General features: G+C 61.0%; 48 protein-coding genes, 5 tRNA genes and 1 riboswitch (2 of these 54 cut by a window edge). Of the genes, 32 read left to right on the forward strand and 21 right to left on the reverse strand.

Annotated elements, in window-relative coordinates; genetic code table 11:
• From KUV41_RS16230 to KUV41_RS16240, 3 genes are all read right to left on the reverse strand, one after another.
• Positions 1–596 carry the 5' portion of a sulfite oxidase gene (locus tag KUV41_RS16230; RefSeq protein WP_222486765.1) on the reverse strand. It extends 721 nt beyond the left edge of the window, so the window shows 596 of its 1,317 coding nt (coding positions 1–596); its start codon is at positions 594–596; its stop codon lies beyond the left edge, outside the window.
• Between the two features lie 259 nt (positions 597–855).
• A complete protein-coding gene (locus tag KUV41_RS16235; RefSeq protein WP_222486258.1) occupies positions 856–1,908 on the reverse strand; it encodes a PA0069 family radical SAM protein in 1,053 nt (350 codons plus the stop codon).
• A gap of 145 nt (positions 1,909–2,053) precedes the next feature.
• Complete coding sequence (locus KUV41_RS16240) at positions 2,054–3,610, reverse strand: arylsulfatase (RefSeq protein WP_222486766.1); 1,557 nt, start codon at positions 3,608–3,610, stop codon at positions 2,054–2,056.
• Between the two features lie 689 nt (positions 3,611–4,299).
• Here KUV41_RS16240 and cobT point away from each other — a divergent pair.
• From cobT to KUV41_RS16305, 13 genes are all read left to right on the forward strand, one after another.
• On the forward strand, positions 4,300–5,367 hold the full coding sequence (cobT, locus tag KUV41_RS16245) for a nicotinate-nucleotide--dimethylbenzimidazole phosphoribosyltransferase (RefSeq protein ID WP_409995811.1): 1,068 nt from the start codon (positions 4,300–4,302) through the stop codon (positions 5,365–5,367).
• A gap of 35 nt (positions 5,368–5,402) precedes the next feature.
• The gene (gene cbiB, locus KUV41_RS16250) at positions 5,403–6,506 is read left to right on the forward strand and encodes an adenosylcobinamide-phosphate synthase CbiB (RefSeq protein WP_222486767.1); all 1,104 of its coding nucleotides are present in this window, start codon (positions 5,403–5,405) and stop codon (positions 6,504–6,506) included.
• Entirely contained in the window at positions 6,503–7,648 is a 1,146-nt protein-coding gene (cobD, locus tag KUV41_RS16255; protein ID WP_222486768.1) for a threonine-phosphate decarboxylase CobD, read from the forward strand. Before cbiB ends, cobD begins: the two co-directional genes overlap by 4 nt.
• On the forward strand, positions 7,645–8,229 hold the full coding sequence (locus KUV41_RS16260) for a bifunctional adenosylcobinamide kinase/adenosylcobinamide-phosphate guanylyltransferase (RefSeq protein ID WP_222163647.1): 585 nt from the start codon (positions 7,645–7,647) through the stop codon (positions 8,227–8,229). Before cobD ends, KUV41_RS16260 begins: the two co-directional genes overlap by 4 nt.
• Before the next feature lie 68 nt (positions 8,230–8,297).
• Entirely contained in the window at positions 8,298–9,071 is a 774-nt protein-coding gene (locus KUV41_RS16265; RefSeq protein WP_224852085.1) for an adenosylcobinamide-GDP ribazoletransferase, read from the forward strand.
• Complete coding sequence (locus KUV41_RS16270) at positions 9,023–9,661, forward strand: histidine phosphatase family protein (protein ID WP_222163646.1); 639 nt, start codon at positions 9,023–9,025, stop codon at positions 9,659–9,661. The genes KUV41_RS16265 and KUV41_RS16270 overlap by 49 nt, the downstream gene beginning before the upstream one ends.
• Positions 9,613–10,032, forward strand: coding sequence for a bifunctional adenosylcobinamide kinase/adenosylcobinamide-phosphate guanylyltransferase (locus KUV41_RS16275; RefSeq protein WP_222163645.1), 420 nt, complete (start codon positions 9,613–9,615; stop codon positions 10,030–10,032). The genes KUV41_RS16270 and KUV41_RS16275 overlap by 49 nt, the downstream gene beginning before the upstream one ends.
• Before the next feature lie 116 nt (positions 10,033–10,148).
• Positions 10,149–10,367, forward strand: a riboswitch (cobalamin riboswitch).
• Positions 10,368–10,717: 350 nt separating this feature from the next.
• The gene (locus tag KUV41_RS16280) at positions 10,718–12,568 is read left to right on the forward strand and encodes a TonB-dependent receptor domain-containing protein (RefSeq protein ID WP_222486832.1); all 1,851 of its coding nucleotides are present in this window, start codon (positions 10,718–10,720) and stop codon (positions 12,566–12,568) included.
• The gene (locus tag KUV41_RS16285) at positions 12,565–13,518 is read left to right on the forward strand and encodes a cobalamin-binding protein (protein WP_315900599.1); all 954 of its coding nucleotides are present in this window, start codon (positions 12,565–12,567) and stop codon (positions 13,516–13,518) included. Before KUV41_RS16280 ends, KUV41_RS16285 begins: the two co-directional genes overlap by 4 nt.
• Complete coding sequence (locus KUV41_RS16290; RefSeq protein ID WP_222486769.1) at positions 13,505–14,503, forward strand: FecCD family ABC transporter permease; 999 nt, start codon at positions 13,505–13,507, stop codon at positions 14,501–14,503. The genes KUV41_RS16285 and KUV41_RS16290 overlap by 14 nt, the downstream gene beginning before the upstream one ends.
• A 9-nt stretch (positions 14,504–14,512) precedes the next feature.
• Positions 14,513–15,436 (forward strand): ABC transporter ATP-binding protein, encoded by a 924-nt coding sequence (locus KUV41_RS16295; RefSeq protein WP_222486770.1) that lies wholly within the window; start codon positions 14,513–14,515, stop codon positions 15,434–15,436.
• On the forward strand, positions 15,402–16,028 hold the full coding sequence (gene cobO, locus KUV41_RS16300; RefSeq protein WP_222486771.1) for a cob(I)yrinic acid a,c-diamide adenosyltransferase: 627 nt from the start codon (positions 15,402–15,404) through the stop codon (positions 16,026–16,028). The genes KUV41_RS16295 and cobO overlap by 35 nt, the downstream gene beginning before the upstream one ends.
• An 89-nt stretch (positions 16,029–16,117) precedes the next feature.
• Positions 16,118–17,581 (forward strand): cobyric acid synthase, encoded by a 1,464-nt coding sequence (locus tag KUV41_RS16305; RefSeq protein ID WP_222486772.1) that lies wholly within the window; start codon positions 16,118–16,120, stop codon positions 17,579–17,581.
• Between the two features lie 16 nt (positions 17,582–17,597).
• On the opposite strand, the gene KUV41_RS16310 is transcribed toward KUV41_RS16305, so the two are convergent.
• The 3 genes from KUV41_RS16310 to KUV41_RS16320 all read right to left on the reverse strand — a co-directional run bounded on the left by KUV41_RS16310 (position 17,598) and on the right by KUV41_RS16320 (position 19,990).
• Positions 17,598–18,005 (reverse strand): hypothetical protein, encoded by a 408-nt coding sequence (locus KUV41_RS16310; protein ID WP_222486773.1) that lies wholly within the window; start codon positions 18,003–18,005, stop codon positions 17,598–17,600.
• Positions 18,006–18,207: 202 nt separating this feature from the next.
• Positions 18,208–19,056 carry an alpha/beta fold hydrolase gene (locus tag KUV41_RS16315; RefSeq protein WP_222486774.1) on the reverse strand — a complete coding sequence of 283 codons (849 nt, stop codon included), beginning with the start codon at positions 19,054–19,056 and terminating at the stop codon, positions 18,208–18,210.
• Positions 19,057–19,225: 169 nt separating this feature from the next.
• Complete coding sequence (locus KUV41_RS16320; RefSeq protein ID WP_206943493.1) at positions 19,226–19,990, reverse strand: glycerophosphodiester phosphodiesterase family protein; 765 nt, start codon at positions 19,988–19,990, stop codon at positions 19,226–19,228.
• Between the two features lie 290 nt (positions 19,991–20,280).
• On the opposite strand from KUV41_RS16320, the gene KUV41_RS16325 reads away from it, so the two are divergent.
• A complete protein-coding gene (locus tag KUV41_RS16325) occupies positions 20,281–20,892 on the forward strand; it encodes a hypothetical protein (RefSeq protein ID WP_206943492.1) in 612 nt (203 codons plus the stop codon).
• A gap of 214 nt (positions 20,893–21,106) precedes the next feature.
• Here KUV41_RS16325 and azu read toward each other — a convergent pair whose 3' ends face one another.
• Positions 21,107–21,601 carry an azurin gene (gene azu, locus KUV41_RS16330; RefSeq protein WP_224907462.1) on the reverse strand — a complete coding sequence of 165 codons (495 nt, stop codon included), beginning with the start codon at positions 21,599–21,601 and terminating at the stop codon, positions 21,107–21,109.
• 370 nt (positions 21,602–21,971) lie between these two features.
• On the opposite strand from azu, the gene KUV41_RS16335 reads away from it, so the two are divergent.
• The gene (locus KUV41_RS16335) at positions 21,972–22,949 is read left to right on the forward strand and encodes an NADPH:quinone reductase (RefSeq protein ID WP_206943491.1); all 978 of its coding nucleotides are present in this window, start codon (positions 21,972–21,974) and stop codon (positions 22,947–22,949) included.
• A 72-nt stretch (positions 22,950–23,021) separates the two neighbouring features.
• Here KUV41_RS16335 and KUV41_RS16340 read toward each other — a convergent pair whose 3' ends face one another.
• Positions 23,022–23,939, reverse strand: coding sequence for a MurR/RpiR family transcriptional regulator (locus tag KUV41_RS16340; protein ID WP_222163634.1), 918 nt, complete (start codon positions 23,937–23,939; stop codon positions 23,022–23,024).
• Between the two features lie 312 nt (positions 23,940–24,251).
• On the opposite strand from KUV41_RS16340, the gene KUV41_RS16345 reads away from it, so the two are divergent.
• From KUV41_RS16345 to KUV41_RS16355, 3 genes are all read left to right on the forward strand, one after another.
• Complete coding sequence (locus tag KUV41_RS16345) at positions 24,252–25,595, forward strand: aspartate aminotransferase family protein (protein WP_222486775.1); 1,344 nt, start codon at positions 24,252–24,254, stop codon at positions 25,593–25,595.
• A gap of 62 nt (positions 25,596–25,657) precedes the next feature.
• Positions 25,658–26,224, forward strand: coding sequence for a carboxymuconolactone decarboxylase family protein (locus KUV41_RS16350; protein WP_206943485.1), 567 nt, complete (start codon positions 25,658–25,660; stop codon positions 26,222–26,224).
• 86 nt (positions 26,225–26,310) lie between these two features.
• Positions 26,311–28,341, forward strand: coding sequence for an SLC13 family permease (locus tag KUV41_RS16355; RefSeq protein ID WP_222486776.1), 2,031 nt, complete (start codon positions 26,311–26,313; stop codon positions 28,339–28,341).
• A 77-nt stretch (positions 28,342–28,418) separates the two neighbouring features.
• Here KUV41_RS16355 and KUV41_RS16360 read toward each other — a convergent pair whose 3' ends face one another.
• The 4 genes from KUV41_RS16360 to betI all read right to left on the reverse strand — a co-directional run bounded on the left by KUV41_RS16360 (position 28,419) and on the right by betI (position 35,248).
• Positions 28,419–30,869 carry an acyl-CoA dehydrogenase gene (locus tag KUV41_RS16360; RefSeq protein WP_222486777.1) on the reverse strand — a complete coding sequence of 817 codons (2,451 nt, stop codon included), beginning with the start codon at positions 30,867–30,869 and terminating at the stop codon, positions 28,419–28,421.
• 227 nt (positions 30,870–31,096) lie between these two features.
• Positions 31,097–32,854: a choline dehydrogenase gene (gene betA, locus KUV41_RS16365; RefSeq protein WP_261396085.1), complete on the reverse strand. Its 1,758-nt coding sequence runs from the start codon at positions 32,852–32,854 to the stop codon at positions 31,097–31,099.
• A 157-nt stretch (positions 32,855–33,011) separates the two neighbouring features.
• A complete protein-coding gene (gene betB, locus KUV41_RS16370; RefSeq protein WP_222486778.1) occupies positions 33,012–34,481 on the reverse strand; it encodes a betaine-aldehyde dehydrogenase in 1,470 nt (489 codons plus the stop codon).
• A 170-nt stretch (positions 34,482–34,651) separates the two neighbouring features.
• Entirely contained in the window at positions 34,652–35,248 is a 597-nt protein-coding gene (gene betI, locus KUV41_RS16375; RefSeq protein WP_206943477.1) for a transcriptional regulator BetI, read from the reverse strand.
• Positions 35,249–35,525: 277 nt separating this feature from the next.
• Here betI and KUV41_RS16380 point away from each other — a divergent pair, with 277 nt between their 5' ends.
• The 6 genes from KUV41_RS16380 (at position 35,526) to KUV41_RS16405 (ending at position 37,893) form a co-directional block, all read left to right on the forward strand.
• Positions 35,526–36,407 carry a choline ABC transporter substrate-binding protein gene (locus KUV41_RS16380; protein WP_261389692.1) on the forward strand — a complete coding sequence of 294 codons (882 nt, stop codon included), beginning with the start codon at positions 35,526–35,528 and terminating at the stop codon, positions 36,405–36,407.
• A 134-nt stretch (positions 36,408–36,541) separates the two neighbouring features.
• Positions 36,542–36,618: transfer RNA gene (locus tag KUV41_RS16385), tRNA-Met, on the forward strand.
• A 277-nt stretch (positions 36,619–36,895) separates the two neighbouring features.
• A tRNA-Asn gene (locus KUV41_RS16390) sits at positions 36,896–36,971 on the forward strand.
• 46 nt (positions 36,972–37,017) lie between these two features.
• Positions 37,018–37,093 (forward strand) — tRNA-Asn (locus KUV41_RS16395).
• A 94-nt stretch (positions 37,094–37,187) separates the two neighbouring features.
• Positions 37,188–37,263, forward strand: a tRNA-Asn gene (locus KUV41_RS16400).
• 324 nt (positions 37,264–37,587) lie between these two features.
• On the forward strand, positions 37,588–37,893 hold the full coding sequence (locus tag KUV41_RS16405) for a YrhK family protein (RefSeq protein WP_222238711.1): 306 nt from the start codon (positions 37,588–37,590) through the stop codon (positions 37,891–37,893).
• Positions 37,894–38,112: 219 nt separating this feature from the next.
• Here KUV41_RS16405 and KUV41_RS16410 read toward each other — a convergent pair whose 3' ends face one another.
• The 4 genes from KUV41_RS16410 to KUV41_RS16425 form a co-directional block, all read right to left on the reverse strand.
• Complete coding sequence (locus KUV41_RS16410) at positions 38,113–39,606, reverse strand: tripartite tricarboxylate transporter permease (protein WP_206943470.1); 1,494 nt, start codon at positions 39,604–39,606, stop codon at positions 38,113–38,115.
• A 46-nt stretch (positions 39,607–39,652) separates the two neighbouring features.
• A complete protein-coding gene (locus tag KUV41_RS16415; RefSeq protein WP_222486780.1) occupies positions 39,653–40,201 on the reverse strand; it encodes a tripartite tricarboxylate transporter TctB family protein in 549 nt (182 codons plus the stop codon).
• Between the two features lie 137 nt (positions 40,202–40,338).
• Positions 40,339–41,307 (reverse strand): tripartite tricarboxylate transporter substrate binding protein, encoded by a 969-nt coding sequence (locus KUV41_RS16420; protein ID WP_206943466.1) that lies wholly within the window; start codon positions 41,305–41,307, stop codon positions 40,339–40,341.
• A gap of 74 nt (positions 41,308–41,381) precedes the next feature.
• Positions 41,382–42,791, reverse strand: a complete 1,410-nt coding sequence (locus tag KUV41_RS16425) for a flagellar biosynthesis protein FlgA (protein WP_222486781.1) — start codon at positions 42,789–42,791, stop codon at positions 41,382–41,384.
• Between the two features lie 285 nt (positions 42,792–43,076).
• On the opposite strand from KUV41_RS16425, the gene KUV41_RS16430 reads away from it, so the two are divergent.
• The 5 genes from KUV41_RS16430 to KUV41_RS16455 all read left to right on the forward strand — a co-directional run bounded on the left by KUV41_RS16430 (position 43,077) and on the right by KUV41_RS16455 (position 47,839).
• Positions 43,077–43,790 (forward strand): GntR family transcriptional regulator, encoded by a 714-nt coding sequence (locus tag KUV41_RS16430; RefSeq protein ID WP_224907474.1) that lies wholly within the window; start codon positions 43,077–43,079, stop codon positions 43,788–43,790.
• Positions 43,791–45,619: 1,829 nt separating this feature from the next.
• On the forward strand, positions 45,620–45,937 hold the full coding sequence (locus tag KUV41_RS16440; RefSeq protein ID WP_222486783.1) for a hypothetical protein: 318 nt from the start codon (positions 45,620–45,622) through the stop codon (positions 45,935–45,937).
• A gap of 106 nt (positions 45,938–46,043) precedes the next feature.
• Entirely contained in the window at positions 46,044–46,499 is a 456-nt protein-coding gene (locus tag KUV41_RS16445) for a hypothetical protein (protein ID WP_222486784.1), read from the forward strand.
• Between the two features lie 25 nt (positions 46,500–46,524).
• Positions 46,525–47,223, forward strand: a complete 699-nt coding sequence (locus KUV41_RS16450) for a DUF5710 domain-containing protein (protein WP_315900600.1) — start codon at positions 46,525–46,527, stop codon at positions 47,221–47,223.
• A gap of 214 nt (positions 47,224–47,437) precedes the next feature.
• Entirely contained in the window at positions 47,438–47,839 is a 402-nt protein-coding gene (locus tag KUV41_RS16455; RefSeq protein ID WP_222486785.1) for a hypothetical protein, read from the forward strand.
• Positions 47,840–48,658: 819 nt separating this feature from the next.
• Here KUV41_RS16455 and KUV41_RS19735 read toward each other — a convergent pair.
• The 3 genes from KUV41_RS19735 to KUV41_RS16470 form a co-directional block, all read right to left on the reverse strand.
• Entirely contained in the window at positions 48,659–48,883 is a 225-nt protein-coding gene (locus tag KUV41_RS19735) for a CcdB family protein (protein ID WP_409995812.1), read from the reverse strand.
• Between the two features lie 92 nt (positions 48,884–48,975).
• Complete coding sequence (locus tag KUV41_RS16465) at positions 48,976–49,275, reverse strand: type II toxin-antitoxin system CcdA family antitoxin (RefSeq protein WP_315900601.1); 300 nt, start codon at positions 49,273–49,275, stop codon at positions 48,976–48,978.
• A 535-nt stretch (positions 49,276–49,810) separates the two neighbouring features.
• Positions 49,811–51,184 (reverse strand): glutamate decarboxylase, encoded by a 1,374-nt coding sequence (locus KUV41_RS16470; RefSeq protein ID WP_222486787.1) that lies wholly within the window; start codon positions 51,182–51,184, stop codon positions 49,811–49,813.
• A 350-nt stretch (positions 51,185–51,534) separates the two neighbouring features.
• On the opposite strand from KUV41_RS16470, the gene KUV41_RS16475 reads away from it, so the two are divergent.
• Positions 51,535–52,029, forward strand: a complete 495-nt coding sequence (locus KUV41_RS16475) for an ASCH domain-containing protein (RefSeq protein ID WP_222486788.1) — start codon at positions 51,535–51,537, stop codon at positions 52,027–52,029.
• A 143-nt stretch (positions 52,030–52,172) separates the two neighbouring features.
• Here the strand turns inward: KUV41_RS16475 and KUV41_RS16480 are convergent, their stop codons facing one another.
• The gene (locus KUV41_RS16480; protein ID WP_206943446.1) at positions 52,173–54,251 is read right to left on the reverse strand and encodes a carboxy terminal-processing peptidase; all 2,079 of its coding nucleotides are present in this window, start codon (positions 54,249–54,251) and stop codon (positions 52,173–52,175) included.
• 174 nt (positions 54,252–54,425) lie between these two features.
• Here KUV41_RS16480 and KUV41_RS16485 point away from each other — a divergent pair, with 174 nt between their 5' ends.
• On the forward strand, positions 54,426–55,757 hold the full coding sequence (locus KUV41_RS16485; RefSeq protein WP_222163583.1) for a M18 family aminopeptidase: 1,332 nt from the start codon (positions 54,426–54,428) through the stop codon (positions 55,755–55,757).
• Between the two features lie 239 nt (positions 55,758–55,996).
• On the opposite strand, the gene KUV41_RS16490 is transcribed toward KUV41_RS16485, so the two are convergent.
• Positions 55,997–56,073: transfer RNA gene (locus KUV41_RS16490), tRNA-Met, on the reverse strand.
• A 360-nt stretch (positions 56,074–56,433) separates the two neighbouring features.
• Between KUV41_RS16490 and KUV41_RS16495 the strand changes: the two genes are divergently transcribed.
• Positions 56,434–57,067: the 5' portion of a hydrogenase small subunit gene (locus KUV41_RS16495; protein WP_315900602.1), read on the forward strand. The gene runs 464 nt beyond the window's last position; the window shows 634 of its 1,098 coding nt (coding positions 1–634); it begins with the start codon at positions 56,434–56,436; the stop codon falls past the right edge of the window.

Consider the following 57,067-nt stretch of genomic DNA (forward strand, 5'->3'; position numbering starts at 1 on the left):
ACGTCACGCAGACGGACGCCGGTAAAGGTCGGGCAGGCCACCGCACCGGTGGTCCACTGATTGCCGCTGGCCCCAGGGACGAACTCGCTGCGACCGTTGCCGCCGCACTCTACCTGCAGTTGGTAGGTGTGTGCGGAGAAACGCTCTTGCAACTCGGCGATGGTAAAGGTGGTGGGGTTGAGGCATGACTCACCGCTGATTTCCAGCGTCCAGGTGGCGGGATCGATCTCGGCTCGTTCCGGGGGCAGACCGTTGTTGCGCACGAACATGTAGCGGGCCGGGGTGATGTCGTCGTCAAGCAGGTGGGCCGGTGTCTCGGCGTTGATCGGTCTGTCGTTGAGAACGATCAGCCCCTCCTTGCCTTCAATCTCGAAGGCTTCTTCGCTCTGGGCCAGGGCGGCGGGAATCAGCCCGCTTGGCATATGCCTGGCGAAGGGGATGCTGGCGCCTAGTGCAGCGCTCATGGCCAACAGGCTGGACCTTCGCAAGAAACCTCGTCGACTGACAGGGTCCGTTTCACGGCCCCACAGAAGTCGGTCGGCTTGGATGGGGTCTTCTCGGTACAGGGCGTGCAGGCCCTTGGTGCGCCGGCGCATGGGGGCTCCTTATCGTTATTGGGTCTTTCGTTATGCCAGGGTGTTGTCAGAGTAGGCAGTCCCGTAGTGACCGGCCAGGCCAGTGGCGTATCGATGATGGAACCAGCATAGGACGAAGCGTCAGACGAAGCGGTTCTGCAGCACGAGGCGTTTGTGCAGCTCGAAGCGGTTCTGCAGCTAGAAGCGGTTCTTAAGTGAGGTCAGGCGAGATGGGCCGCGAACGCCGCCAGCAAGGGTGACATCGCAGAAGGTACGACAGTCAGAACAGTGACCCCTGCCGCTGGGGAGGCCTGAAGCTGGAGGTATCCAGCGTCGTTTCATCGCGCTGTGGCAGGCCAAGGCGACGGCAGGCCTTACGGTAGCGCTGATCGAGCAGGTCGGCGAAGACTCCTTGGCCGCGCATGCGGTGACCAAAACGGCTGTCGTAGTCCTGTCCGTTGCGACACTGGCGAATCAGGCTCATGACCTTCGCTGCACGTTGTGGGTAATGGTGCTCGAGCCACTCTGCAAACAGTGGGGCGACTTCATGGGGTAGACGCAGCAGCATCCAGCCTGCACTGCTGGCCCCCGCGTCTTTCGCAGCGCTCAGCAAGGTTTCAAGCTCATGGTCGGTCAATCCGGGAATGACCGGCGATATCAGGGCGCCGGTGGGGATGCCGAGAGCCGCCAGCTCGTGCAAGGTTTTCAGCCTTGCCTTGGGCGAGGCAGCCCTGGGCTCCAAGCGCCGTTTGATATCGTCATCCAGGCTGGTGAGGCTGATCATGACCTTGACCAGCCGCCGTCTCGCCAAGGCTTGTAACACCTCCTTGTCGCGCAGGATCAGCGTGCTCTTGGTGATCAAGGTGACCGGGTGTCGGCATTCCAGCAGCAGCTCAAGTAACGCCCGCGTAGAGCGGTACTCGGCTTCGATGGGTTGATAGGCATCGGTATTGCCGGACAGGTTGATGGGGCGGCAGACGTACTGTGGTTTGCACAGCTCTTCACGAAGCCGCTCCACCAGCCCGGTTCGGGCGATCAGGCGTGTTTCGAAATCGATCCCGGGGGACATGTCCCAATAGGCATGACTTGGCCGCGCATAGCAGTAGATGCAGCCATGCTCACAGCCTCGGTAAGGATTGATGGAGCGGTCAAAGGGCAGATCGGGTGAGCGATTCCACGACAGGGCGCTCTTGGCGGATTCTGTTGCCGTTACCGTAGCGATGCGCTCGGGCATCGCCTCCTGCCACCAACCATCATGCTCCGCTTCGCTGCGGGTCGGGGCAAAGCGGTTGGCCGGTGAGAAGGTGGCACCGCGTCCCTTGATCGGATCCATCGGGTCTGATCCTCGGCCGTTTTCGATGGTCATAGGTTAGTAGATAACTGTTTTTATATCCAGTGTTTTGGCGCTCGCGAGGGAAGGGGGCGCAACGACAAGAGGCCGCCCAAGGGCGGCCTCTTGTTGGCTTACCAGGGAAGCGCTACTGCTTCGGCGTAAAGGAGCCGGCTTCCTGGCGCTGGGGGTATTCTTCAAAGGTGGCCATGAAGTCCGCCACGATCTTGCCTACGGGACCAAAGGCGTACATGCGACGCAGCTGCCAGTCGTCATAGTAGGAAGAATCCAGCGGGGCCGCCTCGAAGGGGTCCGCCTGCAGGTCGATCAAGAGCGGGGCCTTGAGCTGGGTCTGCGGACGCCGCCATGCGTCCATCCCCTCATGCTCCTGGATGCTGAAGTGGGCCTTGAAGCGATCGAAGCGCACGGCACCCAGCGAACCGTCATCGACGAAGGCGAAGAAGGTGTTGCGCGGCCATTCGCCGGCATCTTCGGCACCGGTAAGGTTAGGCAGCAGGTTGTAGCCATCGAGGTGGACGTTGAAGTCCTTGTCACCGGCGCTGTAGCCGTCGAGCAGCTTCTGCTTGATGTCGGGCTCACCCGCGGCGGCGATCAGCGTCGGGAACATGTCCTCCAGTGACAGGATCTCGTTGGAGACCTGTCCCGGTGCGATATGGCCCGGCCAGCTCATCATGAATGGAACGCGAATACCGCCTTCCCAGGTGGTCGCCTTTTCGCCGCGGAAGGGCGTGGTGCCACCGTCGGGCCAGGTGAACTTCTCGGCGCCATTGTCGGTGGTGTAGACGATGATGGTGTTTTCATCAGCGCCCAGCTCTTCGAGCTTGTCGAGCAGGCGACCCACGAGAGCGTCATGTTCGACCATACCGTCGGCGTAGACACCCAGTCCGGTGCGGCCTTCGCTCTCATCCTTCAGGTGGGTGAAGATGTGCATGCGGGTGGTGTTGTACCACACGAACCAGGGCGTATCCGAGGCTTCCTGGCGCTCGATGAAGTCCTCTGTCGCGGCCAGAAATTCTTCATCGATGGTTTCCATGCGCTGCTTGGTCAGCGGGCCGGTATCCTCGATCTGGCCATCGGCGGTGGAGCGAATGACGCCACGTGGGCCGAACTGCTCACGGAATTCTGGGTCACCCGGATAGTCGGGGTTTTCCGGTTCTTCTTCCGCATTCAGGTGGTAGAGGTTGCCGAAGAACTCGTCGAAGCCATGATTGGTCGGCAGGTACTCGTCGCGGTCACCCAGGTGGTTCTTGCCGAACTGGCCGGTGGCGTAGCCCATCGGCTTGAGGATTTCGGCGATGGTGGGGTCTTCCGGCTGCAGGCCGAGGGGGTCTCCTGGCATGCCAATCTTGAGAAGACCGGTGCGTTTGGGCGACTGCCCAGTGATAAAGGCCGAGCGACCGGCGGTACAGCTCTGCTGACCGTAGGCATCGGTAAAGCGGATGCCTTCCTCGGCAATGCTGTCGATGTTCGGGGTGGTATATCCCATCATGCCGCTGTTATAGGCACTGGTGTTGAACCAGCCGATATCGTCACCCATGATCACCAGGATGTTTGGCTTGTCCGACGAATCGTCCTCTTCGGTAGCCGCGGCAGGCTGGATGCTTGCGGCAAGGCTGACAGCTGCCAGCGATGCCACCACGATGCCCTTCCAGGGCGTACTGGATACCGACGAATGCAATCTCATGATCACTCCTTTTCGTTAGCGTGTTTCAGTGCATGATGCGAAAACGGCTTGGTTACCGCGGTGGTGCTACGGTATCTCCGGGTCTTGCGACGCCTTGCCAGGTCTGGCGTCTTGAAGCGAGAGAGTAAGGTCCTTGTGTGTCATGGGAGAGGGGGCGCGTTTCCCCAAACGCGACGCACTGAAGCATGCGCAAGGCATGCCTCAGTGCGTAAGGCGACTGCAGAGCAGCATAGTTGCTGAATATCCTGTGTCGATATGACATTTCGGCAACTCCCTGATCGTTATCAATGTTATGAGACATTTATGCCGGGCAGAGCGGCATTCCGCAGGCGCCAGCATCCGCTCGTGCGTGATCGCCGTGGGTTCGCATGTCTTCCAGATGGCGTTACTGCCGTCAGCAGCCGTTCGGTGGTCAGCTGGCCGTTTGAACGTGCGCTTCCAAGGATTGCCGAGGCCTGCAGCTGGAGTCTGGTGGCAGCGTCGAAGGGATGCGCTCCCTCAAGAGGGGCTGGCTGGGCGGAGCACAGGAGGGAGGTCGACTCAGGGCGTTGTACACGCCACTCAGGTGATGCAGAAGCCGTTGAGGCGATCTGCTAAGCTCGCCCTTTCGACTCCGCCGCTGTCGTCCGGCGAGCGGACCACTTGAAACGCCGCTGTATGCAGCGCTCCAGCCCACCGGATGATCTGACGTGCCCGAGCTGAACCCGCCCCCGACTCTCACCGAGCTGCTTGACAGCATTCCCCCTCTGGATCCTCTGGCACGGCAGCGCGCCTGCGCTCGTCTTGACCGTCTGACCAAGCCGCCGGGTAGCCTGGGCAAGTTGGAACACCTTGTGGCGGACCTGGCGGCAATGACCGGGCAGGCATTGCCGCGTGTCGACCCTCCTGCCGTCATTGTCTTCGCTGCCGATCACGGGGTAGCGGCGGAGGGCGTGTCGGCGTTTCCTGCCTCCGTCACGGCGCAGATGGTGGCCAACTTTGCCCAGGGTGGGGCCGCCATCAATGTTTTCGCCAGACGCCTCAAGGCTCGCCTGGAAGTGGTCGATGTAGGTGTGTCCACATCCTGCGCGGGAGTGGCAGGCGTTGCCGTTGATCGAGTCAGAAGCGGCACCGGCAATATCGCCAGGGAAGATGCCATGAGCCAGGATGACGTGCAGGCTGCCCTGAACGTCGGTGTCCGCGCCGCGCGGCGTGCCACCGATCAGGGTGCCGGGTGCCTGATCTTGGGGGAAATGGGGATCGCCAATACCACCGCGAGCAGTGCCTTGCTGGCCGCCTTTACCGGGCTCTCGGTGGATGCCGTGACCGGACGCGGCACGGGTATCGATGATCAACGTCTACGCCATAAGCGTGAGGTCATCGGCAGGGCGCTGGCCCGCGGAACCGGGCGCACGGCACTGGATACCCTGGCGCGGTTCGGTGGGCTTGAGATTGTGGCCATGGCGGGAGCCTGCGTGTCCGCTGCGGCCAGTCGCACCCCGGTGCTGGTAGATGGTTTTATCGCCACGGTGGCGGCGCTCGCCGCGACGCGCCTGGCCCCCGGTGTGCGCGACTACCTGGTGTTTGGTCATCGCAGCGATGAAGCGGGGCATGGCGAGGCCCTGGCCGCCCTCGGCGGGGAGCCACTGCTGGCGCTCGGCCTCAGACTGGGCGAGGGCAGTGGGGCTGCCTTGGCCTATCCGCTGCTGCAAAGCGCCTGCGACATGCTCGCAGAAATGGCGACCTTCGATGATGCCGGCGTCGATGCTGGCCAATGAGTGTCGATGGCAGCGAAGGGAGTCGGTGGGCCTCGATGAATGCAGCAAGCGAGTGGCAGGCGGTCCTTGCCGATAAAGCGCCGGAGGGCTTGTCCTGGTTTGAGCCGCTGGGCCTGGCCCCCTTCAGCAGTGTTGGGCTCATCGTGGTGGTGCTGGCGCTGATCCTGGACCTGTGGCTGGGTGATCCTCGCTGGCTGCCACACCCGGTGGTGGGGATGGGACGTTTGATTGCCAAGCTGGAGAGCGTCCTCAATCGTGGCAGCCAGATAGGGCGTCGCCTCAATGGCATAGCGCTGGTGCTGATCGTGGTGGGGCTGGTGTGGGCCGCATCGGCGTTCGCCCTTGGCCTGGCAGCCTCCGTCAGCCCCTGGTGGGGCTTGGCGCTGGAACTGCTGTTGATATGGACGTGCCTGGCCTGCCGAGGATTGGTGCTGGCAGCGCGGCAGGTGGCGGTTCCTCTGATGGCCGGCGACCTGGCGAGCGCACGCCTGGCGGTGTCGGCGATCGTGGGGCGCGATACTCGCGAGCTCGATGAGACCGGTGTGACCCGCGCCTGCGTGGAGAGCGTGGCCGAGAACACCGTCGATGGTATCACCGCCCCCCTGTTCTGGGCGCTGGTAGGCGGAGCGCCGCTGGCGCTGGCTTACAAGGCGATCAATACCCTGGATTCCATGGTCGGCCACCGCAGTGAGCGCTACCTGGCGTTTGGCTGGGCAGCGGCGCGACTCGATGACCTAGTCAACCTGGTGCCGGCACGGCTGACGGCGCTGGCCATGTGGCTGGTCATGTGGCTGTTCATGTGGCTAGTCCGGTGGATAGTGCCAGCGCCTCTGCGCGGCGACTATCAGGTGCATGGCAATGTACAGGGCGCGCTTGGTGCGACCCGCCGCCAGGCACCGTCTCACCCCAGTCCCAATGCGGGCTGGCCTGAAGCCATGGTGGCAAACCTGCTGGGGGTGCAGCTGGGAGGTATCAATCGGTATGGCGAGCAGGTCAGCCGGCGCGCCGTACTCGGCACACCGTTGCAGCCACTGAGGCCTGCACACATCGCGGCGGCGATTCACTGTCTTTACGCCGGCACTCTGGGCAGCCTGATAGTGATGTCGTTGGCGATACTGGCTCTGGGGAGTGTGGCGTGAATCAGCGAGGGACGAAGGCGGACTGGCCCGAACATGGCGGGCAGGGCCTGGTGTTACTGCAGCGGCTCGGCCTGGCGGGGACCGAACCGCGGCTCGACCTCAGTGCCAGTCTCAACCCCCTGGGGCCTCCCGATTGGCTAGCTGATTGGCTGAAGGACAGTCTGGAGAGCGCCCGGCACTATCCTGATCCTGGCCACCCTGCGGCCTATGCGGCCTTGGCAGCCGCGTTGGGTCTCGGCGCTGATCGGTTGCTGTTGACTAACGGTGGCGCCGAAGCCATCCATCTTGTGGCCAGTGCATACCGAGGCGGGCGCGCGCTGATCGTCGAACCCACCTTTGGAGAGTATGCGCGAGCTTGCGCGCTCAACGGGATCGCCGTCGAGCGATATGAGCTGAATCCCGAGGGTGCGCCGCTGGATATCGAACGGTTGACGTCTCGCCTGGACGCCTCCGCCGACAAGGTCGATCTGATATTCCTCTGTCGGCCCAATAATCCCACCGGTGCCTGCATGGCCCGCGAGGACGTGGTGACATTGCTAGAGGCGGCAAGACGCCGTGGGGCTCTGGTGGTGGTGGACGAGGCCTTTGTCGACTTTGCCGACCCTGGAATGTCATTGACGGCGCTGGTGGACCAGGGGCTGCCGCTGATATTGCTGCGCTCATTGACCAAATTTTACGCCCTGGCTGGCCTGCGCCTTGGCTACCTGGTGGCGTCAGCGAGCTGCTGTCGGCGGCTGCAGCGTCATCAGCCAGCGTGGAGCGTCAATGGACTGGCCAGTGCCCTGGTGCCGGCCCTTCTGGCGGATACCGACTTTGCCAGCAGGACGCGGGACTGGGTCATGGCCGAGCGTGCCTATCTGCCACTGGCGCTGGGCAGGCTTGGCCTGGTCGCCCTGCCGACCCAAGCCAACTTTGTCCTGTTTCGCCCGCCAGGGGCGCCATCCCGAGCAAAAGGTGAAGGCCTCGTCAGACACCTGGCGCGTGATGGCGTCTTGGTTCGTCACACCCACACCTTCGCTGGCCTCGACGGTGCCTGGGTGCGTGTGGCATTGCAGCAACGACAGGGGAATCAGCTGCTGATACGGCGGCTGGAAGAGTGGCGCGATTCGCCACAGGCAGAGCGGTGGGGCAGCGGCGCATGATCGTCTTTATCGCGGGAGGCGTTCGCTCCGGAAAGAGTCGTATCGCTGAACAGGCGGCTCTTGCGCTGCACGCTGACAGGCCCAGTAGCCAGCTCTGGTATCTGGCGACGGCTCGCTCCAGTGACCGCGAAATGGCGGCTCGAGTGGCCCGTCACCGGGCCCGCCGTGATCGCCACTGGCGCACCCTGGAAGCACCGCTGCAGCTGCTCGACCCCTGGCGTACCGTGGCTCCTGGCGATAGCGTCCTGCTGGATTGCCTGACCCTATGGACAAGCCAACGCCTGTTTGCCGACGGCATCGATCCCGGCCCAAGGCGCCAGGCAGCACGGCTTGCTCAGGCGGAGCTGGCGGCCGTACTGGCCGATGCGCGTCAGCGGGATATCCACCTGGTCGTGGTGTCCAACGACCTCAATGAGGAGCTACCTGCCCAGGATGCGCTGGTGCGCTGGTATGTGCGAGAACTGCAGCGGCTACATCGGCTACTGGCACGTCGGGCCGACCGGGTGATCGAAGTGGTGGCAGGGCAGATGATTGAGTGGCCGGTAGTGGCCAAGACTAGTGATGCGACAGTGGCTCCCTGACGGCTGGGCCCGCACCTCTGACAGGACAGCGTGCAAGGAAGATGCGGCAGGAGAATCTGGTGAAAGACATGACAACACGCTGTGCGCCGATGCTGGCGGGTCTGGGGCTGGCGATCCAGTTTTTGACCCGGATACCGCTGCCGATCGCGATCGACTGGAATGACGCCAATCGGCGCTGGGCGGCACGTTGCTACCCGCTGGTGGGGCTCGCCATAGGCGGGCTATTGGCGTCGCTGGCGGCTGCCTCCAGTGCCTTGCCGGACCCGCTGAGAGCGCTGTTGCTGCTGACCCTGTGGGTCGGCGCGACCGGCGGGCTGCATCTGGATGGTGTCATGGACCTGGCCGACGCCCTTGGCAGCAACACCTCGCTGGAACGTCGCTGGGAGATCATGAAGGATCCCCAGGTGGGCAGTTTCGGCATCCTGGCACTGGTGTTTCTGCTGGCATGGAAGGGAGCACTGCTGTGGTGCTGGCTGGCGCTGGAGGCACCACTGTGGGGGCTTGTGGTACTGCCCGCCCTGTCCCGGGGGGCGGCGGTAGCGCTTCTGATCAGCGTACCCGCTGCCCGGCCCCAGGGGCTGGCCTATCAGTGGCAACAGGGGCTCTACTGGGGCGACCTCGCGCTTGCCTTGCTGCCCTGCCTGGCCTTGGTGCTGGTGGCTCCGTTGTTCGGGCTGCTGGGCATGGCGCTGGCCATGGGGGCCTTTACCTGGTGCTTTGGTCGCGGGATGATCCAGGCCTTTCGCGGTATCAACGGCGATATGCTGGGCAGCGCCATCGAAGGAGGAGAAGTATGGCTTCTGATAGTTGTCTCGAGCTGGTGGTGGTTCGCCACGGGCTGACGCAATGGAATCTCGACAAGCGGTATCAAGGTCAGCGGGATATTCCGCTGCTGATGCCCGACGCGCTTGGCGATATGGACCGCCTGCGGGACGAACTCGCCGATGAGGTCTTTGACGCGGTGGTGGCCAGCGACCTGACGCGCTGCTGTCAGACGCTCGCCCATATTGCCGAGGGGCGAGGCTGGCCCGCTCCACGGTTGGACCGGCGCCTGCGCGAGAATGACTTTGGTGAATTCGAAGGCCGCCAGTGGGAAGAGCTCAAGGATGATCCGGTGTACCGCGACTGGATCGACAGCGCCGGCGAGCTGGCCCCGCCGGGGGGCGAATCCGCCCAGGATCTGCGCGAGCGACTGGCGCTGGCGCTTGATGCGATCTTTGATGCCGCCGTCGAGGCGGGGCACCGGCGAGTGCTGGTGGTCACCCATGGCGGCGTGATCCGTGAACTGAGACGTGAGTTCGAGGGCGTCCCGTTCTGGCAGGGCGTCGTTGGCCAGGCGGCCGGGCGACGCTGGACACTGACCCGACAGGCAGGGGAGATCACATGCACGTCTTCCTCGGCGGTGCCCACAGTGGCAAGCACCAGCGAGTAGCAGAGCAGTACCCTGGCGCCCGCTGGTGTAAGGCGCATGAGTGGTTGAGCGGTAGCGTCGACGCGCTGGGTTCAGCGGAGTCGCTGGTCGTCTGCGACTGGTTGGACTGGCTGACCTGGGCGTTGCCCAGGGCTTCCGATCAGGAGTTGCAAGGCCAGTGGCGCGACGCCTTCACGCGGCTGCGCTCGGGGCCTGGTCCGCGTATCGCGATCGTGCAGGAGGTCGGGCGTGGCATCGTGCCCGTCGACCCCGAACAGCGTCGGCTGCGTGACCTGATGGGCTGGCTTGGCCAGGATGCCTGCCAACAGGCTGACTCGGTCACGTTGGTGCGCCATGGTCTGATGATGCCGCTGTCCGGTGCCCTTCCTTGATGCTGGGGGCATGCCGCCTGATCTGTGTCGTTGACGCCCGTCACCCGGGTTGCTAGCTTACGTCCACTCTCAGGTGCCCCAACCAACGTGCAGGACGGCCCCGGCGTCAGCCTTCTTACTTCGCAAGGCGCGCGGGTCACGAACGTCAATAGACACGTGGGGTGAAACGGGAAGTCGGTGTGAACCCGGCGCTGCCCCCGCAACGGTGATCGAGTCAAGCGTGCTTCATCATGCCACTGTGCTGCCTCTAGACAGGCCACGGGAAGGCAAGCGCGCCAGAGCCACAAGGGCTCTGCTCGTAAGCCCGGAGACCGGCCTGAAGAGCCATGCCAAGGGGCGGTGGGGTCCCGGTGCACGGCATCTCTTGTTGCTGGCGCGTCTCGGCTGACCTCATGCCTTGACGAGCTGCCGGGTCATCGTCGTCAGCGACCGGCGATGATTCGACGACAGGCGTGCCAGCGCCACGTCAGGTTTCCCTCCCGCTCCTCGGCCTTCAAGGGTTCATGCCGTGCGGGGACGCGCGGCACCAAGGGATACACCGATGTCGTCTTCTTGCTCTTCTGCTGTTCCGTCAGTCCAGTGTCGTCAACGTTTGACCGCTCGCCATGCCGTGATGGTCGCTGGACTTGCTGCTGCTCCCTGGCTCCTGGTGGCACAGGCCAACGCCCAGTCGTCCACGCCTGCCATGCCAGCGGTCTCTGTTGAATCAGCCCCTGTCGAATCAGCGACTGTTGAATCAGCCCCTGTCGACGCTACTTCTGCGGAAGCTGCTACGGGTAAAGCGGCAACTGCCGAGCTTGATCCTGTGGTCGTTTCTGCGACGCTGACGCCGCGCACGGCCAGTCAGTCGCTGTCCTCGGTCAGCGTCATCGATCAGCAGGCCCTCGAGCGGCGAGATCCGGTCAGCATCGTCGATGCGCTGCGTGGCCAGCCCGGAGTCGACATTTCCACCAACGGAAGCTTTGGCAAGCAGGCCAGCGTCTATCTGCGAGGTACCGGTTCCTCTTCCACCGTGATGATGATCGACGGCATTCGCCTGCGTTCGGCCACCAACGGGGGGCCTGGCTGGCAGTATCTCGAGCCGCGCATGTTTGAGCGTATCGAGGTCGTGCGTGGCCCCCGAGGCACGCTTTATGGCGCCGACGCGGTCGGTGGAGTGGTGCAGCTGTTTACCGACAGCCCCGATGAGCAAGGGCCAACGCCCAGCATTGAGGTCGGCGGTGGCTCCTTCAATACTCAGCGGGCCTCGGCCAGCCTGTCGGGCCGTGATGGCGGCACTTCCTATCAGCTCAGCGCCACCCGCCTGGACAGTGACGGCACCGAGATCCGCGACGGCGGCGACGACAAGGGCTATGACAACACCTCGGGCCTGGTCAGTCTGTCGCACACCTTCGACAGCGGTACACGCCTCGGGTTTCTTGGCCTGCGGGCCAGCGGCAACAGTGAATACGAGGGCGGGGATTCGGACTACGTTCAGCAGGTGGCCGGGGTCTATGCCGAGGTGCCCGTGACCGAGGACTGGTCGTCCAGGCTGACCCTGAGTGAAGCGCGGGATGAACTGGAAGATCACGCAGAGCCGACCGCCTTCGGCCCGGCCACGACGACCATGTTCGACACCGAGACCCGCACGCTGCGATGGGACAACAGCGTGCGCCTGGGCGCCCATGAAGTGGTCGCGGGAGCCGAGTACCTGGAAGACAAGGTCGACAGCACCACGGATTACGAAGAGACCAGTCGCGATAATGTGGCGGTGTTTGCCCAGGCGCTGATGGACTTTCAGCCATTCTCGGTGCAGGCGGGGCTGCGTCACGATGACAATGAGGCCTTCGGTGAAGAAGTCACTGGTCACCTGGCGCTGGGCTACGAACTGGACCCCTCGCACACCCTGCGTGCCAGCTATGGCACCGCCTTCCGTGCGCCCACCTTCAACGAGCTGTACTTTCCCGGTTTCGGCAACAGTGACCTGAATCCCGAAGACTCCGAGACCTATGAGCTCGGACTGCGCGGCCAGTACGACCTATGGTTCTGGGACCTGGCCGTCTACCAGACCGAAGTCGACGACCTCATTGCCAATGAGCAGCGTGGTACCCGCTTTGCCCCCTTTAACGTCAACGAAGCGCGTATCCGCGGGGTCGAGCTGGCCGCCGGTATCGAGCTCGATCAGTGGAGCCTGGCGGCCAGCGCGGCCTATACCGATCCAGAAGACCGGGACACCGGCAAGCAGCTGATTCGCCGTGCTTCCCAGACCCTGCGTGTGGACGCCGATCGCCAGCTGGGTGACTGGAACCTGGGAGCGTCCTTTGTCGCCCAGGACCATCGCTACAACGATGTGAACAACGACCAGCGGCTGGCCGGCTACGGCACCCTGGACCTTCGCGCTGGCTGGGCCTTTGCCCCGGACTGGAAGGCCAACCTGACCCTTGAAAACGTGTTCGACCGTGAATACGCGACGTCCCGTGCGTCTGCCTTCCAGGGTGGCTGGGACTACGAGAACCCGGGCCGTGCCGCCTACCTGAGCGTCGGGTTTAACCTGTGAGCGTTGGCCGTCGACGTCAATGGCGTGGCCTGAGAGGGTACCGAGCTCGACTGACATCGGTGCCGGCTGCGCTGTGCCTGGCGTTGACGGCTCTTGCTGCTGGATCCATGGCGCTGGCCGATGCCGCTCAGTCTCGCTGCGTGGTGGATGATAATGGGGCCGAGCTGTGTCTGGCGTCGCCTGCCCAGCGCATCGTCGCGCTGTCGCCCAGTGTGACGGAGCTTCTGTTCGCCGCGGGAGCAGGAGAGCGGGTGGTGGGTGTCGTCAGCTTCAGCGACTATCCAGAAGCGGCCCGCGAGCTGCCTCAGGTAGGCAGCTACGATCGCCTTGATCTGGAGGCCCTGCTGGCGCTGGAGCCGGACCTGGTGGTGGCCTGGGCCGGGGGTAATCCCGGCCAGCAGGTGGATCGCCTGGAGGCATTCGGTCTACCGGTGTTCCGCTCGGACGCCTCGGACTTCGAGCACATCGCCGCGACGCTGGAGCGCTTCGGCCGCCTGGCCGGTACCCAGGACACCGGAGATGCCGCGGCCCGCAAGCTGCGCGACTCGGTGGCGTCGCTCAGCGCGCGCTATAGTGACTCGCCGCCGGTCGAGGTCTTCTATCAGGTATGGGAGAAACCGCTGATGACCGTCAACGGCGAACACTGGATCAGTCGCGCGCTGGCACTCTGCGGCGGCGTCAATCTGTTTGCCAGCGAGGCGCCATTGGTGCCTCGCCTTTCACGGGAGGCGGTGTTGGCGGCGGACCCGGAGGTCATCATTACCGGAGGCATGGGCAAGGCCGATTCCACCTGGCTGGATGCCTGGCGAGCCTGGCCACAGATGACCGCGGTGGCGCAAGACAACCTGTTCTTCATCAATCCGGACCTGGTGCAGCGGGCCACGCCGCGGCTGGTCGAGGGAACACGCAGGCTGTGCGACCACCTGGAGACAGCACGTGAACGGCGCTAGAACGCTCAGCTCCCGCACCTCCCGACGGCGACCGCTGTGGGCTTTGCTGCTGGTGGGTGTGCTGGCTTTGCTGCTGGCCGTATCGGTGGGCAGTGTCGCGCTGTCACCGCTGGAGTTGTGGCAGACCCTGCTCGGACACGGTAGCCCCCTGCACCACACGCTGGTGTGGGAGCTGCGCCTGCCGCGTGCCCTGGCGGCCTTCGGGACCGGCGCGCTGCTGGCGCTGGCGGGTGCCTTGATGCAGGTGTTGTTGAGAAATCCGCTGGCAGACCCCTATGTGCTGGGTCTGTCGGGAGGCGCGTCAGTGGCTGCTCTTGGCGCCATGCTGGCCGGTCTTGGCGCTGCCCTGGTGTCCCTATCCGCCTTTGGCGGTGCCCTGATATCGATTCTGCTGGTGTTTGGTCTGGCCCACGGCAGCGGCAGCTGGTCGCCGGCAAGGCTGCTGTTGACGGGGGTGGTGATGGCGTCCGGCTGGGGCGCCATTATCACCTTCCTGCTGGCGGTCAGCCCAGTAGAGGAACTACCCGGCATGCTGTATTGGCTGATGGGAGACATGGCCTACGCGCGCAGTCCCTGGCCGGTACTGGTGGTGGCCGCGCTGGCCGGAGCCGTGCTGGTACCGCTGGGCAGGACCCTGAACGTGCTGGCGCGTGGTGGCCAGCAGGCGTTGGCTCTGGGTGTTGCCGTGCGACCTCTGGAATGGGGACTGTATCTGGGCGCGAGCCTGGCCACCGCCACCGCGGTGACCACGGCCGGTGCGGTAGGCTTTGTCGGCTTGATGGTGCCCCATATGTTGAGGCTGCGCTTAGGCGCCGACCAGCGGCTGATACTGCCGGCCTCGTTGCTGGCCGGTGGCGCCTTGCTGACGCTGGCAGACACCCTGGCGCGCACTCTGATTGCCCCTCAGCAATTGCCGGTCGGGGTGATCACTGCGCTGGTCGGGGTCCCGAGTTTTCTGTATCTGTTGCATCGAAGCCGCGGCTGAGGAGCGCTGATGACCACCTCGAACTCATCTGCACAGGCCCACAGGTCAGCTCCGCGACATGAGGCAGGGAGGACTGCGGACAGCGATGTCAGCAAAGGCCTGGCCTGTTCCGACCTGGTCATCGATGTGCCGGGGCGCTCGGGCGGCCAGCCCATGTCGATGGTGTTCGAACCCGGCAGCCGCTGGGGCATCCTCGGGCCCAACGGGGCCGGCAAGAGTACCCTGCTGCATACACTGGCAGGATTGAAATCGCCGAGAAGTGGCAGCGTGACGCTGGCCGGCAAAACTCTCCCTCGTTGGCGCCGCCGCTCCTTGGCCCAGCGCCTGGGAGTCGTCTTTCAGGAACGCCACGACGAATTTCCCGCTACGGTGCTGGAGACCGCCTTGATGGGGCGACATCCCTTCCTGCGCGCCTGGCACAACGAGTCCGAAGACGATATCCAACGCGCCTGGCTGGCGCTGGAGCGCCTGGACATCGCTCACTTGGGGGGGCGACTGTTGTCGTCCCTGTCCGGGGGGGAGCGCCAGCGGGTCAGTCTGGCGACAGTGCTGACTCAGGACCCGGATATCTGGTTGGTGGATGAGCCCACCAACCACCTCGACCTGCATCATCAGGTCGGCACCATGTCACTGCTGCACGAGCAGGCAAGCCATGGCGCCGCGGTGGTGATGTGCTTGCATGATCTTAACCTGGCAGCACGCTGGTGTGATCACCTGTTGCTGCTCTATTCCGATGGCAGTGCCTGCTGGGGGCCAAGTGACGCCATGCTGGTGCCAGCCGCCCTGGAGCGGCTGTACCAGCAGCCACTCAGCGTTGTTGAAGTCGACGGCGCCTGTGTCTTCGTGCCTCGCGTTGCCTCTGCCCCATGCTCCTTGAAACCGACACAGGGAAGGCCCCATGAGTCTGACGACACCTTCATCACGACACGTTGATCCCGAGCGCCATGCCCGGCGCATGGAAGCCAAGCAGCGCATCATGAACGAGCGCATCGCCCGTGCCGACAAGGAGCAGGGCGTGCTGCTGGTGTTGACCGGGCCTGGCAAGGGCAAGAGTTCCTCCGGCTTCGGCATGCTGGGTCGGGCCCTGGGCCACGGCATGAAGGTGGCGGTGGTGCAATTCATCAAGGGCGCCTTCTCTACCGGCGAAGAGGCCTTCTATCGTCGCCAGCCTGGCGTCACCTTTCACGTCATGGGAGAGGGCTATACCTGGGATACCCAGGACCGACGCCGTGACGTGGCCGCTGCCGAAGCCGCCTGGGACAAGGCCAGGGAATTGCTGGCGGACCCTGATATCGCGCTGGTGCTGCTCGACGAGCTGAATATCGCGCTGCGCCACGGATACCTCGATCTTGACCGGGTACTCGATGACCTGCAGGCAAGGCCACCTATGCAGCATGTGGTGATCACGGGCAGACATGCGCCGCAGCCACTGATTGAACTGGCCGATACCGTGACCGAGATGAAGGTCGTCAAGCACGCATTCAAGGAGCAGGGCATCAAGGCGCAGAAGGGCATCGAATTGTAGGGTGGCCGAACGGCAGTTCCTGGGTGTTGTGGAAGAGTGCGTGGGAAAGCTCGCGGGAAAGTGCGCGGGAACGGAGAGGGAAGGGTGTAATGGCAACGTTGATGATTCAGGGCACCACGTCGGATGCCGGCAAGACCACAGTGGTGGCGGGGCTATGTCGCGCGCTGGCCCGTCGTGGCGTCAAGGTGGCTCCCTTCAAGCCTCAGAACATGGCGTTGAACAGCGCCGTGACCGTGGATGGCGGAGAAATCGGTCGCTCGACGGCACTGCAAGCCCAGGCCGCCGGAGTGGCCGCCCACTCGGACATGAATCCGGTACTGCTGAAGCCTGAGAGCGACAAGGGCGCTCAGGTAATCCTGGCCGGCCAGGTACACGGCAGCATGGCGGCCCTGGACTACCACGCGTACAAGAGCACTGCGCGCCAGACCGTACTGGACTGCCACCGTCGCCTGGCCGAGCGCTTCGATGTGATTATTGCCGAGGGGGCGGGCAGTCCTGCGGAGATCAATCTGCGCGAGGGAGATATCGCCAACATGGGCTTCGCTGAAGCCGTGGACTGCCCCGTCCTGTTGGTGGGGGATATCGATCGCGGCGGCGTGTTCGCTCAGCTCTGCGGCACCCTGGCGCTGGTCAGCGATACCGAGAATGCGCGTATCAAGGGGTTTGTGATCAATCGCTTTCGCGGTGATATCGGGCTGCTGGAGCCGGGGCTCGACTGGCTGTCCCAGCGTGAAGCACGGCCGGTGCTGGGCGTTTTGCCCTATCTTCAGGGGCTGTGGCTGGACGCCGAGGACAGTCTGTCCCTGGAACAGGCACTCGATGAACACGAGGGGGAAGCGCTCAGGGTGGTGGTGCCTGCGCTGCCACGCATCAGCAATCACACGGACCTGGATCCGCTGCGGCTACACCCAGGCATCAAGCTGAGCCTGGTGGGTCCGGACCAACCACCGCCTCCGGCCGATGTCATCCTGTTGCCGGGCAGCAAGAACACCCGCGCCGACCTGGCTTGGCTGCGCCGCCAGGGCTGGGAGGCGCGAATTCGCCGGCATCTTCGTTACGGTGGTCGAGTGCTCGGCATCTGCGGAGGCTTTCAGATGCTGGGGGAGTGGATCGACGACCCCGACGGAGTCGAGGGCGAGCCGGGCGGTGTCGCAGGACTCGGCTGGCTTGCCATGACCACGACCATGCTACCTCGCAAGCAGTTGAAACAGGTCAGCGGTCGGATTGAACACGCCGGTGGGCACCGCAGTATCCACGGCTACGAGATTCATCAGGGAGTGAGTCGAGGTCCGGCACTGTCCCGGCCCCTGCTGCGGCTGGAAGGCCGTGACGAGGGCGCCGTCAGCGAGGATGGCCAGGTCATGGGCACCTATCTGCACGGACTGTTCGATGGACCCGATGCCTGCGAGGCGCTGCTCGCCAGGCTCGGACTTGACCCGCAGGCCCAGCGGCATGTTGACCTCAATGCCCACCGGGAACAGCAGCTCGATCGCCTGGCGGATGCCATCGAACAGCATCTGGACATGGATGCCCTGGTGCGACTGCTGCAGTAATGCGGGGCCTGGCGAATTAATCGCAGCCACCACCGCCGCTATCACCGCCACCTCCGCCACTGTCACCGCCGCCACCTCCGCAGCTATCACCGCTGCTGCCTCCGCCATCACCGCCAAACCAGTTGGCGAAGAAGGAAGCCCCTGCGTCCCGGCGGATAGCGGTGTCAACGGCAGTATCAGAGCCTTCGTGGCGGCTGGGGTGGGGCTGCGATGTAGGATGGGGCTGTGAATGATGAGCGTGGCTTGTCGGACTGCTGTCGGAGCTCATTTCTGCGACGCTATCGACATTCAAAGTCTGCTCGTCCCACTCCAGCTTGGCCTTGCGTCGGCGCTTCTGAATGACATTTCGAATGACATTGAAGAGATAGATAAGGAGGGGGATCGCAATCATCAGGGTGATGGCGATCTCAAGGACAATCATCATGGTGACAGGTTCTCGTTGTTGGAGACCCTATCCTAAACAGACGGAGAACGCAGGATCAGCGGTAGATGGAAGGCGTTATCGAACGGGGTTAAAAGACAGCTGTCGATCAAGCGCCTTGCCGGCGATGCCTCGGCGATACGGGGAAGGCACTCCGGTACGGTTCAGGACAAGGATGCTGCCGTTATCGCCCGATGCCCGGATATCAGCGTGATTCGTTCACAAAGGATGTGATGATCTCCACCACCCGATCGGGTTGTTCACGGTGGGGTACATGGCCGCATTCCTTCAGAATCTGCATCTGGCAGGGACCGGCTGGCAGTTCGGCGTAGCGGCGGGGCTGGGCTTCGGAGCCATACTCATCTTGATCACCGTGCAGAACCAGCACCGGACAGGTGATCTGGGCCAAGCGGTCATCCAGCGTCCAATCTCGGAAATCGGGATCCAGCCAGGTGTCGACCCAGGCGTCCAGCACCCAGCGGGCCTTGGCGCCATGATACTTTTCGAGTCGTTCCATCTGGCCGGGCCGAGCGAAGGCATCGCGGGCCTCGCCAATGCCGGCAAGAGTGCGCGGTTCCACAAAGGCTTGTGCGGCCATGGTGATCAGCCCATGGCAGTCACGGTAGCGAGCCGCTATCGCCGCCGCCATGGCTCCGCCCACGCTGTGCCCGACAAGGATGAAGCCCTCCAACCCCAGTGCTCGGTGTACCGCGGCGAAGCCTTGATGCGCTTCGTCGGTGACGAAGCTGTGGGGCAACTGCCCAGGATGTGCGCTGGACTGGCCGAAGCCCAGGCGGTCGTAGGCGATGACCTCGCGACCGGTCTTCCGGCATAGCCGTTCGGGAAAGTCCCGCCACAGCGCGATACTGCCCAGTGAGTCGTGCATCAGCACGAGTGGCACCCCAGTGGTGTCACCGCCGGGATGCCAACGTGCTACCTCAAGACCCGCTGACTCGGCTGAGGAGGCGAGTGTATCGAGACCCTGGTGCAAGGGGATCGTCATACGTTGGCGGCGGAAGGTCTGGGGGCTAACGGGGGCATCGCTGTTGAGCATGTCGAGGCGCTCGCTGGTGGAAGGCTGGTCCTACCATAGCGAGCATGCCCCAGGTTTGCCAAGCAAGCGCTTGGTTGAGTCGTGCTCTCTTGACGTGATCTCGCGTCGTTCTCTCGTGACGTGATCTAGCGTCTTGCTTTCATGAGTCTCAGGCGACGCTTCCGCCGGTTCAGGTGGCGACAGGAGGACTCAGAAAACGGCCGGGATCATCGGAGATGACGCTGGTCACCCCCCAGTCCCAGTAGCGCTGGAAGGCCAGGGGGTCATTGGCGGTGTAGCAAAGGAGCGCGGTGCCGCTTTCTACCACCTCCCGGGCGCGGGGTTCCTTCAATTTCTTCCAGTCGCAGTGAAGGCTGTAGGCCGTTATCGCCTCGACGTCTTGGCGCCACCCCTTGCCCACCTTGTCGGTAAGCACGCCCAGTGCCAGGTGTTCTGCTGAAGCGATGCTGCGGGCATGATCAAGCGCGGCCGGGCTGAAGGAGGAAACCAGGCGCCTGTCGTAGGGCAGGGCTTCCATCAACCGGGGAATCACCGATTCGGCCAGCGCTTCGGGGTCGCGGCCGCGAGTGATCTTGAGCTCCAGGTTGACCGCCATGTCACGGCGATCCAGCAGGTTGAGCATGTCGTCGAGTGTCGCCATGCGTTCACCGCGAAAGCGCTCTGCGTACCAGGCGCCTACATCGTACTCCTGTGCCTGCTCCAGTCTCAGCTTGGCCAGCTTGCCGCGACCGTTCGAGCAGCGACGCATTCCCGGGTCATGCCAGATCACCGGGGTTCCGTCGCCGAGCAACTGCACGTCGAGCTCCACCCAGGTAATACCGGCCTCCCATGCCAGCTGCACGGCACTCAAGGTGTTCTCCGGGGCGTGGGCCGATAGTCCACGGTGGGCCATCTGGCGGGGCAGCGCCAGAGGCGGCAAGCTTCGGTGAGTCATGGGCTCTCCTTGTCTGGCGTGGCGGCAAGACCATCGCAAAAGGCAGCGCCACGCAATGGGCCGATGATCCGCTGACGGCGTTGCCATCCGGCGTCGTCGGCTTGGTGCCAGGTCATCGTGACATATAAAGATGACCGATTGAGGAAGCCACCGGCCATGATCCTCGAACGCGGTCAGGACTCCAGCGAGAGCGTCAAGAATATGCTAGTCTCGCGGCTTTCGATGTAGGCTCCAGCCGTCCAGTCTTGCACGGTTGTGGCGCCCAAGGTATCAGCAATCAGAGGTCAGTGATGAAGGTCGTCAAAATCAACCAGCCCCAGCAACGAGAGGCCTGCCTGGCTCGCCTGTGCGCAGAAGCCTACGGGCACCAGGCGGGCATCGCACCGCTGGTGACCTTCGCTGGCGTGATCGGGGTCTTGTTCAAGCAGGAAGCGGCCCGGCTGATCGCGCTGGTCGACGATCAATCTCGCCCGGTTGCGCTGGCATTGCTGGTCAGTGACGAAGCGGGCACCAGCATGAACGTGGCACAGCTGACCTCGCTGGACCCGGACGCAGATACCGCGGGAGACAAGGGCGATGCGCCCAAGAAGAAAACCCTGAATCCGGCGCTGCGCCTGGTTGCCGAGCTTGCGCTACGTGCACCCCTGCGGGTGGATGTGGTCAGCGACGCACAGAAGGCGGAATTTACCGCTGCGGGGATCCAGCGTTGGTTGCAGGGCCCGGGTGAGCTGCAGATCGGACTGGGACCGAAGCATCCGGCGACCAGTCTGGATAATCTGCCGCGGACCTTGAGTGTGGACGACGCTTCTGTGGTGGCGAACTTCAAGCAGGACAAGGCCTTGTTCGAAGACTACAAGAATCGCTTTGTGCGGGGGCTTGAGAGCTTTCCGCAGACCCTGTAGCCAACTTGTCGGTTCACCCTAAAGCGAACGCTGTAGCGGGAATCATGTCCTGCACCCTCTGACGGGCGGGTCGGCGCTCACCGGGCAAGGTGGTTGTTGATCCGCTCACTGGCACCATGAACGGAGGAAGCCCGGGTCGCGCCGGCAGAGGCTCCAGGGTGGCCCTGGAGCCGGAGGCAGGCCGCTGTCGACGTTATGTCGCAGGCGCGCGGGCTTAGCCTTCGCTCAGGCTGAAGCTGCCCTTCATGATCGAAGAGTGACCGGGGAAGGAGCAGAAGAAGGTCAGGTCCTTGTCGTCCAGCCCTTCGGTGCTGAAGGTGATTTGCGTGGACTCTCCGCCGCCGATGACATCGGTGGCAGCCACAATGCGGTCATCGTCAGGCAGGTAGTTGTTGTCGAGCCCCGCCTGCATCCCCGCGGAGGCAATCTCCTGATAGGCATCGCTAGGTGCCAGCACCCAGTTGTGGCCCATGACATTCTTGGCCATGGTTCCGGAGTGCGTCAGCGTCAGGCTGACGGTCTCGCAACTCGCCGGTACGCTCATCTCGCTCTTGTCGTACTGCATCTGGTCGGTACTGTCGATCGTCAGCTGGCACTCCTCGGCCACCTCCGACTGGGCGGCGTCGTCAGCCCAGGCTCCACCCGCGACCGTCATTAGCGCGGCAGAGCAGGACAGCAGGGCAGCAGCAGAAATCAGGCTCTTCTTCATGTTAGCAATCTCGTCAGTGGGAGACGTCAGTGCGCCTTTCTCAGTGGACTGAACAGGGCCTGGCGGTCGTCGCATGAGGTTAAGGTCCATGAACGGCGATCCATCGCGGTGGTTCTGCCTCTGTGCAGCGCGTTATTCATGTATGCATTATAATGTCGATAATGTATACAGTTTGATGAGTGTCGATAACATCTATTGTCTTGTCAAGGCGAAGTGAGAGCGGCGCTTCGCTTTGCCCACACAACCTGGTGTGGGGTGTACCCTCAAATGCCGCCCGGCAGAGGAAGATGGAAGACATTGGGCTTGACCCCACTCGCGCATAGCGCTTGACTGGGCGTACATCCCGTTAGCAGTGTAAGGAATCTTTTCCATGGCCAAGCGGATTCAGTTCGCTCGTACCGGTGGTTCAGACGTACTGGAACTGGTGGATACGCCCACGTCGGCCCCCGGACCGGGTGAAGTGCGCGTTGCCAACGAGGCGGTCGGCCTCAACTTCATCGATATCTATTTTCGTACCGGACTCTACCCGGCGCCATCGCTACCCTCTGGGCTTGGCACCGAAGGGGCAGGCGTGATCGATGCCGTGGGTGAAGGCGTCGAGCATTTGCAGGTCGGGGATCGCGTGGCCTATGCCCAGGGGCCTCTGGGCGCCTACGCTGAGTTGCATACCCTGCCGGCCGACAAGGTCGTGGCCTTGCCCGAAGGCATCAGCTGCGAGACCGCCGCCGGGGCCATGCTGAAGGGCCTGACCGTGCAGTACCTGCTGCGCCAGACCTATCCGCTGCAGGGCGGCGAAACCATTCTGTTCCATGCCGCCGCCGGTGGCGTGGGTTCCATTGCCTGCCAATGGGCGAAGGCGCTTGGGGTCAAGCTCATCGGTACGGTCAGCTCCGACGAGAAGGCTGAGCTTGCCAAGCGTAACGGCGCCTGGGCCACCATCGACTACACCAAGGAAGACGTGGTGGAGCGTGTGCGTGAGTTGACGGGCGGTGCCATGGTCGACGTGGTCTATGACAGCGTTGGCAAGGACACTTGGGAGACGTCGCTCGACTGTCTGAAACCGCGAGGCTTGATGGTCAGCTTCGGCAACGCCTCGGGGCCGGTGGAAGGCGTCAATATTGGCATCCTCAACCAGAAGGGCGCGCTGTATGTGACGCGTCCCAGCCTCAATGGCTACGCGGATACGCCTGAGCGGCTGCAGGACATGGCGGATGAGCTGTTCGATATGATCGAGAGCGGCCAGGTGAAGATTGATGTGGCCCAGCGTTTCTCGCTGGCAGAGGCGGGCAAGGCCCAGGACGCGCTGGCCTCACGCAAGACAACCGGCTCGACGGTGCTGCTGCCCTGAGAGTCCCTCGCGCTTGACGGCGATCGTCGGGCGCAGGCAGCGAGTCCGCGTGGCGGGCTCGCTGGTCCAGCACTATAGTGATGCACCCAACTCTCGGATCATCTTTTCTCGTCGTCTCAGCGCGGCCAGTCCTTCATGGCCGAGTCGGTCTGCCACCTCAGTCAGTAGCCCTTGCGCCAACAGGAAGAAGGCGCCCATGGCGTTGGAAAAGAACAGGCTGTCGTTGGGTACCAGGAAGCGGTGTTCTGCGACCCGTGACAGCGGTGACGATTCGCTGTCTGTCAGCGCAATGATCCGGATACCTGCCTTTGCCGCTACCTTCGCGGTTTCCAGCACGCTGGTGGTGTAGGGAAAGCAACTGACCACGACCAGCACGTCACCCGCGTCCAGTTGAGCAAGGGCATCGGCCACTCCCTGTCGCCCCGCATCGAGCTCGGCTGCGTCGGCACGTAGCATGCCCAATCCATAGGCCATGAACTGCGCAAGCGAAGCAAACTGGCGCTGGCCGTGGATTCTCACCCTGGGTCCTGTGGCCAGCAGCTCGACGACAGCGTCATAGGTGCCCGCTTCCAGCTGGTGCAACAGCGCGGCAAAGTTCGCGCTTTCCTGGCGGCCCAGACGTGCCAGTCGCGCCACGCCCTTGCCCTCGTCCTGGTCCGTCGACAGCTTCGCAGCGAGGTCGCTGTAGAAATGCTCCCCGCCGTCGGCCACCTCGCGACGAAAGACCCCTTGCAGCTCGCCGAACCCGTCGAACCCCAGTCGCTGGGCAAGACGTGTCAGCGTGGATGGATTCACGTCGAGGCGCTGCGCCAGTTCGCTGATCGATGCCACCGCAGTGGACTGAGGGCTCTCGATCAGTGCCGTCAATACGGCCAGTGAGCGCCGCCCAAGACGCAGCGAGGAATGCCCCTCACGGATGCTCTCGGCGAGACGTTGAAGGTCAGCAAGATGGCGAGGCACCGGCGCGTTAGCAGGGGGAGAGGACGGCATCTTGGCTCCTTGTCTGAAACATTCGGCGATAGAGGCCATGTGAAAACAGCTGCTTATCTTGCCAGCTATCTCAGAAGACGCGTAGAGAAGGCGAGCTTTTGCAAATAATGCATTGAAACAATCTGAAAAGCATTTAATATTTGCATTTGTTGTTGGCGGTGATGATGTCGATGCCGCCCAGCCACTCGACCAGCGCCTGATCCTGAGCTCGTGCTCACCAGCAGATGTCTCGGTCAGATGCCCTGGCCGCCTCGACGCACGTGATCCGCCGTACCTTCTACCTGCCATGGGCCAACCACCCCGGGAGCCAGCATGAGCCGCGTCTTTCATCGCCATCTCACTTCTACCTACCCCACCGCGGTGGCCGGGGATGGTCCCTACCTCATTGATGCCAGTGGCAAGCGTTATCTGGATGCCAGCGGCGGGGCGGCAGTGTCCTGCCTGGGCCACAGCGATACCCAGGTGCAGCAGGCCATCGCTGAACAGGTCTCCAGGATGGCCTACGCTCATTCCAGCTTTTTCACCTCAGAACCGATGGAAGCGCTGGCCGATTTTCTGGTAGAGCGAGCCCCTGAGGGTATCGCCAGCGTGTACTTTGTCTCCGGCGGTTCCGAGGCGGTAGAGGCAGCATTGAAGATGGCGCGTCAGTACTTCCTCGAGATCGGCCAGCCGGAGCGTACCCAGGTCATCGCTCGTCGACAGAGCTACCACGGCAACACCTTGGGAGCCCTGGCCGCCGGGGGTAATGCCTGGCGTCGCCAACCGTTCGAACCGCTGCTCAGCGAGACGACACATGTCAGCCCCTGCTATGCCTACCGCGGCAAACAGGCGGGAGAGAGCGACATCGCCTATGGCGAGCGCCTGGCACAAGAGCTCGAGCAGACCATCGCTCAGCTCGGCGCCGAGCGTGTCATGGCATTCGTGGCAGAGCCTGTCGTCGGGGCTACGCTCGGCGCGGTGACCGCCGTGCCTGGCTACTTCCAGCGAGTCCGCGAGATCTGTGATCGTCACGGCATCCTGTTGATTCTGGATGAGGTGATGTGTGGCATGGGACGCACAGGCTCGCTGTTTGCCTGCGAGCAGGAGGGGATCAGCCCGGATATCGTCACCATTGCCAAGGGATTGGGAGGTGGCTACCAGCCGATTGGTGCGACGCTGGTAAGCCAGCGAATTCGCGACGCCATTGCCGAGGGGTCAGGCTTCTTTCAGCATGGGCATACCTACATTGGCCACGCCACGGCATGTGCCGGGGCTCTTGCTGTCCAGCGCAGTATCGAGGACCGTGGATTGCTTGAACGGGTGCGTCACCAGGGCGAAGGCTTGCAGCGCCGTCTGCTGGAGCGCTTTGGCGATCATCCCCAGGTGGGTGATGTGCGGGGCCGTGGCCTGTTCCTTGGCCTGGAGCTGGTCGCTGACCGTGAGACCCAGGCACCGTTCCCGGCAGAGCGTCGACTGAATGCACGGATCAAGTCGGCTGCGATGTCCCAGGGGTTGATGTGCTACCCGGCGGGGGGCACCCTCGACGGTCGGCGCGGTGATCATGTACTGCTGGCCCCTCCCTATATTGTCGAAGACAGGCACCTGGATGAGATCGTCGACAAGCTTGAGGCCGCCATCGACACAGCGCTGGTCGAATGCCTTGCCGGTGGTGCCTAGGCGTCGGCTGCGCGCTGTGGTGCTCACCCACTGTACCCAAGACCCCATTTGAGGAAACCAAGATGTCCATCCGATCCCGCCTGCCGGAGCTCACCGATGCCAGCATGACCGATGAGCAACGGCGCGTGCTGTCCGACATCCTCAGCGGACCGCGCGGCAACCTGGACGGCCCGTTTCTCGCCTGGGTGCATAGCCCGGAGCTGGCCGACAACGCCCAGCGTCTTGGGGCCTTCTGCCGCTATGGGACACGTCTGCCACTGCGCTTGACGGAGCTTGCCATCCTGGCAACCGCTGCGTGGTGGAAGTCCCAGGCCGAGTGGCAGATTCATGCTCCCATCGCGCTGGAGGCCGGTCTCTCCCCGGCAGTCGTAGAGGCACTGCGCGAGGGCCGGCAGCCGCCCTTCGAGGATCCCCAGGAGGCGCTGGTGCACCGCTTGGCCTACCAGCTCTACGACACCCGCCGTGTGGATGAATCCACCTACCGTGAGGCGGTGGAGGCGTTTGGCGAAGAGGCCGTAGTGGAGCTGGTAGGAGTGCTGGGGTACTACGCGCTGGTGGCGATGACGCTGAATGTGTTCGAGGTGCGTCGAGGCCAACAGCCCCTGCCTTTTGAGGAACCTGCTACGTAACCCACTGATGTAGGCTACTCTCAATCAGCGTTTCGCTGGACACTGATGCAGTGTTTCGTAGTGCTCTGACCATGGAGGAGGCCGACATGGATGACAGTCTTCTGGTGTTTGTGGTGCTTGGGCTGACGCTGGCGGCCTTTGTATGGGGGCGCTGGCGCTTCGACCTGGTGGCTCTGGCATCACTCCTTGCGTCAGTGGTGTTGGGGCTGGTTCCGGCTGACGACGCCTTTACCGGCTTCGGCCACCCGGCGGTGATTACCGTGGTGGCGGTACTGGTGCTTTCCAGGGGCTTCGAGCACGCAGGCGTGGTCGACGTGATCTCCGCCCAGGTCCTCAAGGTTGGAGATCGCCTGTTCCTGCAGTTGCTGGCGTTGACGGGGCTGGTCACGCTGTTGTCCGGCTTCATGAACAATGTCGGTGCGCTGGCACTGCTGTTGCCGGTAGCGCTGAGGCTCTCCCGGGAACACGATACCTCTCCGTCCATCTTGCTGATGCCCCTGGCGTTCGGGTCACTGCTGGGCGGTCTGACCACGCTGATCGGCACGCCGCCCAACATCATCATCTCCAGCTATCGCGCCTCGCTCTCGGGTGAGCGATTCGCCATGTTCGACTTCTTGCCCGTGGGCGGAGCCGTGGCCCTGACCGGAGTTGCCTTCATTGTTCTGCTGGGATGGCGACTGGTGCCACGGCGCACTGGCCAGGCCAGCCGGGATGCCATGTTCGATACCGCTCACTACCTGGTCGAAGTGCGGGTCGGGGCGGATGCCAAGGCGCTGGGCTGGTCGTTGCACAAGCTCAGGCGCAAGCTGGACGACAACGTGCCGGTGCTGGCGCTGGTACGTGATGGGCGGCGCTATGCCGGCCATTCCTTTTATGGGGTACTGCGACAAGACGATATCCTGCTGCTCGAGGCGGGCCCCGACGAACTGAAGGCGCTTGAGGATCAGGCCGGATTGCGCGTTGGTCTGGCGCCGAGCGATGTGCCTACCCCAGAGGGCGACGACCTGCCAGAGGGCGCCGAAAGCGACGACCTGCCAGACGGCGGCGACGACAACCGTGAGACAGCTTCTCTGGCGCAGCGCACGCGACATCTGCTCAGCCAGGACGAGGAAGCCATCGAGCGTCGCCAGACCCTGGACCGGGCGCGGGATGATGTCGGTAGTGACGAGGAAGGGACGCAGAGGGGAGCTCACTCGGGCAACTCGGCACAGCAAGACGAGGCAGAAGAGGACAGCCGCAAGGAGCGCTCCGAGGACGAGGACCTTCATCTGATCGAGGCCATTGTGCGCAATGACGCCGCGATCAGCGGTCGCACCGCGGCGGAGCTGCGCTTGCACCATCAATACGGGCTACACCTGGTGGCGGTGGCCAGGGATGGTGGAAGGCTGCAGCAGCGGCTCAGGGATATCCGCTTCCGCCCCGGTGATGTGCTGTTGCTGCAGGGCGATCCGGAGGGACTGGGTGAGAGCCTGACGGTACTGGGCTGCCTGCCCTTGGCGGATCGTCGGCTGACGCTGGGGCAGCCGCGTCAGCTGGCCCTGTCCATCGGCATCTTCGTGGCGGCCATCATGGCCATGCTGTTTGATCTGCTGCCGGCGGCGGTGGCGCTGTCCCTGGCCGCCCTGGTGACCCTGGTGGTCGGGGTACTGCCCCTGCGAGAGGGCTACCGGGCCATCGATGGTCCGGTGATCGTACTGCTGGGAGCGATGATACCGGTGGGGCAGTCGCTGGAAACCAGCGGTGGCGCTCAGTTGATTGCGGACACGCTGTTGGGGTGGGGCAGCCAATGGCCACCCTTGCTGGTGCTCGCAGGGTTGTTCATGGTCAGTACCTTGCTCTCCAACGTCATCAACAATGCCGCAGCGGCGCTGCTGATGGCGCCGATTGCTGCCAGCCTGGCCAACGGATTCGGGCTGTCACTCGACCCCTTCCTGATGATCGTGGCGATCAGCGCCTCCTGCGCCTTCCTCACTCCCATCGGTCACCAGTCGAATACCCTGGTGATGGGCCCAGCGGGATACCACTTCAGCGACTACTGGCGTCTTGGCTTGCCGCTGACGCTGGTGGTGATGCTGGTCGCGATACCACTCATCATGCTGGTATGGCCGCTGAAGTAGGGGCCACAGGGAAGATGCTCTTCACAACGACAACGCCCGGCGATTGCCGGGCGTTGTGGTGATGCAGTGCCGATGACTCAGGCGGTCGCGTTGTGCAGGTTGACCTTGTCCTTGTCGGTGACAAAGGCATCGAAGGCAAAGTCGTCCACGCTGAGCATATCCAGCACCTCGGCCTCACGCTTGCGCATGAAATCGGCGTCGTCTTCGTTGATCAATCCTTCGGCCAGTGCGGCTTCCAGACGCTCTTCCGGATGCAGGGCCTGCACCGGCAACTTGCGTTTGGCATAGGCGCGATTGATCTGGCGATACAGCGCCTCGGCGCGGTCCTGGGTCTCCAGCAGGGCGTTGTAGCGCGCCACTGGGTTGTCCTGCACCTGGTCGTTGCTGTCCCAGGCGCCCTGAAGCAGCTTCTTGCGCAGCGCCGAGCCCGTGGAAACGGACCTGGCAATGGCCCGGGCAAGATCGTCGTGAGGACGGGCCCAGCGCCGCCCCAGCGGCATGACCAGCACCTTCAATGTCTTGCCCAGGGCCTTGTTCGGCAAGTTGTCGAATACCTCGACAAAGGCGGTCTCGGCGCGGTTGAGCAGGAAGCGGCAGGCGTAGTGCATCAGCTCGGCTTCGCCTTCGACCTTGTCGCCCTCATGCCACTGCTTGATCACCATGCTGACCAGGTAGAGGTTGGACAGCACGTCACCGAGTCGTGCCGACAGCATTTCTCGCTGCTTGAGTTCGGCTCCCAGGCTTGCCATGGCCGCATCCGCGCACAGGCTGAAGCCAGCGGAAAGACGGCAGACCTCCTTGGCGTAGGGCCCAGCGACGTCATCGAAGGGGTTGGCAGGCTTGCCCAGGCCAAGTCCCATGGAGAAGGCGCGTGCCGCGTTGCCGAAGATCAGGCCGGCATGGCGGAAGAAGGCGCGATCGAAGGCCTTTGCATCGTCAGCATCCTTGGCCGCCAGCTCTTCAAGCACGTAGGGATGGCAGCGGATGGCACCCTGTCCAAACACCATCAGGTTGCGGGTCATGATGTTGGCGCCTTCCACCGTGATGGCCACCGGGTTCGCGCTGTAGCCAATGCCCAGATAGTTGCGCGGGCCCAGGGTGACGGCCTTGCCGCCATGAATGTCCATGGCATCGGCGAGAATGTCTCGCTGGAACTCGGTCAGCTGGCTCTTGAGGATGGTGGAGGGCACGGCCGGTGCATGACCGTGGTCGATCGTGTTGGCGGTCTGGTAGACCGCTGCCTGGGCGATGTAGGCCTTGGCGGTGAGGCGTGCCAGGGGCTCCTGGATGCCTTCCATCTCGGCCACCGGCACGTTGAACTGGCGGCGAATGCGGGCAAAGCCGCCAGCCCAGCCAATGGCGTAGCGTCCCGTGCCCGTGGCGCCGGAGGGCAGGGTGATGCAGCGACCCACCGACAGACATTCGATCAACATGCGCCAGCCTTCACCCGCCATGTCCGGGCCACCAATGATGGTATCCAGCGGGACAAACACATCCTTGCCGCGGATCGGGCCATTCATGAAGGGGCTACCGATGGGGTGGTGGCGGCGACCGATGTCCATGCCGTCCGTGTCTCGTGGCACCAGGGCACAGGTGATACCCAGATCTTCCTTGTCGCCCAGCAGGTGGTCCGGGTCGAACATGCGGAAGGCCAGGCCAACCACGGTGGCGATGGGCGCCAGGGTGATCCAGCGCTTGTTGAAAGTCAGGCGCAGGCCAAGCACCTCCTTGCCGTCGACTTCCTTCTTGCACACGATGCCGACGTCCGGCAGCGACGTGGCGTCAGAGCCGGCACGGGGGCCGGTCAGGCCGAAACAGGGGATCTCGCGTCCATCGGCCAGGCGCGGCAGGTAATGATCTTTCTGTTCCTGGGTGCCGTACTTGAGCAGCAGTTCGCCGGGACCTAGGGAGTTGGGCACGCCCACGGTGGACATCAGCGTCTCATTGACGGCCAGCTTCTGCAGTACCGCAGACTGTGCCTTGGCAGAGAAGCCGAGGCCGCCATACTGCTTGGGAATGATCATGCCGAAGAAGCGTTCCTTCTTCAGGTAGTCCCACAGCTCCGGGGGCAGGTCGGCGCGCTCGCGGGCAATGTCCCAGGCGTTGCACATGCCGGCGGCGACGGTGCACTGATGGTCGATGAAGGCACGTTCCTCGTCGCTAAGGCCATCGTCCTTGAAGTCGAGCAGGCGCTGCCAGTCGGGGCGGCCGGAGAACAGCTCCCCATCCCAGGCCACACTGCCTGCCTCCAGCGCGGTGCGCTCGGTGTCAGAGACCTTGGGCGCGACCTTCTTGAACATGGCGAACAGGCGCGGCGAGAGCCAGTGGCGGCGCAGTGCGGGCAGGCCACACGCGGCGATCACGGCAGCGCTGATCAACAGCAGCACGCCGACGACTTCGGCATCGAGCAGTAGACCGACGATACCCAGTACCGCAGGCAGAGCGGTCGCGGGGGCAGACCCTGCTTCACGGTGGGCGATGGCGATCAGGCCAACGACCGTGAAGACGAGCAGGAGCAGGCTGAGCATGGAGAGTCTCCTTGGCTGGCGATAGAGGCAGAGTGTTGCCGGTGATTGGAATAAAACGCCTGTTTGAATTCTTGCAGATTAGCCCATCGACTGGCAACCAGCCACTGAAAACGCCTGGTCTTGCACCATGGTCGAATCAAACGTCTCTGAGCTGCACAAAAAAGCCCTGTGATGAACACAGGGCCAGGGGGATGACGTCGACATGCTGCGTGTGGCAGCGGGCTTCGCTAGCCAGTAGGTGTCGAGCCGTCGGTGCCTGCTGCAAGGCGGCGCTCACCCTGGGTCGGGTGGGCGTCCTCGAGCCGGCGCTGCGGGGTGGCCTGGGCAGGGGCACCGTTGGCCACGTAATAGGGCGCGTCGCTCGGCGGCAGTGTCTGCTGGCCACGAATCTTGTCGGCCATTCGCTCTGCCAGCATGATCGTCGGCGCATTGAGGTTGCCAGTGGGAATCACCGGGAACAGCGAGGCGTCTACCACGCGCAGGCGTTCCACCCCGTGCACGCGACCTGCGCCATCTACCACGCAGTCGTCGCCATCTCCCATCCGGCAGGTGCCGCAGGGGTGGTAGGCGGTCTCGGCGTGCTGGCGCACGAAGGCGTCGAGTTCCTCGTCGGTGTTGACGTCCGGTCCCGGAGAGATCTCACGACCGCGATATTCGTCCATGGCCGGCTGGGCGATGATCTCACGGGTCAGGCGAATGGCGTCGCGGAACTCTTCCCAGTCCTTCTCGGTGGACATGTAGTTGAACAGGATGGACGGCGCCGCCTTGGGATCAAGAGAGGTCAAGCGCACGCGGCCCTCGCTTTCCGAGCGCATGGAACCGACGTGGGCCTGGAAGCCGTGGGCCTGTACCGCACTCTTGCCGTTATAGCTGATCGCGATGGGCAGGAAGTGGTACTGCAGGTTGGGCCAGGCTTCCTCCTGGCTGGTACGAATGAACCCGGCTGCCTCGAACTGATTGCTGGCGCCGATGCCGGTGCCCTTGAACATCCATTCTGCGCCGATGGCTGGCTGGTTGTACCACTTCAACGCCGGGTAGAGGGAGATCGGCTTCTTGCACTCATACTGGATGTACATCTCCAGGTGGTCCTGCAGATGGGCACCGACGTTGTCATTGACCTGAACGGCCTCGATACCCAGCTCCTCGAGCAGGTCGGCCGGTCCGATGCCGGAGCGCTGCAGGATCTGCGGCGAGGCGATGGCGCCGGCACACAGCAGCACTTCGCGACGGATGCGCACCTGCTGGTCCTGGCCCTTGCGCTGATAGCGTACCCCGACCGCGCGCTTGCCCTCGAACAGGATCACATCGGTGGTCGCGCGGGTTTCGATGGTCAGGTTGGGACGCTGCTTGGCTTCATCGAGATAGCCCCTGGCGGTGGAGGCGCGACGGCCATTGGGGGTGACGAAACGGTCCATGGGACCGAAGCCTTCCTGCTGGTAGCCGTTGACGTCTTCAGTGGCCGGGTAGCCCGCCTGTTGGCCTGCCTTTATAAAGGCGTGATAAAGCGGATTGTTGCCTTCCTTCGGCGTGGTCACGCTGACCGGGCCATCGCCACCATGATAGTCGTTGGGGCCGATGTCACGGGTCTCGGCCTTGCGGAAGTAGGGAAGGCAGTTGGCATAGTGCCAGTCTTCCAGCCCGGCACGCTGGGCCCAGCCGTCATAGTCCAGGGCATTGCCACGGATGTAGCACATGCCGTTGATCAGCGAGGAGCCGCCCAGGCCCTTGCCGCGACCGCACTCCATGCGGCGATTGTCCATGTGCGGCTCAGGGTCCGTTTCAAACGCCCAGTTGTAGCGCTTGCCCTGCAGCGGATAGGCCAGCGCGGCGGGCATCTGGGTGCGAAAGTCGAAGCGGTGATCCTTGCCGCCTGCTTCAAGCAGCAGCACCTGGACGTCAGGATCTTCTGTCAGGCGAGTCGCAAGAACGTTGCCGGCTGAGCCGGCGCCAATGATGACGTAGTCGTATTCACGATGCTGTGGCATGAAACGCCTCCCGGGAGAATAAGTGAGATGTCGGGGGCAGGCGCGACGCGGTGTCGGATGGTCCGGAGGGCGAGCCATCAAGAGAAAGGGCAGGGGGTTCCGCGCAAGCCTGTCACATGGGGTCGGGGTGGGGGCCCCGACCCTGGATGTGGTGAGGTTAGAAAACCGACTCGAAGGGTCCCATCTCGACCTGGACCGACTTGGTCTGGGTGTAGTGGGCCAGTGTCTCGATACCGTTTTCACGACCGACACCCGATTGCTTGTAGCCGCCGACCGGCATTTCGGCCGGCGACTCGCCCCAGGTGTTGATCCAGCAGATGCCGGCTTCAAGGCAGTGGATCATGCGGTGTGCGCGGTTGAGGCTTTCGGTAAAGACACCCGCCGCCAGGCCATAGGTGGTGGCGTTGGCACGCTGGAGCACTTCTTCTTCGCTATCAAAGCCGAGCACGGACATGACCGGGCCGAAAATCTCTTCGCGGACGATGCGCATATCGTCGGTGCAGTCGGTGAACACTGTTGGCGCCGCCCAGGCACCCTTGGCCCAGTCACCCTGGTCCCAGGTCTCGCCACCGGCCAACACACGAGCGCCTTCCTGCTGGCCCAGGGCGATGTACGACAGGACCTTCTGCTGATGCTCGAAGCTGACCAGCGGGCCGAAGTTCACGGCCGGATCCATCGGATCGCCCGCCTTGATGCGCGCTACCCGAGTCGCCAGGCGCGCCTCGAAGTCCGCCTTGATGGCGTTATCGACAAAGACCCGCGTGCCGTTGGTGCAGATCTGGCCGCTGGAGTAGAAGTTGGCCATCATGGCGGCGTCGGCCGCCCGGTCCAGGTCCGCATCACGACATACGATCAACGGTGACTTGCCACCCAGCTCCATGGTCACGTCCTTGAGGCTGGAAGCCGCCGAGGCAGACATGACCTTCTTGCCGGTGCCGACCTCGCCAGTGAAGGACACCTTGGCGATGTCAGGATGGCCGGTAATCGCCTGGCCCACCTCAGCCTCGCCATGGACGACGTTGAAGACGCCATCCGGCAGGCCGGCTTCGGTGAACACCTCGGCCAGGATCATGGTGGTCAGCGGGGTGACTTCGCTGGGCTTGAAGACCACCGCGTTGCCGGCGGCGAGGGCAGGGGCTGACTTCCAGCAGGCAATCTGGATCGGGTAGTTCCATGCGCCGATGGAACCGATCACGCCAAGCGGCTCGCGACGGGTGTAGACGAAGCTGTCTTCGCGCAGCGGAATCTGGCTGCCTTCGATGGCGGCGGCCAGGCCTGCGTAGTACTCCAGCACGTCGGCACCGGTGACGATGTCGACCGTGGACGTCTCGCTGAAGGGCTTGCCCGTGTTACGGGTCTCGAGTTCCGCGATCTCATCGTTGCGCTCACGCAGCAGGGCCACGGCGCGGTTGAGAATGCGGCCTCGCTCCATGCCGGACATGGCGCCCCAGACCTTCTGGCCTTGCTGGGCGGCAGCCACGGCGGCATCCACGTCGGCGTCGCTGGCCACCTGGACGTCTGCCAGGTGGCTACCGTCGTAGGGGTTTGTGACGCTGAACGTCTCGTTGGAGGTGGCGTCTGTCAGACGGCCATTGATATAGAGCTTCTGGGTGTCGAGCGTTGCCATGACATCCTCCTATGGTGAGAGCGAGCTAATAAGGTGAAGGGGTGATCGCGGACGGCGCCGTCGAGTGTGCCCTGACGTTGAGGCGCATGCCTCGCACGGTGATGGGGCATCCCTTGATCCAGGCTAGGCTTTCTGCAGATGGTGGCAGGCGGCCTGATCAAGTGGATGCGCTACGTTCTGGCCGCCTGGTCCAGTAGACGATGCAGGTACTCCCGCGCCAATTCACGCGCCTGGCGGGTGTCCAGCCCCTCGGGCGAGAGGGTACCGCGAAGCCACAGGCCGTCGATCATGGCGGCCATGCCGTTGGCGGCGCGCTGTGCCTCGTCACGGGGCATCAGACGTTTGAACTGGTAGCAGAGGTTGGCGTAAAGCCGGCGATCGTTGATCTTCTGCAGGCGCTGCAGGTCGGCCTTGTGCATCGAGTTGGCCCAGAAGGCGAGCCAGGTGCCGGCCGCGCGAGCGTTGGTCTGGGATGAGTCAAAGTTGCCATCGATGATGGCTTCCAGATGCGCTCTTGGGCTGTTGTCGGAGAGGGCTTTGCGACGTGCAGCGACCGCGTCGCCCAGGTCGTGCTGAATCTGCCGCATGGTAGCTTCGAGCAGGCCGTCCTTGCCGCCAAAATAGTGGCTGATGATGCCAGCAGACACGCCCGCGTGACGTGCGATACGCATCACGGTGGCATCCGCCAGGCCGACCTCATGGATAGCGGCCATGGTGGCTTGTATCAGCTGTTGCCTGCGGATTGGCTCCATTCCTACCTTGGGCATGACAGACCTCTCTACCACTGCCTCACGAGCCTTCAGGTGCTCGAGAGTTGAAACGGTGACTTGCTCCTCGAGGTGTCCCCGAGGTTAGGATGTAGAGAGTATGCCTTTTATTGATTGGACGTTCAATCAAAATCTGGTCGATTCAACGGCACCGTTGTGAACAGGCCACCATACTGCAACCGATAATCCGAATAAGGAGTGCATCATGACGACCCCGACGATTCCCGCTCTGTCCGTGCTGGCGGCTGCCATCGCCGGCCTTGCCGCCCCCCAGGCGATGGCCGCCGATGACAGCTGCCAGCCGGTGCGTTTCGCTGAAGTCGGCTGGACCGACATCACCGCGACCACCGCGCTTACCACCCAGGTGCTGCAGGCCATGGGCTACGAGACGCGCATCGATACGGTATCGGTGCCGATTGCTTATTCAGGCATGAAGAACGGTGACTTCGACGTGTTCCTGGGTAACTGGATGCCTTCCATGGCGTCCATCAGCGACCCTTACGTGGAGCAGGGTGACGTCGACCGCCTGGGTGCCAACCTGGAAGGCGCCAAGTACACCCTGGCGGTGCCTCAGTATGTGCACGACGCGGGCGTCACCTCGGTGGCAGATCTCGCCCAGCACGCTGACAAGTTCGACAGCGAGCTGCATGGCATCGAGGCCGGGAACGACGGCAATGAGTTGATCCAGCAGATGATCGACGACGACGCCTTCGGTCTCGGCGACTGGTCGCTGGTCGACTCCAGTGAAGCAGGCATGCTGGCCGAGTTGCGGGCTAGGGTCCCGGATGAGTCCTGGATGGTCTTCCTGGGGTGGGAGCCTCACCCGATGAATACCAATTTCGATATGGCCTATCTGGAGGGCGCAGACGATTACTTTGGTCCTGACCTGGGGGGCGCCACAGTCTATACCAACACACGTGCCGGCTACAGCGAGAGCTGCCCGAACGTTGGCGCACTGCTCAACAATCTGAGCTTTACCCTGGAGATGGAGAACCAGTTGATGGGATCCATCATGGACGATGGCGTGGCGCCGGAGGAGGCTGCCCAGGATTACCTGAAGGCGAATCCGGCACTGCTGGAGGCATGGCTTGAAGGCGTCAATACCGCCGATGGCGAGCCTGCGCTGCCAGCCGTCAAGGCGTCGCTGGGTATCGACTGACACCTTTTAGAGGTGGCGACAGCCCTTGTGGGTCTTCGTCGCCGAAAATTTGGCGGTCAGGCTTGCCAAGTCCTTGGGGGGTGTGCATAATTCACCCCCGTCGACACGGCGATGTTATTGCCTGACGGCCAAAAGGCTACGTAGCTCAGTTGGTTAGAGCACATCACTCATAATGATGGGGTCCCCTGTTCGAGTCAGGGCGTAGCCACCAGGATTTAGACAGCGCCCGCTGACTTCGGTCAGCGGGCGCTGTCGTTTCAGCATGTCCGGTTCCAGGGTGCCCGGTGTCAGCCGATGTCGTCAGAGCGATGTCGTCAGCCGGTGTCGTCAGAGCGATGTCGCCGTGATGCTGTCGGCGTCAGGCTGGGGCGCTATCCAAGGTTGTGAGGCGGATCAGCGAGTTAAGTCGACCTGTCCGGCAATAAACCTTCAGGTGGGCTTGACGATCTCGGCGTGATCCGTATACTACGCCCCGTGCTCAAGGCGATTCCCCGATAGCTCAGTTGGTAGAGCAAATGACTGTTAATCATTGGGTCACAGGTTCGAGTCCTGTTCGGGGAGCCAACCTCCAAGGTTGATCCCGCCTCTTGCACCGACAATTCAAGGTCATTCCCCGATAGCTCAGTTGGTAGAGCAAATGACTGTTAATCATTGGGTCACAGGTTCGAGTCCTGTTCGGGGAGCCATCTTGGCGCAATGTCACGATGCTCTGTACCTTGCAAGAATTGTCGCCCGGCTCAAGGTCGTTACCTGATGCCATTTAGCACTGCACATTGTCGTTCCCCGATAGCTCAGTTGGTAGAGCAAATGACTGTTAATCATTGGGTCACAGGTTCGAGTCCTGTTCGGGGAGCCAGTGCATTCTGCGCTATCTAGCGACACTCCTGAGTTTGCTGCCTTTATTTCCTTCCTTGCTTTTCGTTATTGTCCTTGGAATTCTGGGCTTTCCTTGTCGGTTTTCCGTCTCTGGCGTTAACGATCGCTGCGCTCGTTTCGTCCATTTTCCGTCTATTCGTTGTGTCCTGCTCGCGTTGCAGGCCTGTGGTGCTACCTTGTCTTGCTCCGCCAAACTGACTGCCTCTATCCTGTTTTGCATACGGTTATTCTGGATACCAGGTTGCTCCCTCTTGCGCTGAAACGCGACAGGGCGCCGGACAACCACTGCGAAAGGGAAGACCCCATGACAACCTCGCAACAGTCGTCGAAAACGCCCACTCTGACCCTGCACATCGGTCATGAAGAGCTGATCATTCGCCAGCGCTATGAGGTGCTCAGTATCGTCAACGACCTCTTGATCGGCACCTGGTTTATCATCGGCAGTATTCTGTTTTTCTACGAGTCGCTTGCCTATATAGGGACCTGGCTGTTTCTGATCGGCAGTATCGAGATGATGATACGCCCGCTCATTCGCCTTGCCCGGCGGGTGCATATCCAGCGCCTGCACCCTGAAGCGCCTGCCGCGGTGGATGCAGGGCATGACTATTGATCCGCCCTTGTATCGCTGCCTTGTTTGCTCGTTGATAGCGGAGCTGGTTGACGGCGGGCCTGATTGGTAGGGCGGGAGGCGCCTTGGCCCTGTGGGGTGGCTTTAGGCGCCGGTGCCCATCAGTAGAAACAATATCGCCCTCGCTGCCTGTGGCAGCGAGGGCGATGTCGTTTCTGCGTGGGGGATGCGGAAGATTCGCCAGTGTGCGGCTTTATCCCCTCAGCCCATCGCCGCTGCACGGGTTCTGGCCCGCTTGCGCAGGGCGATGATGATGGTGGTGCTTAGCAGCAGTACGGCAATCACGATCAAGCTGGCGCTGATCGGCCGAGAGAAGAAGATGCTGAGATCCCCCTGGGACATGGCCAGCGAGCGCCGCAATTCGCTTTCAGCGATGGGGCCGAGGACCAGGCCGAGAATGATCGACACCAGCGGGAACTTGATCTTCTCGAGAAGAAAGCCGAGGACGCCGAAACCCAGCATCAGCCACACGTCGAACATCGAATTGCGCACCGAGTAGGTGCCGACGATGCAGCACATCAGGATGATCGGGCCGAGTGCCGAGTAGGGGACGTTGAGCAGGCGGGTGAACAGCTTGATGAACGGCTTGGAGAACGCCAGGATCATGAAGTTCACCACGAACAGTCCGGCGAATACCGCATAGATCAGATCGCTTGAGGTCAGCATGAACATCGGCCCCGGCTGCAGGCCATGCATGATAAAGGCGCCAAGGATGATCGCGGTAGTGCCACTGCCCGGAATGCCCAGCGCAAACAGGGGCACCAGGGCGCCCATGGCGGCGGCGTTGTTGGCGGCTTCCGGTGCGGCAATGCCCTCCGGGGCGCCCTTGCCGAACTTTTCCGGATGCTTGGACCAGCGCACCGTCTCGCTGTAGCTGACCATGGCCGCGGTGCTGGCGCCGATGCCGGGCAGAATGCCGATGATCACCCCGAGAATCGACGAGCGCGACAGGGTTACCCCGATCTTCTTAAGGATAGGGGCGTCGAAGATCTTGATCTTGACCTTGGTCAGGGGCTGTTCGGCATCCCGGGAAAGTGAACGCTTCATCACCTCGGACACCGCAAAAAGCCCGACGATGACGGGAATCAGGCCAACCCCTTCCGCCAGGTTGAGGTTGTTGAAGGTGTAACGACTGGTGCCGGTAAGAGGGTCAATGCCGATGGTGGCGATCAACAGACCGAGGGTAGCCCCGATCAGTCCAAGGATCAGTCTGCCGCCCAGTGAGGCGACCACGGTCAGGCCAAGAATGGCCAGGGCAAAGTACTCTGGCGATGAGAACTTCAGCGCCACCGAGGCCAGCAAGGGGGTGAAGATGATCAGCGCGATGGTGCCGACCAGACCGCCGATGGCAGAACTGAGCACGCCGATACCCAGGGCCTTGCCCGCTTCCCCCTGTTGGGTCATGGGGTAGCCGTCGAAGGCCGTCATCACGGCTTCCGGGGTGCCGGGTGCGCGGTAGAGAATGGCGGTGATCAGCCCCGAGAACACGGTAGAGCCGTAGATGGCCGTCAGCAGCATGAACGCCTGGGTCGGATCCATGCCGTAGGTGACCGGCAGCAGGATGACCACCAGAATCACACCGCTGATGCCTGGCAGGGCGCCACCGATAAAGCCGATGAAGACGGCCGAGGTCAGTATCAGAAGGTTCATGGGCTGGAAGACCACGCCTAGCCCACTCAGAAAACTCTCCAGCATCGTCAGCTCCTGGGAAGCACGGGTAAAAGATCGTATCGACTGAGGGTCATGGCAACGGTATGCCCAGCAGGGTAGAGAACACGCCCTGTATGAGCACCGCTGCAATGACCACGGTGGCCAGCAGGGCGGCCCAGTGGCGCGCGCCGAGCAGTAGCGTGCAGGCCAGGGTGAACATGACGGTGGCCAGCAGGAATCCGGTGACGGGCATCAGCAGCGTGTAGGCCACGGTAGCCCCCATTACCCACCAGTGGCGGTGGGCCGCGATAACGCCTGACGTTGAAGAGGCTGCCGGCGTGTTCAGCTCAGTTGGCGCGACCAGTGGATCGTCTGCCGTGGCGTTGGGCACGTCAGTCGCTGACTCTGGGTCGCGTTCACGACTGAGGCCTTGCTGCGCTTCTTTCTTCTGGGCCAGTCGCGTGCTCACCAGCAGAGTGGCTGACAGGACGATCAACAGCAGCAGCAAGGACAAGGGCCACAAGCGCGGGCCGATGAAGGTCGAGACGTCCTCGGAGCTGGGGAAATTCAGGGTCGGTACCAGCGTGATGCCGGCAAGGACCAGCAGCAGGACTGCAAAGACGGTGAACTTGGTATGCATGGTGAGGCTCGGTTCACGATGGGGCAGAGCAGACCGCTGTGTCTGGCCCCGGGGTGGGAGCCGGGCATGGCCCGGCCCTCATGGGGGTGGCCGTCACGGCCCTGACGAGCCGTTGCGGCACACACCCGGTGTACAGATCAGTTGTTTTCCAGCAGGCGCGTGTACAGCTCCAGGTTCTGCTCGAGCTTCTCGCGGTAGGCGTCGCTACCCAGCCAGCCTTCACGGTAGTGCAGGTTGACGCGCTCTTCGTACTCCTGGTACGTCTCGGAGTCGTAGACGCCCTTCAGGGTGGTCTCGAGTTTTTCGACGATGGCGTCAGGCGTGTCGGCGTGGACGAAGATGCCGCGCTCGTTGCCATCGGTCAGGTCCCAGCCGTTTTCCACCGTGGTGGGAATGTCCGGGAAGTTGCCCAGGCGCTCTTCCGCGAAGACCAGGATCGGCATCATCTCGCCGGATTCCATGTAGCTCAGGACCGAGCTGATTTCACCGAACAGGCCATCGATGTTGCCGCCCATGACGTTGGCCGCCACGCTGCCTTCTTCGTCATAAGGGATGAAATTGATGTCCAGGCCCGTGGCGTCACGGAATGACAGGAAGGCCATGCGGTCCGGGCTTGCTGCGTGGGTGCCGCCGATGATCACTTCGCCGGGATTGGCCTTGGCGTGCTCCATGAAGGCGTCGAAATCGGCGTACTTGTCCGGATCGACGATCAGGGTCATCACGTCGGACTGCATGCGCGCCACCGGCGTCAGCTGGTCGAGGCCAGTGGGGTTCTGACCGGCCGCCAGCGAGGTCACCAGGGTAGACGAGGCGAAGTCCAGGGTGTGGCCATCGGCGTCACCATTGGCGGTGCGCTGGTGAGCCAGTGCCCCGGATGCGGACGGCAGGTTGATCACCGTCACGCGGGTATCCATGGCCTCTTCGAGCAGCGGCTTGATGGTGCGCGCGAAGTTGTCGGTACCGCCACCGGCGCCAGCGGCAACCAGGAATTGCAGGGGCTTGGACGGAAAGTCCGCAGCGTCATCGGCGGCGAAGACAGCGGGACTGGCAGCAGCAAGGGTCAGGCCAAGGGCGCTGGCAGTAAGGACGAGATGTCGGCTAAGCATGGCGTTCTCCGGAAGGATTGTTGTGGTTAGGCGTGGGCTTTAGCCCGTTGAGTGCCAGTGGATTCGGCCCGACGTCAGGCCGGCGACGAAATGTGTTCGGCAGTCGAGAAGAACATCGCATCCTGCTCACGGCGCAGCGTCAGCAGAGTCGACTCGGGAAGCGTCACATCGGCCAGGGTAATCAGCTGTCCTGCAGCGATATCGCGCTTCAGCGTGGCGCCTGGAAGCAGGTAGAACGGCACGGGCGTCTTGGCGACCAGGGCTGAGGCCGGGTGTACCTCTGGCTGAAGACCTGCGATGTGTCGGTGGTGGCCCTTCATTTCCAGCGCCTGGCCGCCTTCCAGCGGAGCCGTTGCTCTTGCGACCAGGTCCACTGCCGGGCGGGTCGCCTGACCGCCGCCGGAGGGCAGGCCCTTCAGCACCGCGTCAAGCAGGGAGATGGGGGCTTCGAGCCCAAGCAGGTGGCGCGGCAGATAGACCATGGCGCTCTTCTTGCTGCGACTCAGGATATGCCCCTTGCCTTCCAGCACCTGCCAGGCGTGCTCATCTTCACAGCGAACGACGACAAACACGCCACCGGCAAAGCTTAGCTCGTCCGGGCGGCGCAGGCAGTTGAACACCTCCAGGCGGCCACTGCCGGAGAGCACACCACCATTGGCCTCCAGGTCCAGCAGCGTCGGCACTTCGTGAGTACGCAGCACCAGGGCATGAAAGGCAGGGTCATCGGGCAGCAGGCCAGTGGCGTTGGCCACGTTGGTCATCTCGCACAGATCCGGAGCGGAGATCTGCGGAATGGCGTTGAGGTGTTCGCCCCGTGCACGCACCACGCTGCGTTCATCGCCTTCTGGCAGCGTCCACAGGTTGGCCATGTCCGGCGCGTCATAGCGAGTGCCGTTGCACCAGATCGCCTGGTCGTCCTCATCCCAGACAAAGTCGTATTCACTGCTCTTGCCGGCAGCGATGATGTCGAATCCGAGTGTCTGCGCCCAGCTGACCAGGCCAATCAACAGGCTCGGCTGGTCACCGTCCAAGGGTGTGAACAGGCGATTGTGACGGTTGCCCAGGCGGGTCAGGTAGGGGCCGACCACGGATTCTGTTTCCTTGGTAGCAATACCGACATGCTTACCTGCCTTGAGTGCGCTGGCAGCGTGAGCCGCACCTGCATTTGGTATACCAGTGCTTTCCACCAGGATATCGAAATCCAGGTGCTTGACGATCTCCAGGTCACCGGTCGCCAGATAGTGGCCAGCCTGCCACGCAGCCGAAGCCTCCTCGGCAGAATGGCATACCGCGATGCGCGAAAGCGGAATTCCTGCCTTTTCAAGGGCTTCTGCTGCTACTGCGGCGTTGATGTCGACCGCGATACGCGCATTCATGCCCGGCATCTGCTGGGCCTGACGGAGGATGCCTCGGCCAAAGTCGCCGGCACCTGCCACGCAGGCTTCGACGGTAGCGGCGGTATCAAAGTGGTGTAAGTAGTTCATGTAGTGAGGCATCTCCGTGCTGGCTGGCCCATTTCGCCCCGCTGTTGAGGGGCAGCCATGCTCGCTTCAGGCGGCGGGCTGGGTGGGGCGAGTGGTTCATGGATGCTGTGAAATTTAGTGGTATACCATTTTTAAGGTCAAACATTGGGCACCTAGACCTTGGTAGTAATTCCTGTGTCTTTAGATATAACCGCATGAAAAATATACGATTAAAAGTTTGCGTCAAAACGCGGCCAAGTTTGATTGAGAATTTTTGGTATGCCATTCTTATCGCACCTCAGGATCATGATGGCGACGACGATGGATGAAGCGGCAATGGACCCACGGGAAGGGCTGGTAGAGAAGGTGGCGAACTACCTGCGCGAGCACATCGTGATGGACCATTTTCAGCCCGGGCAACGGCTGCCAGAGCGCAAGCTGGCCGAAGAGCTGGACGTCTCACGTACTCCCATGCGCGAGGCCTTCAAGATCCTCGCGGCCGAGGGCCTGGTCGTCATTTCTCCGCGGCGAGGCGCCGTGGTCGCCGACGTCAGCCCCCAGGACGTGCAGGAAAAAGCCTACGTGCTGAGCGTGCTGGAACAGTCAGCCGCCGAGCTCTGCTGCGCCAATGCCACCGACGATGACATCGCTGAACTGCAGGCCCTGCACTTCGAGATGAAGGCCGCCTTCTTGCGTCGCGACCGGCAGAACTATTTTCGTCTCAATCAGGCGATTCATAACCGCATCGTCGCGCTTTCCGGCAACAACTCCCTGATCGAGATCCACGCCACCCTGAGCCGACAGCTCTATCGCGTGCGTTACCTCTCCAACCTGAAGAACGAAAAGTGGTCGGTGGCCATGGAAGAACACGAAGCGATCATGGCCGCCCTGGAAGCCCGTGACCCCAAGCAGGTGGGTAATGAACTGCGCAATCACTTGGGCAAGACCTGGATGAAGTACGCCAACCCCGCCGCTGAGGATCAGCCCTACGCCGATGTCGATACCGAGAGCGGCCAGTAGGTGAGGGACCAGTAGGGAGGAAGGTGCGGTAGGAGAGGCAGGCGGCGCCGCTAAGCCATGGTCGAGATAGCAAGGCACTTGTAGGCAAGATTCAGCGCATATGAGGTAGTGACGCTAAATCGGTATCAAGCGAAGAGGGCGGGCCGGCTGACTAGCCGGACGAGTGGTGTTGTAGGAATAAGTCCATCGGCTAAGCCTGGGAGTCACATTACCGATGACTGCGGGAAAGGTGACGGGCGCGGAGCCGCGACTTTCGTTCTTCCATCCGGGATTTAGCGGTGTCGTGATCGACAAAGGTCGCTGCACCGGCTTCGAGCTTGTCAAACGCACGCTGGACCTGTAGTGATAACCCGTTGTGGTATGACGTTGCTTGGCGCTGTTGCTCGGCGAGCTGTTCCACCAATTCCCTGCAGGCTCCACTGAGCGTACGCCCCTGACTCTCTGCCATCTGCTGGGCTAGGCGCCTTGTCTCTTCATCGATGCGAAACTGTATATGGGTATCCATCTGAAGGCCTCGTAGCTCATTCCGACGTGCACACAGATGTCAGCTCGTCTTGGTGTCCAAGTGGGCGGTCCAGGATCCTCTTGCAGCGGTGGGCGCGAAGACATCTCACGGCAGGGCTACCTCGGAAGCGGAGTCTCAGAAACCCGCGAAGCGGCTCCCGTCAACGGTGACTAAGTATCTTAGGCTTGATCTGCAACACATCGTGATTATCCGGCGATAAGACGAATAGGACATAATTCCGTCAGCCATAGGTGAGTGATCGCTTGCTCATGCGGGTTGGCGCAATCCTACCAGCATAAATCTCTCTCCCCGATACTTATGTAAGAAGGTGCATTCAGAAAGGAGTTTTCGAATTTCAACAGCTTATAAGACATAGGCCAAAAAACGCGAAAATTCTTTCCCATTCCACGCATATTTTGTCTATTCTGCTCTTATTGGCATATAACAAGCCGTAAAAGTGCCGTTTAGAGCACGATAAAACGATCATGCGCAGGGATAGGAAAGCCGACTATGGCCAAGGGATGACCAGCCAACGCTAATCTGACGTTACATGCAGCACGACGCCATCTAGTTGGCGGCATGCTGCGTACCCGGTTACCCGCACTGACTTCCCCCTTCTCCTGATCGCACAGCGGCCTTCGTCGCCTGGGTGGTCATTTCCCGTGGCCGTCGTGGCGGTAGCGTGGCTGTTCGATAGTTCGTAGGTTAAGGCGAGATGTGTATTTCTCCTCACGAAATATTATGGAGTTTTATCTATATGCGGTTTTTATGCGTGTGCACGAAGTAGAGAGCGTCGCCCCAAGAATACTCAAAACGAATCCGTCTGGTAAATTTTGTTGTGTCTAGAAAAAATACAGTCTTCAAAAAAATCATGGAATTGGAATGGAAAAAGCAGGGTTTTGTACACGGATGCCTAGATTTTTTCTATGAATGTATTAATTATCGGCTTTGCCTTAATTGCATGTATATGGAGGTTTCGTAATATTTTTATTTGAGAAAGATTATCCCTAGGAGTGGTATGTTCTAGATATGATGTTATCAGCGCTTGTAAGTGGTTCCAATTGGACGCAGGAGGAAGTATGAAGGTCATTATAATTGCTATCGTTTTTACTTTTGTGAGCGGCAGTGCTTTAGCCCATGGGGGCGGGTGCCGGAAAAATTCTCCACCTGGACAGTGTTGCCATATGGATAATAGTGTCGGAACGGTTCATTGTCATTAATTTATAATTGCTGAGCATTCACACCTAACAAGGCCAGACAGTCAGCAAAAAAACGTACACCTGTTGGCGAGCGTTAAAGTTCTCAACCGGTCATGGAGATTTAAATGATGTATAAAGATGATTTCGTTACTGCTATACAAAATAAGACGAAGATTCGCCTGACTTTTAGGTCAAAAGAGGACGGGCACAACTTAGTGCGTCTTTGCGCTCCTATGGACTACGGGCCGAGTCGCCGAGCACATAATCAAGATGATCGTTTTCATTTGTGGGATTACGAAAGTGATCAAAAAAACCATGTGTTATCGCTGCTGCCGAATCAAATAGTTAACATGGAATTTACTTCGGAGTCTTTTGATCCTTCTGAGTTTGTGACGTGGGAGTCAAACTGGTTTGTTGCTCGTGACTGGGGAAGTTATAGCTGAACATTGAAAAAATAACAAGGCGAATTACGGCGATGTCGCTTTAGTTGCGGCTTCGCCTTCGCTACAGTCCCACGCTTGTTGGCGGAGTTAGAGTTTCAGGAGAGTTATGAGTATTCCCACTGATTTAGAGATTCTGAATACAGCTTATCGCTTATATTATTCAAGCTATATTTCCTTCGAATGTAATAACGAGGCTCGTGATTCGAAAATCTATGTTCCGGTGGATTGTAGGAAAATTGCCAACGAACTTAAAGTAGATGCCGATATCGTTTTTGGTCGGTTGTACTATCATCTTGATAAGAAATACGGTTATAAGCATGAAGATGGGAGCAGTGTTCATCTTTTCGCTATTAAGGTTGGGAAAGATAGGAACTGTGTTAACTTTCCACTTATGAGTTCAGTATTGGCTGGACTGCGTCAGGAGCGAGGTAGATTTTGGATCGGAACTGTCATTGCCACTCTTGCTTTGATCGTTTCATCTGTATCTTTAACCGTTTCAATCACACAGATGGAAAACTCTAACATTTCAAATCAGACGACCGCTGAAGCGGCGTCTGATTGAGGTGTTATAGTTCAAGGAGTATATCGTGAATAACGTAACATACATAAGTGTTCCATTTTCAGAAAAAGATCATGCAAAGAGCCTTGGTGCTAAATGGGATCCTAAAGAAAAATCTTGGTATATTCCGCAAGGTGTATCAAAACAAAAATTTTTCCGATGGATGCTTTCTGAATCTTCGGAAGCCGACGAAAACTATCAGAAACTGTACCCACCAGTTTATATTGTCGAGTCAAAGAGTTCTTGTTGGAAGTGCAGCCAAAGCAGTAGGGTTGTATGTATTGCTTCTAATGGGTTTCGAGACGAAGAAATGAATCTAAATGATTTTGTCACTTTTTCAAACGTTAGTTATATCAATAAAGAGCTCTTAGCTGTAGTTGAGGAAAGTTACTCTTTATATAAACCGTCGTATTCGAAAACCGCAGGCGGCGTATATTACATGAATCATTGTGAACATTGTGGCGCTAAGCTAGGAGATTTTTTCATGCATAGTGAGCCAGGCGGAGCATTTCACCCAGTGAATCAATCTGATTGTAAAAGAATAAATTTAGTCGAGTTACCAGAGAGTGGAACCAGTTACCAGCTGCATGGAAATGAAGGTTTGAGTTATCCTTGTTATATTTCACAATATGCGTCCAGAAAGCACTATAACAAAGCGTTTAAGAGGGAATCAAAAAGCTCGGGGCTATTAATTCAAAAGCTAGCAAGTGTGTTTAAGTCTAAATAATTAGCTTGGCGCATCGCGTTTTTCACCCCTTAACGCGGCGTTAGCTTTCAGGGGGACAATCGTGGCGAAGACGTACAAAGGGGTTGTTAAACATTAGCAGGTAGCCTCTGATAAAGTTTAAGTGTACTTTCCTGATTTCGTTCCGCTCGTCGAAAGCTACGACTGGGAAGTTTCTGTCAGTTATGTCTTTTCTCGCGTAGAGAAGGCGAAACGTATGACAATTTACTGCGGGATTACGAAGCTACATCGGTCAGAGTCGTCGTTGACCTGGAGGCTTGTAAGCGAGGATTACTTGTCGCGAGCGAGGTTCTATGAACTATTTGAGCGTATTTTTGGAAAGAAAGTTCCGGATGCCATTAGAGCGAAATTGGAATCTGCTGAGGACGTTCGTGACAAGATTACTCTTGGTATGTCTTGGTCCGCGGCTGATGCAAGGGTGGCCTTGACGAACGTTGTTGATTTCGCCGATGAGTTCAATGCGTTCGTTAGTCGAGAGGCTGGCTTTAAACCCTTTGGGGACCTTCGCGGTTACAAGGGACCTGCAGAGCCACTGACCAAAGCTACAACGAGGTGGATTCTTCTCGGAATGGGCATTCCGAAGAGGGTCGAAGGCTAACAAGCGACTGTATAGCGACCGGTTCTCCGCCGCTACGCGCCTACAAACCTGCGCGTAAGCAGGGCGTTCACTACACAAGGCTCTAGGTATGGTGCAAGAGCAATATTGGAAGGAACTCTAACAGCTCAAGACTCACATTGGATTCATAGAGCTTCAGCTTGAACGAGCGGAGAAAATTGATCGTTTTCTAAAAATCATTCTCGCGATCGCTTCCAGTTCAAGCATTGGAGCATGGGTCATCTGGAACCATCTTTCATTGATATGGGCGGGAATTATTGCATTATCTAAAGTTGTGTCGTCGATAAATCTTTATTTACCCTATAAAAGTCTAATTAAAGCATATTCTTCTTTGCTCCATGAGCTTGAGGATCCAATGGTTGAAGCTGAATCTAAATGGCACTCCATCGTCGAGGGAAGGCTAACGCCAACAGAAATCAATAAAGCGCGATTTGATATCCGAGCAACCAAGCAAAAGTCTCTGAAAAAGTATATAAACACTACCATACTGACGGATGATAAACTGCAAAAAAAGGCTGAAGCGTCTGCTACCGCGTACCTTGAAAACTTTTATCCAGCTTAGGGAAATATATGTCTACCAAGAAAAACACACCAACGTCTCAAAATCACAATCCCCCGCCGCTTATCGAAAAAAGGGGGTTGCAGCCTGCTAAAAATCCGCCTGCTATGCCCCAAGTCAAACCGCCCAAGAGTGAGAAAGGTCGTCAGTAAAGCCAGGCACTGCGTCGTCTACTGCATTGCGGCTTCGCCTCCATTCCGTAGCTGTGCGTGTTGAGTGGCCTTATATATCTATATCAAACACTAGAACCCAACTATCGTGAGGTCGAGTGTGGCGACCATTCCATCTCGCATTTGCTCTAGAGTGCCGATGGGCGTCTTTAGAACGCTGGCAGGCACTGATGCGATTTGTGGGATAGGGATCAACAGTTCTTGGCTGTCGAGGGTCACTGTTGGAGTAAGGCGGGTCAGTTTTTCTCCTTCGAGGAAAGATGCTCGTCCAAGGGGCATTACAATTCGGGTGGCCAACGTCTATAGGGTATCGCTCTGTATGTCAAGAAGGTAGGGGTACATCCTTTTCGTCGACGCGCTGGGGGTAGCGTACACGTCGAACAGGGGTATTAGAATGTCCTGTACCCTTCGGCGAAGCACCCATGCTCATCAATGGCGTTGTTGTAAGCTTTGATAGCGTCGCTGTTCTCGCTCTGCCATTGCTCGGCTTCGCTCTCGGCGAGCTTTGCTTCCAGTGCTTTCTCTAGCCTGGCCGATAGGTCGACATTTATATTCCGGGCCCTTTCTTGCAAGTCGCGATTTATATTGTGGTTTGTGGATTTTTTGGGAGTCGCCTGATCGTATAGCATTTGCATTTGTGTCGACCTGGCTTTCAACGTCATCACTAGCATGCACAGTCGTTTATCCATTGGCAACTACGTTGCCAGGTGCTGCAGGCAAACAAGGCGGGATTAACGTGAGAGTCCTACTCTGGTGTGTTGCGGTGGTGCTGCTATTGCTGATGCTGTTGAGCAGTGCTGGATTCTTGCAGGGCTCGCTGGAGCTGTTTCCGACCGAGGCGCAGCAGCGTCAGGTTCGATTGGGCTACGGGGTGGCGTTTATTGGTTTTGCCGTGCTCGAACTCTGGGTCGTGATGTTGCTTTGGAGGGAGAGACGAGAGAGAAGAGAGCGAAGGGCTGTTCGCCGTTAGGTTGTCGATGGCTGGTTTCAGACCGCTAGAACCAAAAAAAGCCGGGGCTTGATGCCCCGGCTTTTTCGTTCTGCGTGCAGCTATATCGTTCCGTGGCTGCCTAGCCTTCTACCGCGTACCGCCACCAGCACAGGCCTGGCTTGGCGAAGTCGAGCAGGCGTGACGAGCGACGAGCAACGATCTGCTGCAGCTCTTTACCCCCTTGTTGCCGGATGGGGTGCCGCTGGCGGTGGCCAGCGGCCTTAGGTGGGGGCTCAACACTTGCTGATGGCTGTTTTCGTATGATCGTGCAACGTCGGGGCAACTGATGTGCCGCCATGTGCTTTTAGCCAGTCGCAGGCAGTGACGATGTCTCTAGCCAAGCCCTTGATGACGTTGCGGTTGAGATGGGGGCGTACCACGATGCGCAGACTGGTCACGGTTTCTGCGTTCGGTGGCATGGAGTAGGCCGAGAGTACCCATCCACGTTCACGCACCTTGGCGGAGATATCAAACTCATTGAAGGTATCGAAGCCGTCTTTCAGCGTGAGCGCGACCACCGGAATTCGCTGTGTCTGATTCATGATGTCAAAGTAGCCGCTGTCCACCAGTAAGTTGCGCAGGTATTTGGCGTTCTCGACGGTATGCAGCATGATCTCGCGGTAACCGTCGTACCCGAGGCGAAGGAAGGTGTAGTACTGGTAGGCGACTTGGGCAGCGCTGCGGGAAAAGTTGAGGGTGGCCGTGGGCATCTCGCCGCCAAGGTAATTGACGTAGAACACCAGATCCTCGTTGAAGGTCTCACGGTCACGGAAGATCACCCAACCCAATCCCGGAGGCACCAGCCCAAACTTATGGCCTGATGCATTGATGGACTTGACCCGGGCCAGTCGAAAGTCCCATGGGTAGTCGGGGTAGAGGAAGGGATTGACGAAACCACCAGACGCCCCATCGATATGCATGGGCACGTTGTGGCCAGTGCGTCGCTCGTAGTCGTCCAGCCAGTCATGAATCGCTTCGATATCGTCATCTTCACCCGTGAAGGTCTGGCCAGCGATGGCGACGACGGCAATGGTATTCTCGTCCACCAGTGCCTCAAGGTGTTCTGTTGTGAGTCGATAATTGCCGGGCTTGAGTGGCGCAATCGTTGGCTCGACATCGAAGTAGCGCAGGAATTTCTTCCACACGATCTGGACGTTGCCACCGGTCACCAGGTTGGGCCGCGACGTCTCCTTGCCAGCGGCCTCGCGGGCCTGGCGCCAGTTCCACTTGTGGGCCAGTCCTGCCAGCATGCAGGCTTCGGAGGAGCCCACCGTCGCTGCTCCATATGGGGTGGCCTCCTTCGGCCCGTTCCACAGGTCATGCAGCCAACGGACCATTCGCTGCTCTATAGCGAACAGCTGTGGGTACATGTCATGGTCAATAAAGTTCTTCAGAAAGTGCTGTTCAAGCACCTTGAGAGCTTCGGGTTCGGTAAAGGTGGTGACGAAGGAGGAAAGGTTCATGACAGGCTGGGCGTCGGTCCAGGCCTCCGAGTTGACAATGGCCTCTGCCGCTGAGGCCGAGATGCTGCTTCTGGGAAAGTGATGCTCGGGTATGTCTTCGTTGTACTCGTTGACGAACAGGTCAAAGGGAGAGGAATGCTTCATGGTGATGCTCCTATGCGGGTGATGGAACACGTCATCAGTTGCCTCGGGCTGGCCTGTCCTCCATCTGGCGAAGTGCCTTCCTTCCCCGTGCCAGGTGTCTGTGGGTCCTTTTCGCCGTGGCTCCCTTTGGATGTGTTATGGCGAGCCTTCGGCAAGGCTACGCGTCGTGTATTCCTCCGATAGGCGACTATTGCTCTAAATCGCATACTCCCAATCGCCAGATGGCGTGTGATATCGCTTCATGGTGGGCGCAGCGCACTGCGACGACCCGCGCAGGGTCGCGTCAACCAGGCCGTAGTGGGGTGAGGTAGGTGGTATGAGGTCAGAGCTCACGTGAACAGGACGGAAGGATGAACCAATACCAGAAAGCCTTTCTAGAGCGATATCTGGCAACACTGCCGGTCACATCTTCAACTGCTGGCCGTGCCTTCAGTGCTGGTTATTACTGTGATAACCATCAGGAGGCGAACCTGTGTGCTAGCCTGATCCTCGCCGGTAAGAAACGTGCCACCAGTAGCTTGTACGAGGGGTATGTGCGTGCTGGCCTGAGTCTGCCAAAAAAGGGCGACCTGCATGTGGTTACCGATTGGCAAGGCTGTCCTGTGTGCGTGGTAGAGGTTACCTCCGTTAACCGATGTCGCTTCATCGATGTCACGGAAGCGTTTGCGGAACAGGAGGGGGAGGGGGACGGCTCTCTAGCATGGTGGAGGGAGGCTCATTGGGACTTCTTTACCAGAGAGTGCTACTCCCTAGGCGTGCAACCATCGGAGGAAATGGCCCTTGTATTGGAGTGTTTCGAGGTGGTCTATCCAAGAAGAGAGTCGATGAATCACGACAAGGGTTAAGGGCTCGACAGCGAGTGCCATAGATCTTTCGGAAGTTCATTGATGGGGAAGGGGCAGTGTTGTGGGGGCCAGAAACCAAAAAAGCCGGGGCTTGATGCCCCGGCTTTTTCGTTCTGCGTGCAGCTAAGTGGCTGTATCGCGACTTAGCCTTTTACCGCGTACTGCCAGCTCGGGCCGAGTTCGGCGAAGTCGAGCAGGATTTCCGCTGACTCTTCGACTTCGGCGCGGTCGACGGGCTGTTCCTCTTCGGCGTCTTCCTCGGCGGCCAGGTCGGCATCGTCACCGCTTTCGCGGGCATCGCCCCATTCCTCGAGGATGTCGAGGCCGAGGGCTTCACGGCGCTCGTTCTCGAGTGACAGCATCTCGGCGTCCTGGGCGTCGGCTTCACGCTGACGCTGCTCGCGGTTGAGGCTGACGCTGGTGTGCTGCTCGCGCAGGCGGCTCGCCAGTTCGGCCCGCTGCTCCAGGTAATGGAAGTTGGGGTGGTCGTCGGCCCGCTGCTGGTGGCGTGTGCGCAGTTCCTTCAGGTACTGGCGCGGTGTGCCATAGCTGCGGTACTGAACGTCACGTACCGTGTCCCAGGGCAGGGCGTTGTCCAGCGCGCTCTCACCGATAATCTCGGGGTCGAGCAGGCTGGGGTACATGATGTCCGGCTTGACGCCGCGGTTCTGGGTACTCTCCCCAGAGATCCGGTAGAACTTGGCGCGGGTCAGCTTGATCTGGCCGTAGCTCAGGTCATTGAGGGTCTGCACGGTGCCCTTGCCGAAGGTGTTGGAACCCACGATCAGGCCACGGCCGTAATCCTGGATGGCTCCTGCGAAGATTTCCGAGGCAGAGGCAGACAGGCGGTTGACCAGAACCACCAGCGGACCGTCGTAGAGGGTGCCGCTGTCGGTGTCGCCGTACAGGCTGATACGCCCACGGGCATCACGAACCTGCACGGTAGGGCCGCGATCGATGAACAGGCCGATCATCGAGTTGGCTTCCTGCAGGGCACCACCACCGTTGTTGCGCAGATCGAGGACGATGCCCTCGACGCCTTCGGCCTTGAGCTTCTCGACCTCGGCGGCGACGTCACGGGTGGTAGAGCGGTAGTTCTCTTCTCCCGCCTGCCAGGCGTCGAAGTCCACGTAGAAGGCGGGCACCTCGATGACGCCGACCTTGTGCACGCCGTCTTCGCGCTGAACCTCGATGACTTCGCTGGAAGCCGCCTGATCCTCGAGCTTGACGGTGTCGCGGGTGATATCGACCACGGTGGAGCGGGTCATGTCGACGGCTTCACCGGGCACCACCTCGAGACGCACCTCGGAGCCCTTGGGACCGCGAATCAGCTCGACCACGTCATCCAGGCGCATGCCGACCACGTTGACGATGTCCTCGCCTTCCTGGCCAACGCCAATGATGCGGTCGGCAGGCTTGAGTGCGCCATCCTTCTCGGCGGGGCCGCCCGGCACCAGGCTGGCCACCTTGACGTATTCGCCGTCGGCCTGAAGCAGTGCGCCGATGCCTTCCAGTGACAGTCGCATCTGAATGTCGAAGGATTCACCCTGGCGCGGCGACAGGTATTCCGTGTGGGGGTCCACGGTGCCGGTAGCGGCGGCCATGATCAGTCCGAACACATCCTCTGAGTTGGTCTGCTCAAGACGGTGCTTCTGGGTCTCGTAGCGCTCGCGCAGGGTATCGATGACCTTGTCGTCGTCCTGTCCACTGATCGACAGCGTCAGGGCGGCGTTGGCCAGGCGCTTGCGCCACAGCTCGTCCAGGCTCTCCTGAGAGGCGGCCCAGGAGGCGTCTTCGCGATCCAGCTCCAGTCGCCCCTGCCCATCGAAGGACATGTCGAGGTCATCGATCTCGTCCAGCATCCAGTCAAGGCGTGCTTCGGCGCGCTCGTGATAGCGCTGGTAGAGGTCGTAGGCCCTGGCCAGGGAGCCATCCAGCAAGGCTTCATCCATGCCGGTGCGTAGATCACCGAAGTCATCCACGTCGTCTTGAAGGAAGTAGGCGCGTTGTCCATCCAACACGTCGAGGTAGCGCTGGAAGGCGCGGTTGGACCATTGGTCGTCCAGCTTCACATCCGCGTAGTGGCCGTAACGCAGCGATTCGGCCACCTCCATGGCCGCCTGACGCTGGTCGTCGCCGGGCGTGGGAGTGGCCAGCGCCGTTGGGGCCGCGATCAGCAGGGAAAGCGCCAGGGCGCGACCCGCAGACTCAATCAGGCTCATCAATGAAGCACTCCAGGATTCGTGTACACTCGTCGGTCTGACACCGACTCGGTCGGCGGGTCCCTTGGACCGGATTCGCATTGTAGCAGCTTGCTGTCAATCCTTGTCCTTTACCGTGTTAACAGAGTAAAGGGCAAACCTTGAACCATTACTATCATGCATCAGAGGACGCCCATGTCACAGGAGTGCTTGCCAAAGGATGATACCGAATGCGCCAAAAGGCTCAGTCGGTTGCTCGACTTTCTTCGCCGTTCACCCAGCCCTTGGCATGCCACTGCGAACATGGCTCAGCGGCTCGAAGATGCGGGCTACCGCCATCTGTTGGAGACCGACAGCTGGGAATTGGTTCCCGGCGACCGCTTCTATGTGACTCGCAATGACTCCTCCATCATTGCGGTGAACCTGCCCAGCACGCAACCTCTGTCATCGCTGCGTATGGTCGGTGCACACACCGACAGCCCCAATCTACGACTCAAGACCCATGCTGCCCAGCGTTCGGCGGGGTGGTTGCAGCTGGGCGTTCAGGTCTATGGCGGCGCGCTGCTGTCGCCCTGGTTTGACCGGGATCTGGGCCTGGCAGGCCGCATTCACGTTAGATTGCCGAATGGCCAGGTGAAGGGCGTGCTGATCAACGTCGAGCAGGCGATTGCGATCATTCCCAGCCTGGCGATTCATCTGGATCGTGAAGCCAACGACGGGCGTGCGATGAATGCCCAGACCCAGATGGCCCCGGTCGTCATGCAGGCCGATGAGGACGCGACTCTGGAGAGCCTGCTGCAGGCATGGCTGGAGCAGCAGCACGGACTCGGCGATGCCAAGGTGCTGGACTTCGAACTGGGCTTCTACGACCTGCAGCCGCCGTCACTGGTAGGGCTGCGCCAGGAGCTGATCGCCAGTGCCCGGCTGGACAACCTGCTGTCCTGCTTCATGGGGCTTGAGGCCATGCTGGATGCCGATGGCGACCAGGGCATGGTGCTGGTGGCCAATGACCACGAGGAAGTCGGCAGTGCCAGTGCCTGCGGTGCCCAGGGCCCGTTCCTGGCGGACGTGCTGAAGCGCGTGAATGGGCAGGTCGGTGAGGGGACGGAAGAAGGCTACATTCGCCTGATTCAATCGTCGCGCATGATCTCCTGTGATAATGCCCACGCCCTGCATCCGAACTTCAAGGACAAGCATGACGCGCAGCACGGCCCAAGTCTCAATGGCGGGCCAGTGATCAAGACCAATGCCAATCAGCGCTATGCCACCAACAGTGCCACGGCCGCCATGTTCCGTGATCTGTGCGAGCAGGCGGACGTGCCGGTGCAGACCTTTATCACCCGGGCCGACATGGGCTGCGGCAGCACCATCGGGCCGATTACCGCGACTGAGCTTGGGGTGCCTACGCTGGATGTTGGCGTTCCGCAGTGGGCCATGCACTCGATTCGCGAGACCGCGGGCAGCCAGGATGTCGAGCATCTGACTCGCGTGCTGACGGCGTTTTTCAACCAGCCGACACTGGTCTGACCCTCGAGGAACCCAACGAGATAGGGGCGCTGGGCGGGCATGTGACAGCTGGCATCAGCCATCCCGCATCAGCGCCCTGCAGGATGCAGAGAGACGGCACGCCCTAGACAGTCGCCCCGTCATCTTTGTTTCCAGGCCTACCGGCCCCTGAAGCTTGGGGGAAAGGTCAGGGTCCCTCGGCCTATCTCGTCACAACGAAAAAGCCCGTCGATCAGTGATCGACGGGCTTTTTCTGTATCTGGTGGCTACGCCCTGACTCGAACAGGGGACCCCATCATTATGAGTGATGTGCTCTAACCAACTGAGCTACGTAGCCTTTCAATGGCGCTGCATTCTACTTGGCTGACCTGGAATGTCAAGCTGGAAGGCGGCGGTGTGGCCGATTAGCGGCGCTGGCAAGTTGCTTGCCGCCCTGTGCTGATGTGCCGGCTGGGCCGAGAATCTGGCGCACAGCGACCGGTCGCTGGGTTACCCCCTGCAACGTGAAAATACTGCTACCTGTCTGAAAGATATAACGAAAACGTCGTTGGCACATGTATTGCTTTTCTCTTGTGGACCGTGAGCGTCGGCGCTAGCCATAAAGCCGTCCTGATCCCGCGCGATGGATACGTCATCGCCAGCAGGATGCCAAACGCCGATTGAAGATCGATTGACGACCACGACAGGGGAGTCGTTGATGATGGAACCCATCGAGACCTTTTACGACGTGATGCGCCGACAGGGAGTCACGCGTCGCTCGTTCCTCAAGTTTTGCTCTCTGACTGCAGCAGCGCTGGGCCTGGGGCCCGCCTATACGGCCAAGATTGCCCACGCCATGGAAACCAAGCCCCGCACACCGGTGGTGTGGGTCCATGGCCTGGAATGCACATGTTGCTCAGAGTCCTTTATCCGGTCGGCTCACCCATTGGTGAAGGATGTGGTGCTGTCCATGATCTCGCTGGACTACGACGACACCTTGATGGCCGCAGCGGGGCATCAGGCTGAGGCGGCGCTTGCCGACACCATCGAACGCTACAAGGGCAACTACATCCTGGCGGTGGAGGGGAATCCACCGCTCAACGAAGACGGCATGTTCTGCATCGTGGGAGGCCGGCCGTTCGTGGACCAGTTGCGGCAGGCGGCGGCCCATGCCAAGGCAGTCATCTCATGGGGCTCCTGTGCCAGTCACGGGTGTGTTCAGGCCGCCAGGCCCAACCCCACCCGGGCCACCCCAGTGCACAAGGTCATCACCGACAAGCCGATCATCAAGGTGCCGGGCTGTCCCCCCATCGCTGAGGTCATGACCGGCGTCATCACCTACATGCTGACCT

Source organism: Halomonas sp. DP8Y7-1, from assembly GCF_019801685.1.
Classification (GTDB): Bacteria; Pseudomonadota; Gammaproteobacteria; order Pseudomonadales; family Halomonadaceae; genus Halomonas; species Halomonas litopenaei_A.

Coding starts and splice junctions, on each gene's coding strand:
- KUV41_RS16360 (WP_222486777.1), bottom strand. CDS start 30,869: ATGCTCAGCCTGCTCCTGCTCGTCTTCACGGTCGTTGGCCTGATCGCC.
- KUV41_RS16280 (WP_222486832.1), top strand. CDS start 10,718: ATGCCAGCGGTCTCTGTTGAATCAGCCCCTGTCGAATCAGCGACTGTT.
- betI (WP_206943477.1), bottom strand. CDS start 35,248: ATGCCCAAGGTAGGAATGGAGCCAATCCGCAGGCAACAGCTGATACAA.
- KUV41_RS16415 (WP_222486780.1), bottom strand. CDS start 40,201: ATGCATACCAAGTTCACCGTCTTTGCAGTCCTGCTGCTGGTCCTTGCC.
- KUV41_RS16465 (WP_315900601.1), bottom strand. CDS start 49,275: ATGGATAAACGACTGTGCATGCTAGTGATGACGTTGAAAGCCAGGTCG.
- KUV41_RS16335 (WP_206943491.1), top strand. CDS start 21,972: ATGGCCAAGCGGATTCAGTTCGCTCGTACCGGTGGTTCAGACGTACTG.
- KUV41_RS16320 (WP_206943493.1), bottom strand. CDS start 19,990: ATGACTCACCGAAGCTTGCCGCCTCTGGCGCTGCCCCGCCAGATGGCC.
- cbiB (WP_222486767.1), top strand. CDS start 5,403: ATGAATGCAGCAAGCGAGTGGCAGGCGGTCCTTGCCGATAAAGCGCCG.
- KUV41_RS16240 (WP_222486766.1), bottom strand. CDS start 3,610: ATGAGATTGCATTCGTCGGTATCCAGTACGCCCTGGAAGGGCATCGTG.
- KUV41_RS16265 (WP_224852085.1), top strand. CDS start 8,298: ATGACAACACGCTGTGCGCCGATGCTGGCGGGTCTGGGGCTGGCGATC.
- KUV41_RS16445 (WP_222486784.1), top strand. CDS start 46,044: ATGAGTATTCCCACTGATTTAGAGATTCTGAATACAGCTTATCGCTTA.
- KUV41_RS16235 (WP_222486258.1), bottom strand. CDS start 1,908: ATGGATCCGATCAAGGGACGCGGTGCCACCTTCTCACCGGCCAACCGC.
- KUV41_RS16340 (WP_222163634.1), bottom strand. CDS start 23,939: ATGCCGTCCTCTCCCCCTGCTAACGCGCCGGTGCCTCGCCATCTTGCT.
- KUV41_RS16430 (WP_224907474.1), top strand. CDS start 43,077: ATGATGGCGACGACGATGGATGAAGCGGCAATGGACCCACGGGAAGGG.
- KUV41_RS16260 (WP_222163647.1), top strand. CDS start 7,645: ATGATCGTCTTTATCGCGGGAGGCGTTCGCTCCGGAAAGAGTCGTATC.
- KUV41_RS16270 (WP_222163646.1), top strand. CDS start 9,023: ATGGCTTCTGATAGTTGTCTCGAGCTGGTGGTGGTTCGCCACGGGCTG.
- KUV41_RS16295 (WP_222486770.1), top strand. CDS start 14,513: ATGACCACCTCGAACTCATCTGCACAGGCCCACAGGTCAGCTCCGCGA.
- KUV41_RS16455 (WP_222486785.1), top strand. CDS start 47,438: ATGACAATTTACTGCGGGATTACGAAGCTACATCGGTCAGAGTCGTCG.
- KUV41_RS16350 (WP_206943485.1), top strand. CDS start 25,658: ATGTCCATCCGATCCCGCCTGCCGGAGCTCACCGATGCCAGCATGACC.
- KUV41_RS16305 (WP_222486772.1), top strand. CDS start 16,118: ATGGCAACGTTGATGATTCAGGGCACCACGTCGGATGCCGGCAAGACC.
- KUV41_RS16275 (WP_222163645.1), top strand. CDS start 9,613: ATGCACGTCTTCCTCGGCGGTGCCCACAGTGGCAAGCACCAGCGAGTA.
- KUV41_RS16345 (WP_222486775.1), top strand. CDS start 24,252: ATGAGCCGCGTCTTTCATCGCCATCTCACTTCTACCTACCCCACCGCG.
- KUV41_RS16315 (WP_222486774.1), bottom strand. CDS start 19,056: ATGCTCAACAGCGATGCCCCCGTTAGCCCCCAGACCTTCCGCCGCCAA.
- KUV41_RS16405 (WP_222238711.1), top strand. CDS start 37,588: ATGACAACCTCGCAACAGTCGTCGAAAACGCCCACTCTGACCCTGCAC.
- KUV41_RS16355 (WP_222486776.1), top strand. CDS start 26,311: ATGGATGACAGTCTTCTGGTGTTTGTGGTGCTTGGGCTGACGCTGGCG.
- KUV41_RS16310 (WP_222486773.1), bottom strand. CDS start 18,005: ATGATGATTGTCCTTGAGATCGCCATCACCCTGATGATTGCGATCCCC.
- cobO (WP_222486771.1), top strand. CDS start 15,402: ATGAGTCTGACGACACCTTCATCACGACACGTTGATCCCGAGCGCCAT.
- betB (WP_222486778.1), bottom strand. CDS start 34,481: ATGGCAACGCTCGACACCCAGAAGCTCTATATCAATGGCCGTCTGACA.
- KUV41_RS16425 (WP_222486781.1), bottom strand. CDS start 42,791: ATGAACTACTTACACCACTTTGATACCGCCGCTACCGTCGAAGCCTGC.
- KUV41_RS16410 (WP_206943470.1), bottom strand. CDS start 39,606: ATGCTGGAGAGTTTTCTGAGTGGGCTAGGCGTGGTCTTCCAGCCCATG.
- KUV41_RS16420 (WP_206943466.1), bottom strand. CDS start 41,307: ATGCTTAGCCGACATCTCGTCCTTACTGCCAGCGCCCTTGGCCTGACC.
- KUV41_RS16480 (WP_206943446.1), bottom strand. CDS start 54,251: ATGAGCCTGATTGAGTCTGCGGGTCGCGCCCTGGCGCTTTCCCTGCTG.
- KUV41_RS16475 (WP_222486788.1), top strand. CDS start 51,535: ATGAACCAATACCAGAAAGCCTTTCTAGAGCGATATCTGGCAACACTG.
- KUV41_RS16440 (WP_222486783.1), top strand. CDS start 45,620: ATGATGTATAAAGATGATTTCGTTACTGCTATACAAAATAAGACGAAG.
- azu (WP_224907462.1), bottom strand. CDS start 21,601: ATGAAGAAGAGCCTGATTTCTGCTGCTGCCCTGCTGTCCTGCTCTGCC.
- KUV41_RS16380 (WP_261389692.1), top strand. CDS start 35,526: ATGGCCGCCGATGACAGCTGCCAGCCGGTGCGTTTCGCTGAAGTCGGC.
- KUV41_RS16470 (WP_222486787.1), bottom strand. CDS start 51,184: ATGAAGCATTCCTCTCCCTTTGACCTGTTCGTCAACGAGTACAACGAA.
- KUV41_RS16485 (WP_222163583.1), top strand. CDS start 54,426: ATGTCACAGGAGTGCTTGCCAAAGGATGATACCGAATGCGCCAAAAGG.
- KUV41_RS16325 (WP_206943492.1), top strand. CDS start 20,281: ATGAAGGTCGTCAAAATCAACCAGCCCCAGCAACGAGAGGCCTGCCTG.
- betA (WP_261396085.1), bottom strand. CDS start 32,854: ATGCCACAGCATCGTGAATACGACTACGTCATCATTGGCGCCGGCTCA.